Raw genomic sequence first — 53,326 nt, forward strand, 5'->3', positions numbered from 1 at the left:
AGAGGTGTATAAGAGACAGCTGCCCTCCCACCCAACCCAGCAGTCGCGCCAGCGCGGCCCGCTCCGCGGAGTCCGCGCTGGTGATGGCCTGCGCCAGCCTGCGGCCCAGCATGGACAGGTCCGGACCGGGACCGGAGCGCAGCGCGGCCTGCACCGCGCGCGCGCCGCCAAAGCGCTGCACCTGCGCCTCGTGGATGTCCACCAGCGCCACCGCCGCCACGCGCACCAGCGCGTCGTTGCCCCGGCGCAGCAGGCTCACCAGCGCGGGCACCGCCGCGTCCTGGCCGGTGCGGCCCAGCGCGCGCGCCGACTCCAGCGCGTAGAAGGGGTCCGCCAGGAGCCCCAGGAGCGCGGGCACCACCGACGGGTCCCCACACCGGCCCAGCACGTCGATGGCGGGGAAGATGCGGAAGAAGTTGCCGCTGCCCAGCGCCGCCAGCAGCGCGTCCACCGCCGCGCCGCCGCCAATGCGGCCCAGCGCCTCGATGGCCGCCACCGCGACGTTGTCGTCCGGATGCACGGTGAGCCGCGCCAGGAGCGGCACCGAGCGCCGACTGCGCCGCCGCCCCAGCACCTGCGCGGCATCACAGACGATGGGCGCGGACGGGCTGTCCGCCAGACCCTCCAGGGACTCCTCCACCGCGCCCGTGGACGCCACCAGCGCCTCCACCGCGGCCGCCAGGCGCGCCTCGTTGTCGCGGCGGTGGCGCAGCACGTCGCACAGCGGAGGCACCGCCGGGGTGCCCAGCCGCGCGAGCGCCGCCACGACGGCGCGGCGCACCGCCCAGCTCGACGTGTCCAGTCCGGCCACCAGCCTCTCCAGGCTGCCGGCGCCCCCTCGGGCCAGCTGCTCCACCTCCTCCACCCGCGCCCTGTCCTCCGCGGACAGGAAGAGGGGGGAGCCCGTCACGGAAGTCGATTCCGTCATGTCTGTCGCTCCCTGGAGCGCGAGCCCCCCGCCTCGGAAGCCTGCGGGGTGTTACCACTCCCCAGCACGCTGCCCAGGCGCTCCAGGCTCTCCACCTGCTCGGCTTGGAGTCGCGACAGGTGCGTCAGTCGTCCCGCCACCTCGCGCACTTCTCCCGCGGTGGCCGACGACGCGCGGACCTGCTGCGCGGTGGTGGTGGTGATTTCCCGCGCCCTCACCCGCATCTCTTCCACGCCCTTCACCAGGCCCTCCATCACCTGCGTGGCATCGCCGCTGGCGCGCGCCACCGCGGCGGTGCCCGTGGCCTGCCGCTGCGCGGAAGCAGCGAGCCCCGTCAGCACCTCCGACTGCTCGTCCAGCGCGCGCGCCGTGCCCTTCGCCACGCGCCGCACCTCGTCCGCGCCCTTCACCAGCGCGACGAGCGCCTGGGCCTGCTCGTCGGTGGCGCGCGTCACGGACGACGCCAGCTTCGCCACCTGGCGGCTGGCCGTCTCGCCCTGCTTGAGCGCGCGCGCCTGCTCCGCCATGCCGCGCGCGGACTGGGCCACTTCCTTGCGCGTATCCTCCATGGCGCGCGTCACCTCCGCCGCCGCCTTGGCCTGCTCGGCCAGCCCCGCCAGGGTGCGCTGGGTGGTGCTCGCCAGGTCCTGGGCCACCTGCGCCATCCCCGTCACCTCCTTGCTCTGCGTGCCCACGACGGCGCTGACGCCCTGCACCAGCTGGCGCATCTGCGCGGCGCCCTTGGACAGGTCCGCCGCCGCGGCCGCCTGCTCCTGCACCGCGCGGGACACCTTCTGGGCGACTTCCGCCAGCTGCCCGTTGGAGCGCACCACGTCGCGCAGCGCGCGGGCCTGGTCCGCGGTGGCCTGCGTCGTCTGCCGGGCCATGCGCCGCATCTCCGTGCCGCCCTGCGCCAGCGCCTGGGCCGCCTGGGCCTGCTCCGACGCGGACGCGGCGATGACGCGGCCCTGCTCGCTCATCTTCGTGGTGCCCTGCGCCAGCGACTGCACCGCCTGCACCTGCTCGGTCGTGGCGCGGCTCACCTCGCGCACGTTCTGCCCCACGTCATCCACGCCCTTCAGGATGGTGGACAGGGCCCGCTCCGCGTCCGACGCCAGCGCCGCGCCCTCGTCCGCGGCGCGCATGCCCTCCGCGCTCGCGCTCGCCGCCTCGCGCGCCGTCGTCTGGAGGCCGCGGACAATCTTCGCCACGTCCGAGCTGGCCGCCGCCGCGCGGTCCGCCAGGGCGCGAATCTCCTCCGCCACCACCGCGAAGCCGCGCCCGTGTTCCCCGGCGCGCGCCGCCTCGATGCTGGCGTTGAGGGACAGGAGATTCGTCCGGTCGGCGATGAGGTTGATGGTCTGGACGATGTCGCCAATCTCCTCGGCGCGCTTGCCCATCTCCTTCATGACGCCCGAGGACTCGACGATGGACTGACGGATGCGGCTGAAGCCGGCGATGGAGCGCACCACGGTGGCGCCGCCCTCGCGGGCGATGGTGCCCACCCGGTCCGAGGTGGCGCGCGCCTCCTCGCTCATCTGCGCCACCCGCCGCGTGGACACCTCCAGCTGCGCGGACGCGCTGGCGCTCGAGGACGCCAGGCCGTTGATGGACTCGGAGGCCTTGGCCACGGACTGGGCGGAGCGCGCCAGCTGCTCAATCGTCGCCGCGTTGGCATCCACCACGGCGGAGTTCCTCTCCGCGGTGGCGGCCACCTCCTCCACGCTGGCGGCCACCTCCTCCACGGTGGAGGCGGTGGAGGCCGCGTGCGTCTCCAGCACGCGCGCGCTCTCCGCCACGCCGCGCACGCTGCGCGCCAGCTCCTCCGCGGTGGACGCCGTCTCCTCCACGCCGGAGGACATGGTGGTGGCGTCCCGGGACAGGTCGCTCAGGGACTTGCCCAGCCCCACCACCGCGCCCGTCACCAGCGTCACCCGCTCGCCCACGCCCTGGGCGTCGGTGGCCAGCCGGGCGATGCCCTTGGCCATCTCCTCAATCGTCGCGCCCACCTCCTCCGTGGAGGCCGCGCCCGACTGGTTGCGCGTCACCAGGTCCGCGACGGTGGAGTTCATCTCCGTCATGGACGCCAGCAGCTCCTCGCTGGAGGCGGCCAGGTCCTCCGCGTTGGAGTTGACCGTCTTCACCGAGCGCGTCACCTGCTCCAGCGTGGCGGCGGTGGTGTCCGCCTCCGCGGCCAGGTGGGCTGCGTCCTTGCGCACCCCCGCCACCGACGCGCTGACCTCCTGCACGGAGCCCGCGGTGGCCTCCGCTTCCTGCTGCAGCGCGCGGGCGGAGTCGCTCACCGTGCGCTGGGAGCGCGCCAGCGTCTGCGTCGCGACGCTCGTCGCCTCGACATGGGCGGCCACCGACTCGATGGAGGCGCGCACCTGCTCGGAGGCCGCGGCCTGCTCGTTGCCACTGGCGGCCAGCCTCGATGCGAGCGCCTCCACGTCCTGCAGGAGGGCCACGCCCTCCCGGACTCCGCGCGACAAGCGCTCGGTGAGCCCGCGCGCGTCATCCTGCCCCTGGGGGCCGTTACCGTTTTCCGTCGCCATCTGGCGCCTCCTCCCCGATGACCCGGGGGAAATCGATGAGCATCACCAGCCTCGGCCCCACCTGGGCCACGGCCTTCACGAACCCTCGCGAGCCTTCCACCACCAGCGGCGGCGGCGGCTGGAACTTCGCGGGGTCCAGCTTCAGCACCTCGCGCGCGCTGTCCACCAGCAGCCCCACCGTCCGCGTCCCCAACTGCCCCACCACCACCCGCGTGTCGAGCGAGCGCTCCAGGGCCGGAAGCCCGAAGCGCCTGCGCGCGTCCACCACGGGGATGACGCGCCCGCGCACCTGCACCAGCCCCGCGACATGCGCCGGCGCGCCGGGCACGGGCGTGGCCCCGGAGAAGGACTCCATCTGGAGGACGTCCGAAGCCGGCAGCACGTACTCGGCGCCATCCACCTTGAACACCACATGCAGCACGCTCATGTCGCGCGCTCCTCTCGTCCACCGGACCCCGGGCGGCGCGCCGCTCCCAGCGCATTCAGGTCCAGCACCAGCGTGGGCTGGCCATCTCCCAGGTCCGTGGCTCCCGCCACCCCGGGCACCCGCACCAGCGGGTCCTCCAGCGGGCGCAGCACGATTTCCTGCTGACCGAGCAACCGGTCCACTCCGAACGCCACCAGCTCTCCGCGCTGTCGCACCACCAACCCCCGAGGAGGCGTGGCGTCCACGGCCTGGGCGGACGCGGAACCCAACAGCCGCGCCAGGGACACCAGCGTCACCGACTGGCCCCGCCGCTCCACCAATGCCACGCCGTGGGCGCCCGCGGGCCGCACCACCCGCGCGGCCTCCACCTCGATGAGCTCCTCCACGGAGCCCACCGCCACCGCGTAGCGCAGCCCCGCGCACTCGAAGATGATGGCGTCCAGCAGCGTAATCGTCAGGGGCACGCGCAGGTGGAAGGTGGTGCCCTCCCCCACGCGCGTCTCCAGACGCAGCTCGCCACCGAGCTGGTCCACGACGATGCGGCGGACGATGTCCATGCCCATGCCACGCCCGCTGGTGGAGGTGACCTCCTCGCGGGTGGAGAAGCCGGGCCGGCACAAGAGTTCCAGCAGGTCATCCGGGCCGCGGGGAACCGGGACGCCCGCGCGCCGGGCCACCGCCCCCGCGTCCACGCCCCGCCCGTCGTCGGCCACGGTGATGTCCACCCAGCCGCTGGAGTTCGCATGGCAGCCCAGGCGCACGCGGCCCTCCGGGGGCTTGCCCGCGGCGCGGCGCTCCTCGGGAGACTCCAGCGCGTGGTCCACCGCGTTGCGCACCAGGTGCACGAGCGCGGGCAGCATGCGGTCCGCCACCGCCTTGTCCAGCTCCGCGTCGCCCACCTCCAGCTCCAGCCGCACCGCCTTGCCCGTGGTGCGACGCAGGCCGCGCACCAGGAGCGGCAGCCGCTCCAGCACGTCCCCCACGCGCACCATGCGCAGGCGGAGGATGGCCGCGCGCATGTCTCGCAGCTGCCGTCCGTTCTCCTGGAGGATGGCGCGCAGCTCCCGCGTCGGAGCCCCGACGGCCGTCAGGTCCACCACCGCGCGCTGCAGCCGCGAGCGGTTGACGACGAGCGCCGCCAGTCGCTCCAGCGCCTCGTCCAGCCGCGACACCTCCACCCGCAAGGTACCGCTGGACCGGCGCCCCTCCTCGGGCTCCTCCTCCAGCTCCGGCTCCCGCTCCGGCACGGACGGCCCGTCCACGGCCGAGGGCGCGGTGGACAGCGCGCGCACCTGGGCGGGCTCTCCTCCCGCCGCTTCCTTGAGCACGGCGTCCGAGGCATCGGTGCTGAGCAGCAACACGAACGTGAGCGAGCCGCCGCCCGGCGCCGGCCCCGCCACTGGGACGACCTTGACGAGTTCCCCCAGCGCCGCCAGTCGCTCGCGCACGCTGTTGATGGTGATGCCCCGCGCGGCGCGCTCGGCACCGGGGATGAAGTCCACGCGGACCGGGCGACGATGGCCCGCGCCCGAGGTGAGCTGCTCGCGCTCGGTGGGTGTCAGCCGGGGGGCGAGCGCCAGGGTCTCATCGAGCAGCAATGCCGAGGGCCGGGCGGTACTGGCCACCACGGGGGAGGAGACCCCCAGCGCCTCCAGTCGCTCCAGCAGTCCCGGAGGAACGGGCGAGGCGTCCTTGCCCGCGGCGAGCTGGCGCATGCGCTGCTCCACCGCGCGCAGGCCCTCCATGAGCGGCTCCACGCTGGACTCGGGAAGCCGCCCGCCCGCCTGGTCCGCCTGACGCAGGGACGTCTCCATCCAGTGGGAGATGGAGACGATGGGCTCCACGTCCACCATGGCGGACAGGCCCTTGATGGTGTGCAACGCGCGGAACAGCTCCCGCACGGACTTCGGATGGGCGGCGCCACGCCGCGCACTGGCCTCCACCGCCATCAACTGACGGTGGGCCGAGTCGAGCAGCTCCTCCACCTCCGCCAGATAGGCCGGCAGGAAGTCCGCGAGGTCCACGGAGGCCGTCAAGCCGGCTTCTCTTCCAACAGCCCCCGCGCCTCCGCGAGGATGGCATCGGGAGTGAAGGGCTTGGTCATGAAGCGGTTGGCGCCCGCGGACAGGGCCCGGGCGCGCGACGCCTCGTCCCCACGCGTCGTCACGATGATGATGGGCAGCGTGCGCAGCCGATCCTGCCCCCGCACGAACTCCACCACCTCGATGCCGCCGATATCCGGCATGTTCAAATCCAACACCAGCAGGTCATACGGGCTCAGCGACAGGCGCTCGATGGCCTCCAGCCCGCTGGACGCGTGGGTGAAGTTCAGGCCCGGGTAGGGCCTGAGACAGGCCACCACCATGTCCCGCATCACCTTGCTGTCATCGACGACGAGCACCTCTGACATGAATTCCCCTGGCGACGAGCGCCGAACCTAGAGCGATTCCCCGGCCTGCGAAGAGAACGTCGAGCCCCCCTCCCCGCCACCTTCCACTGGAGGACAATCGTACGTTGGGACAGGGACCAGCAGTGGGAGGGCCTGGACGCTCCCCCGTGCTGACCGTGCGAGTGTCCCACACCTGCCCGCCCGCCCGGCCTCCGAATCCCAAGACCCGGTCATCCCGCCAACCGTGTCCGCCAGGCTCCCTGAAGCGCTTCCCGGGCTTTCCCGCGCACGCTTCTCCCTCGGGGAATCCCGGGCGGCAACCGCCAAATTGAGCCCTCTGTCGCTTGCGCGCCTTGAGCCGCGAGCGATATGAGGCCGGGCACTTTTCTGACTCTGCAAATCAATCTCAACAACTCAGGAGTCCCCATGAAGTCCCGTGCCTGTGTCCTGGCGCTCGTGACCCTCTGGCTCGCCGCGTGCGGGTCCGACGTGGAGTCCACGCCCGGCGTCCCCGTCTCTCCGTTCATGCAGGTGATGTCTCACGCGTCGGGCGACACCCTGAGTGAGCCCGTGGTGCGGCTGACCGGCACGGTGAATGTGCCGGGCAAGCTGGCCGGCCTGACGGCTCGGGTGAACGACGGCGAGGCACGCGCCGTGGAATACACGGAGAAGACGTCCACGGCGGGCGTCTTCGCGGTGGAGCTCACGCTGCCCGAGGGCGACAACGAGGTGCGGCTGGAGGCGGTGGACCAGAGCGGCGGCACCAGCGCGCGGGTATTGAGCCTGCGCTACGCCCAGGCGCCCCAGGTGCAGGTGTTGTCCCCCGAGGAGGGGCTGGCCATCACCGTGCGCCGCGTGCGCGTGGACGCGGTCGCCACGGACAACGTGGCCGTGACGGCGCTCTCGTACACGCTCAACGACGGCGAGGAGCAGACGCTGGCGCTGCCCACCACGGCCGAGGGCGCGGTCTCCTTCGAGGTGACGCCCCGCCCGGGTGCCAACCAGGTGGTGGTGCGCGCGCGCGACGCGAAGGGCAACACGGGTGAGAAGACGGTGACCTTCCGCTTCGGCGGGTTGTCCACCGCGGGCGGCCTGCACAGCGGCACGCTGCGCAACGGGCGCGTCTACGTCTGGGGCCGCAACAACCGCGGCCAGCTGGGCCTGGGCGTGGACGTGACGGCGAACCAGACGCAGCCCCAGGCGGTGCCGGGCATCGAGAACGCGGCCTCCGTGGCCTTCAACCAGAACTTCTCCATGGCGCTCGACTCGGCCGGCGCGGTGTGGACCTGGGGTGAGAACGCGGACGGCCAGCTGGGCCTGGGCCAGCCGGGCACGCCCGACGTCGCGCCTCGCTACGCGGCGACGAAGGTGCCCGGCCTGACGGGCGCGGTGGCGGTGGCCCCTGGCTTCCGTCACGCGCTGGTGCTGATGGAGGACGGCACGGTGCGCGCCTTCGGCAACAACGCGGACGGCCAGCTGGGCGACGGCACGACGACGGCGCGGGACTACCCGGTGACGGTGCTGGGCCTGACGGACGTGGTGAAGCTGGTGGCCGGCTCCATGCACTCGGTGGCGCTCAAGCGCGACGGCACCGTGTGGACCTGGGGTCGCAACACCTACGGCAACCTGGGCACGGGCACGGCCGGCACGCAGGGCCGTCCCACGGCGGAAGTCGTGCCGGGCCTGGCGGACGTGGTGGACCTGGCCAACGGGCGCGACCACATCCTCGCGGTGCACGCGGATGGCACCGTGTCCTCGTGGGGCCTGGGCGTCAGCGGGCAGCTGGGCAACGGGACGTCCGGAGCGAACACGCAGAGCGCCACGCCGGGCAAGGTGCCGGGCGCGACGGACGTGAGCGCCGTCTTCGCCAACGGCAACTACAGCTTCGCGCGGCGCGCGGACGGCTCGCTGCTCGCGTGGGGCCAGAATGGCAACGGCCAGCTCGGGGTGGGCGACGATGAGGACCGCGCCGTGCCCACCGAGTCGTCTCCCGAGGTGAAGCCCCTGTCCGCCATGGGCATGGGCGCCACCCACGTCATCGCCGTGCGCGGCGACGGCTCCGTCTACGCGTGGGGCTGGAACTTCAACGGCTCGCTCGGCCCCGACGCCGTCATCGACCGCTGGTCCTACACCGACCCCGTTCCGGTGACGCTGCCGTGAAACACGCCGCGGGCCTGGTCCTCCTGTTGACGCTCCTCGGCCTCGTCGCCTGCGACGGGTCCGGGGAGGCGCGCCCCGTCACTCCGACTCCCGAGGAGCCGAATCCCGAGGAGCCGAATCCAGAGGAACCGAATCCCGAGGAGCCCCTTCCGCGCTTCGACGTGGTGGAGGTGGGCGAGGACCGGCCCGGCGGCGAGACGAGCGTGGCGGTGGCGGGCGCCGCCGCCTTCACGAAGCCCGCGGCGAACCTGGTGCTGGCGCGCCGCTCCGAGTTCTTCGTGGGCGAGTCCGTCTTCGAGGCGAACTGGGTGGGCGCGCCCGGCTCGCAGCCCGAGCGCGACGGCCTGGGCCCGCTCTTCCACTCCGTCTCCTGCATCGCCTGCCACCTGGGCAACGGGCGCGGCCGTCCTCCCGAGGGGAACGAAGTCGCCGACACGCTGCTGGTGCGCCTGTCGGTGCCCGGCGTCGGCGCGCACGGAGGCCCGCTGCCCGAGCCCACCTATGGCGACCAGCTCCAACCCCGGAGCGTCGGCGCGGTGCCCGCCGAGGGGCAGGTGCGCGTGAAGTGGACGGACGTCCCCGGCACCTTCGCGGACGCGGAGCCCTACACGCTCCAGGCACCGGAGCTGGATTTGACGGAGCTGGCGTACGGGCCGCTGGCGCCCGACACGCGCACGTCCGCGCGGGTGGCGCAGCCCATGGTGGGCCTGGGCCTGCTCGCGGCGGTGAGCGACGAGACGCTGCTTGCGTGGGCGGACCCGGACGACGCGAATGGCGACGGCATCTCCGGGCGGCCCAACCGCGTGTGGAGCGAGCGCCAGGGCCGCGAGGTGGTGGGCCGCTTCGGATGGAAGGCGAACCAGCCGGACATCGAGCACCAGAACGCGGCGGCGCTGCTGGGCGACCTGGGCCTCACCACCACCCTCTTCACCGAGGAGAGCTGCACGGCGGCGCAGGCCGTATGTCGGGCGGCGCCCCACGGCGGCGTGCCCGAGGTGAGCGAGCGGCAGTTGGAAGCGCTCGACTTCTATTCGCACACCGTGGCGGTGCCGACGCGCACGGGCGTGGACTTAGCCGACGTGCTGCGCGGCAAGGCCGTCTTCCACCGCGTGGGCTGCGCGAAGTGCCACCGGCCGTCCGTCACCACCGGCACGCTCGCGGGCTACCCGGAGCTGTCCGGCCAGCTCATCTGGCCCTACTCGGACCTGCTGCTGCATGACCTGGGTGACGCGCTGGCCGACGGGCGCGAGGACTTCCTCGCCTCGGGCCGCGAGTGGCGCACCGCGCCCCTGTGGGGCCTGGGCCGCGCGCGGGAGGTGAGCGGACACTCGCGGCTGCTGCATGACGGACGCGCGCGCACGCCCCTGGAGGCCATCCTCTGGCACGGCGGCGAGGCCGCGTCCGCGCGCGAGGCCGTGCGCGCGCTGTCGAAGGGGGAGCGCGACGCGCTCGTGGCCTTCCTCGACTCGCTCTGAGTCAGGCGCGGGCGGTGGGGGGACCGTCCAGGGGCAGGCGGACGCGGAACGTGGAGCCCTCGCCGGGCGTGCTGTCCACGGACACCTCGCCGCCATGCGCCTCGACGATGCGGCGCAGCCGGTACAGCCCCAGCCCCAGCCCGCCGTAGTGGCGCACCGGCACCGCGCGCTCGAAGCGGCGGAACAGGCCCTCCACCCGCTCCGGGGCGATGCCGATGCCGTGGTCCTTCACCCACAGCGTCGCGGTGGAGTCCTCGTGCGCCAGCTCCACCTCCACCGGCTTGCCAGGGCCGAACTTCATCGCGTTGGACAACAGGTGCGCCACCACCTGCCTCAGCCGCGTGCCGTCCCAGCGGCCCCGCGTGGGTGACATGGGCCCGAGCACCAGCTCACAGCCCGCGCGCGCCGCGGCCGACTCCGAGCGCGCCACCACGTCACGCACCAGCGAGGACAGGTCCACGACGTCCAGGTGGAGGTGGGGCGGGCCGCCCTGGAACTGGGACACGTCCAGGAGCGACTCCACCAGGTCCGACATCCGCTGCACCTGCCGGTCCGCGGCCTCCAGCGCCCGCTCCAGCCTGGGCACGGCCTGGGCCACGCCCAGCACCCGCAGCGCCCCTTGCGCGCCCTGCACCCGCAGGCGCAGCGCGGCCAGCGGGGTGCGCAGCTCATGCGCCGCCACGCTGAGGAAGTCGTCGCGCGCGCGCACCGCCTCGCGCGCCTCGCGGTACAGCCGCAGCTGCTCCGTCACGTCGCCGATGATGCCCGACATCCGCACCGGCTGCCCCTGGCCGTCGAGCGACGCGCGCCCCCGACTCACGCAGGAGCGATAGCCCCCTGTCGCATGCCGCAGCCGGAAGGCCACGTCGTAGGGCACGCCCCGCTCCAGGTGCTCGGTCAGCGCGGCCAGCACGCCCGCCCGGTCCTCCGGGTGCAGCAGCTCCACGAAGGCTTCGTACGTGCCGGCGAACGACTCCGGCGTCAGCCCCAGCATCTCCAACAGGCGCGGGCTCCAGTAGAGCGAGCCACGGCGCAGGTCCCAGTCCCAGATGCCGTCATAGGAGCCGTTCACCACCCGCCGGAAGCGCTCCTCGCTCTCGCGCGCGCCCCGCTCCGCATGCTCCAGCAGCCCCACCCGCCGCTCCAATTGCCGCACCACCCGGTACAGGTGGTCCTCGGTGGACAGCTCCCCGGCGGGCACCAGGGGCGCGGGGCCTCCCGCCTCCAGCGCGCGCAGCAGCGTCCCCACCAGCTCGTCCCCATCCTGCGCGCGCCGCACGAAGCCGTTGGCCCCCACGTTCTGCGCCATGCGCAAATCCAGCTCGTCCGGCGCCAGCGCGTGCGTGAGGATGACCGGCACGCGCCCAAGCCTCGGGTCCTGCCGCAGGGCCAGGCACAGCTTGTAGCCATCCATGCGCGGCATCAGCGCGTCCGCGAGCACCACGTCCGGCCGCCGCCGCCGCGCCACGTCCAGCGCCTGCGGGCCGTCCGACGCGGACACCACCTGGAAGCGCAGGGGCACCAGGAACAGCTGGAGCAGCTTGCGCGACACCGGGTCGTCATCCGCCACCAGCACCAGCGGCCGGGGCGCCTGTGCCTCCAGCCCCGGCAAGGCCTGCCGCACGCCCTCCACCAGCCCCGACAGGCTCAGCGGGCGCCACAAGAAGCCCGTCAGCGGCAGCGAGTGACGGCGCACCACCTCCTCTTCCGCGGGGAAGGCCAGCACGTACAGCCCCACCGCCGTCGTCTCCAGCGCCCGGCGCAACGCCGCCAGTCCCTCCTGTCCGGCCGCCAACAGCCCCGCGGCGGCCACCACCAGCAACACCGGCTGGGCCTGGAGCAGCGAGGCGGCGGCCCCCACGTCCGCCAGGGCAACGACCTGCCACCCCTGGCTCTCCAGCGCGAGCACCTGGAGCTCCCGGGCGACGCTGGCTTCTTCGATGAGCAGCAGGCTGGGCTTCGTCACGGCGAGGGGGACCCGGAGACACGAGCTACAGGGCCGTCCAGAGCACCCTGCGGAGCGAAAGGCGCAAGTGTGGGCACTCATCGCAGTGAGTCAAGGTACCCGTGCCGGAGTGTTGGACAGGACAACACCCGCCTCTGCCCTCCAGGCAACCCGAGGCGCCCTCCCTTCCCCGGCACCGCGCGGGAACTCCGCGACAAAAACATCGCAGGTGCTTTTACAACTCAGATACGAAAACCAGCCTGGAGCCCGTCCACCCGTATGCCCGCCCCACACGCCGGGCGAGCCCCCACCGTGAGCCCGGGCAGGGCCACACGCGGCGCGAACCGGCTTCTTTCCGGCACCGCGTCACCGGTGACTCATGAGTTGCACCTGCACCCAGGACTCACTCGACTTCCTGTTTCTGATACCACCCCCTGGAGCCCTCCATGACGCGACGGGGCGACTGTCATGTCCACGACATCCGGAGCCCGCTCCCTCCGAGCGCGGTGGCCAGTTTGAACCTCACGGGGTCCACGAGCGTCCGAATCAGGAACTCAGGAAGCCGGAAGGCGCGAACTCTCGTTCCGCACAAGGATTGCACCAGTATCCTGGACTCCTGGTGTTTGTTCTCATATCAGAGAGTCTGGGGGGACCCGGCGGGCGAGCCACTCCAGTCCTCGACATCGGACGTTGCGGTACGGGCGAGGTGAAAGTGTCCCGCAGATCGGTTATGCGAAAAGATATCATGGGAGCCAAACGAATCGCCGTGCAGCCGAAGCTCGCTGATTTCCAGGAGAGGATCCGCGCGTCGGGTCTTCGCAGCACCGCGCCCCGCGTGGCGGTGCTTCGCGAACTGGAGACCGCCACCGCGCCAATGAGCCACGCCGACCTGGTGGATGCACTGGGTGACGAGGGCTATGACCGGGTGACCATCTACCGCAACCTGACGGACCTCACCGAGGCCGGCCTGGTGGTGCGCGCGGACCTGGGAGACCACGTGTGGCGCTTCGAGCTGCGACGCTCGGGCGACGAGCACAGCGGCAACCACCCGCACTTCACCTGCACCGACTGCGGCACGGTGGCGTGTCTGCCGGAGGAGTCCATCCGCATCGCGTCCTCCAAGGGCGTGCCTCGCGCGGTGGCCCAGAAGAGCGTGGACGTGCAGCTGCGCGGCGTCTGCGACCGCTGCGCCTGAAGTCCGGCGCTTCCCAAGCGCCCGCTGACCCCAGGTGACGACCGCCCGGGCCCCTTTCGACGGGGCCCAGGCGGCTTGTGCGTGGCCGGACGCGGGCGTTCATGCGCCCGGCGCACGCGGGGCGCGACTACTGGATGACGTAGGCCACGGTGCCGCTGCAGCTGTTGCTGGAGTAGCAGCCGGCGCGCATCGTGTACGTGCCCGCCGTCGGGGCCGTATACGAGACGAAGGACAGCAGGCTGCACGAGTCGTCGTTGTTCGCCACGGACGTGCCCGCCGAGTTGACCAGGCGCAGGTAGGTGTCACCCGTGCCGGAGGCGCCGGTCAGCGTGCAGGTGCCGAACTGCAGCGTCTGGCCCGCGGCCAGCGTCACCGTCTTGTCCGTGGTGTTCTGCGTCGCGTTGTTGGTGTTGGTGGCGGTGAACGCGAACGTCGTGGTGGGCGGGGGGTTGGTGGTGCCACACAGCCGCAGGCTGCCGGCCACCAGACAGTACGCGCTCACCGCGGGGCGCACGTAGGTGATGTCCTCGCCACGGCAGCCCGTCTCCGTGCAGGTGTTGACGATGTCGCAGCTGCCGTTGGCGACGTAGTCCGTCTCGCCGCGCACGAGGATGCCCGCCACCGTGTAGTCGGTGTTCTCGTACACGCCGGAGCCGGAGTTGCCGCCGAACGTGTCCGTGGAGGCGACGAAGAAGTCCAGCGTGCTGGCGCGCGCGTTGCGCACGGAGCCGCCGTCGTCAATCTTGAAGGGGATGCCGCTGCCCGAGCCGATGACCGTCACCTTCGAGCCCACCGCCAGCGGGGCGTTGCCAGCGCGGATGGGCGCGGGGACGAAGCGCGGCGTGGCGGCGCGGTCCAGCTTGATGATGGCGTAGTCCAGGTTGAGCGGGCTCGACTCCTGCTTGCGCACCACGATGGACTGGCAGGAGAAGATGTCCGCCGACGTCACGGCCTTCATCCCCGTGGCCGACGTCCGGTAGAAGTTGAAGACGACGCGCGTGCTGCTGCACGCGGACGCGCTGGTGATGCAGTGGCCCGCCGTCAGCACCAGGTCATCGTCGATGAGCGTGCCCGAGCAGAACGCCGGCGTCAGGTCGTTCAGGAAGCGCTGGTTGGAGCACAGGCCATACGCCGACCCCAGCGTGGGCGCGTTGAACGTCACGTTGCCCGCGCTGTTCACGGTGAAGTCGGACGGGCTCATCAGCGCCACGGTGGACTGCTCGGCGCGCGCGCGCAGCGTCGCGTTCGTGTGCGCGTAGACATCCGTGCGGTTGTCGGTGCCGTAGACCACCGGCTGCCCCGTGGTCCCCGTCGCGGGAGGAGCCTCCTCCGGCTTGGTCGGCTCGGGCGCGGGCCCACACGCCGCGACGGACAGCGTGCACAGCAGCGAGGCCATCAGCTTCCTGCCTGCTCCACTTCGACACATGGTTCGCATGCGGTCTGCTCCCTGGAATGGGCGCCCGCCGAGGGGACGGGCAGCCGGGCGCATCTTCAGCCCAACCCGCAAGACGAGCAAACCAACACAGTATCAACTTCCGTGTAATACGAATTAACGCAACTCCATTGCAATGTTGAACCCGGCGCGTGGTCCCAGGGCGAGCGGGCGTCGGGTGGTGAGCACTCCCTGACCCGGTTCGCCGGCGAAGCGCTTCCGCCTGGACGGCGGCAACCCCATCGTTACCGTGGTGTGGGAGCGAGTCCGCTCCGGACCAGGGTCGGAGGACCGGTGCAACCGCTTCAGACACTGCTCGTCGTGGACGACGATTTGGATATCCGCGACGCGCTCCAGGACGCGTTCGAGCTGGAGGGCTACTCCGTGTTGCTCGCGGCGGACGGCCTGGAGGCGCTGGCGCAACTGCGCCAGGAGGGCTCGCGTCCGCACCTCATCTTGTTGGACTTGATGATGCCCCGGATGGACGGCTTCGCCTTCCGCGAGGCGCTGCGCCATGACACGGCGCTGTCGGACATCCCCGTCGTCGTGGCGAGCGCGGACCTCCACCTGGAGGCCGCCGCGAAACAGCTCGACGTGGCGGGCTGCCTGCGCAAGCCGCTGGACCTGCACGAGCTGCTGTCCACGGTGAAGCGCCTGAGCCAGGCCGTCTGAGCGACGCCTTGCTTCGCCTGCTCGCTCCACGGGCGAAACGACGTGGGGGTTTCCCGGACAGGTTGGCGAAGGGAGGCAGCCTCCCCACCCTTGCTCCCAGAAGTCATTCAACCGACCAAGGGAGAGGGAACCCCATGAAGAAGCTCATCACCACGTTCGCGCTGTGCCTGGGCTCCGCCGCGTTCGCGCAGAGCGAGCCCGCCGAGCAACCGTCGCAGAACCAGATTCCGAGCTCCGGCGCGCGCGTCCAGACGGGCGTGGACGCCTCCGACGTGGGGCGCGGCATCAACGGCGCCACGAAGGAGGCCTCGAAGGTGCCCGGCGTGGACAACACCTTCAAGAAGGCGCACTCGCTGAACATCAAGGGCACGGTGAAGGAGTCGGACGACGACAGCGTGAAGCTGTCGCGCAAGGACCTGCCGGACGCCGAGCTGGATGTGAAGCCCCAGACGGTGGTGAAGCTGGACGGCAAGACGGTGCGGGCCGACCAGCTCCCCGAGGGCGCGGACGTCCACGCCCGCTTCCAGCTCTCCGGTGACAACGCCGTCGCCGTGGAGCTGCGCGCCACCAGCCCCAAGGGCGCCAAGGGCACGGGCGGCTCCGGCACCACCGACGCCGCGAAGCAGGACGCGAAGAAGGCCGGCGACCAGGTGGAGCAGACGGGCGATGAGCTGAAGCAGGACGTGGACGACGCCGTCCACTGAAGCCCTGCTTGAGTCACCCGGCCGACAGGCCTCCCAAGCCCGCTTCCCTCACGGGGGGCGGGCCTGGTCATTTCTGGCGACACGTCACGCCCGCGCCTTGCCCACGGTGGGCAGCGCGCTTCCCTCTTTCCCATGTGGGCACGCGCGCAACACCCCGGTACGCCGCTTGCTCCACACCGGGGACGGGAGGAATCGGTGATTCGACGACTGTTGGGCGCGTGTGTCGGTGTGGCGATGGTGTTGGCGGCGGGAGCCTGCGACAGCTCGAAGGGGACGGGGTCGAAGGACGGCGGTGATGACATCCAGTCGCCCTCGGATGACGGGGGTGACGTCGGGACGGAGGACGCGGGCGACGGCGACGCGGGCGACGGCGACGCGGGCACGGACGCCGGCGGCGACGACGCGGGCCCCGGTGACGCAGGCCCTGGCCCTGGCGACGGAGGCACGGACCCGGTTCCAGACGGCGGCACGCAGCCCACGACGCCCGAGGGCCCCTGGCCCACGGACGCGCTGACGAACTTCTCCGCGAAGTACGACATCCCCAAGGTCCGCTCGGTGGGCGTGGATGGCGCGCACAACGTCTGGCTGCTCAACGGCAACCAGATTGGCGTGCTGCGCGCGGGCACGGACCGGCCGCTGTGGACCAGCCAGCCCATTGGACAGGCGAGCCTCGGCCTGGGGTGGGAGGCGGACAAGCTCGCCATCGACTCCACCGTCATCTGCGGCGGCAAGGCCGGTGAGGCCTACGTCGGCTACCGGACGCACGACGAAATCGTGGGCGGCCAGAGAATCATCGGACGGGGTGAGGAGGGCTTCTCGGAGGAGCGCTACGTCGAGTTCCAGAAGGGCGATGTGGACGTCGTGCAGCTCAACAGCGAGGGCTCGGACATCGTGCTGCGCGAGCACCTCTATCGCTCCGCGGGCACCAGCCGCCCCAGCCGCAACGAGCCCCTCGGCATCCGCAACAGCAACGACTTCCACTACGACGAGGACCGCTCCATCTACTCGTGCGTCCGGGTGATGAGCGGCACGTACGAAGGCGAGGTCTATCTCGGCACCAACCACGGCGTGACGCGCGTCCGCGGCTACGACTACAGCAGCCACCGGCACCCCGCGTGGTGGCAGACCATCCCGAATGAGGACCCCAGCAAACCTCCCAAGCAGTCCCAGCGCGCCGGCTACACCTACGGGCTTGGACTCTCGTCGGAGGGCCACCTGCTCATCGCCAACGACTGGAAGATTGGCATCCTCCCGCCCAACGCGGACCTCAAGTGGTGGGACCGGGAGAACCGTGACGGCGTGCCCGCCGACGCGGAGATTTCCGAGTACCTGCTCAACACCTTCGTGGACCCCGTCAATCCGGGCAACGACCAGTACCGCGACCAGGCGGCGCCCCAGAACAAGTGGCGCGCCATCCAGAAGACGAAGGACGGCCTGTACTACGTGGCGGGCCTGGGCAGCGGCCTGTGGCAGTTCCAGGCCAACCCCCAGCGACACGACCCGAAGAAGTACGCCGACACGGACTACGTCCGCATCGAGGGCGCGAACACCAACGACTACACGGCGCTGGCGGCCACCGCCGACGGCTCGCTCTTCGTCGGCACGGCGCACAACGGCCTGTGGCGCCTGACGCCCGGCAAGCAGCTGGAGAAGGTGGCGGGCGTGAGCGGAGGCGAGGTGCGGCAGCTCATCTATGACCCTCGCGTGACGCCGGCCGCGCTGTACGCCCTCGTGGACGGGCGGCTGTACGTGCTGCGCGGGTACTGACACGCAAGAGCCTCGCGGGCTCGAGCCGACACACGGCGGGCGCCTCCTTCCTGAGCATCGGAGGGGGCGCCCGTCCTCGTTACTTCGCCCTGCCGCCCACCACCATGGCCTGGATGCCGACGGACGGCACGCGCGGCTGTGTGGGCAGGCGGAGGATGAAGGTGGAGCCCTGGCCCTGGGCGGAGCGCACGGTGATGCTGCCGCCCATGGCCTCCACAATCTGCCGGGTGATGTAGAGGCCCAGGCCCAGGCCGCCGTAGTGGCGCTCGGAGACGGCGCGCTCGAACTTGCCGAACAGACGGGCCATGCCGTCCTCGGAGATGCCGATGCCGTGGTCCTTCACGGCCAGCACCGCCACGGTGCCCTCTCCCACCAGCGAGATTTCCACCGGCCGCCCCGCGCCGTACTTGGCCGCGTTGGACAGGAGGTTCACCAGCACCTGCTCCACGCGCAGCGGGTCCCACTGGCCCGGCAGCGTCCCGGACACGTGCACCGCCAGCTCGCAGCCCGCGCGCGCGAACTCCTCGGAGAACGCGTCCACCATCTGCCGGACGACCTGGACCAGGTCCAGCTCGCGCGGCTCCAGGCTCAGCTTGCCCGCCGCCAGCCGCGACACGTCCAAGAGCGTGTTCACCAGGCTGCCCAGCCGCGACAGCTGTCGCTCCAGCACCTGACCGCGCGGCGCCAGCTCCTGCCCCAGCGCGGGCTGCGCGCCCGTCACCTGTCGCAAGAGCAACTGCAGGTGCAGCCGCATGCTGGTGAGCGGCGTGCGCAGTTCGTGCGCGGCCACGCTGAGGAACTCGTCGCGGGCGCGCACGGCCTCCTGCGTCTCGCGCAGGGCCTGCTCGCGCACCGCGCGCTCCCGGGCCGCGCCCGCGTCGCGCTGGGCCTCCACGCGGCGGCGCTCCGTCAGGTCCTCCACGTAGATGCACGCGGCGATGACCTCGCCGTCGCGGCGCACCGGGTGGTAGCTGGCGCGGAAGACGCGCGTGCGCTCCACGCCCATGCCGGGCTCGCGGTGGATGATTTCCACGCCGTCCAGGGGCTCGCCCGTCTCCAGCACGCGGCGCACCCGGCGGGCGGTGTCCCCCAGGGACGAGTGGGGGTTCATCACCTCGTCCATGAGGCGACCGAGGTGGGCCTCGCGCGGCAGGCCGTTGAGGGAGGCGAGCGCCTCGCTCACCTCCACGAAGCGCAGCTCCCGGTCCACCACCGCCATGCCCAGGGGCATGGTGCTCATCAGCTCGGAGAGGGCGACGGGGCGTAAGCCTTCGGAAGAAGCCTCCCGCCGTTCAGGGGCGGATTCACCGGCTGGCATCATCACTTCCGGGCCCATGTCGGGGGCCGTCCCAAGCCGGGGGCTCATCGTCTCAGCGTGTGTACCAACCTCGTAGGACGCCGTCACCGCATGCCCCCCGACAGTGTGTCCAATGGTGGAAGAAAGGCCCGAGGCCCTCCCGGAATCTTCCCAGAATCATGAGGGTTTTCCCCTCACCCCGCTCGCTGGCCGCAAGGAGGGCAGGCGTGCGCGGGACACCTGCTTCAACCCACCTCCCCCGGCTTCATAGAATCGGGCGCTCGCCGCCCACGGCCCGGAAAAGGAACCGCACCGCATGCGCTTGAGACGTCTGGCCCGTCGCCGCCCCTCGTCGTCCTCGTCCAGTGGATCTCACCTGGAGCCCCTGCAGGGGGGCCGCAACGAGGTGGTGGCCTGGAGCGGAGCGGATCCGCTGCGCCCGGAGCGACGCCTTCGGTGGAGGGACCACTTCACCCTCACGGAGAACCTGCTCCACCTGCCGCACCTGCCGGCGTGTCATGACGGCCTGCGCGTGGCGCAGCTCTCCGACGTCCACGTGGGACAGGCCACGTCCGAGGTGCGCATCCGCCGCGCGGTGGAGGCCGTCAACGCGGAGTCACCCGACCTGGTCTTCCTCACCGGCGACTACGTCACCCACAGCCCCAAGCCGCTGCCGCGCGTGCGCGATGTGCTCTCCGGGCTGAAGGGCCGCGTCTTCGTGGTGCTGGGCAACCATGACCACTGGGTGGACGCGCCCTACCTGCGCCAGTGCTTCGAGCACCTGGGCTACACGGTGCTCCAGAACGAGCACCGCGTCGTCCACCTGCGCGGCGCTCCGGTGACGGTGCTGGGCGTGGATGACGGGCGCACCGGACGCGACGACGTGGAGGCGACGTTCCGCGGCGCGCCGGAGTCCGGCACGCGGCTGGTGCTGGCGCACACTCCGCCCACGGTGGACAAGCTGCCCGCCCAGGGCAACCTGGTGCAGTTCTCCGGGCACACGCACGGCGGCCAGTTCATCGTCCAGGGCCTCACCGAACGCCTGTTCCGCCGCGCGGGCCAGCCCTACATCCGCGGGCACTACCAGGTGAACGGCAACCAGCTCTATGTGAACCGGGGGTTGGGCTTCGGCTTCGGCGGCCCGTACCTGCGCCGGGGCAGCGAGCCGGAAGTGGCCTTCTTCACCCTGCGCGCCGCCGCGACGGCCATCGCCGCGGCGGGCTGAGCACCTTCGTGCCTCAGGGCCTCAGCGGCGTGCCAATCCGCCCGCCGCCGAGGAGCCCTTCCTTGCGGCCCCCGCGACGCAGGCTGAAGGGGCCGGAGCCGAAGTACACGATGAAGAGCGCGCCTCCGGCCATGGAGAGGTTCTTCATGAAGTGGATGAGCTGGTCCTGCGCCTGCACCGGGTCCGCGATGAGCCAGAAGCGGTGGACCATGAAGGCCGCGCACACCAGGAAGATGGCGATGGCCGCGGCCCCCAGGCGAGCGAACACGCCCAGCAGCACCGACAGCCCTCCGAGCACCAGCGCGACGCCCGACAGCAGCACGGCCCAACGCGGCTCGGGGATGCCGGAGCTCTGCGCGTGCGCCGTGAGCGCATCGAGCTGGATGAAGTGATTCAAGCCGCTGGTGATGAAGATGGCGGAAAAGAGCAGCCGACCAAGCGGCGCGAGCACTCCCATGTAAGGCCTCCTGTTTCCCACCAACGCCGGGGCGTGGAAGTCATTCTCAACCTGCCCATGACTTCCCGCGAGGCAGCCATCGCCCGCTCCCCCGTTCGCTCCACGGGTGGCGCCGCGTGCCACCGGTCGCCCCGATGGACTGCGACAACACGCCACACGCGGCGGTGGCGGCCCCGGGCGTATCGTCCCCTCCGTCGTGAAAGCCTCCCTCGCCCTCCTCCTTCTCTGCGGCGCCGTGCTCGCGCCCGTCTTCCCCGCCTGGGCCTGCGCCACGTGTGCGTGTGGCGACCCGACGCTCACATCGATGGGCACCGAGCAGCCGTTCTCCGGACGGCTCCGGCTGTCCACCACCCTGCGGGCCTGGGGCCATACGGTGGGACAGGAGCGCGTGGACGCGCTGCGCCTGCGCGAGGCGCGCATGGACGTGGCGGTGGCGTACGCGCCGCTGCCCTGGCTGTTCCTGTCGGCCACCCTGCCCCTGCAGGCGCGCGAGGTACGCTCGGTGAGCCTGGCGCGCGAGCGCGGCTGGGGCGTGGGCGACGTGGAGGTGAGCGCGAAGGCGTTCCTGTACCAGGACCGCGAGTTCTCCGCGGATCATCTCTTCAGCGTGCTCGCCGGGGTGAAGCTGCCCACCGCGCCCCGGCTGCGCGCGGCGGACGGCACGCTGCTGGATTTGGACACGCAGCTGGGAAGCGGCTCGGTGGACCCGCTCGCGGGCGTGGCCTACCAGCACTTCCGGGGCGACTGGTCCTTCCTCGTCAGCGCCACGGGCTTCCTGCCCCTGCGCGGCATGCTGGGCTTCCGCGCGGGGCCTTCCTTGCGCACGACGCTGGCCGCGCAGTACCAGCCCGCGCCCCGGTGGGCAGTGCGGCTGGGGCTCGACAGTCGGGTGGAAGCGGCGGCGGACATCGACGGCGAGAAGGAGGAGAACGGAGGTGGCGTCATCAGCTACGCGTCGCCCGATGTCCTCTTCAGCCCCAGCACGGATATCGTCGTGGCCGCGGGCGTGCGGGTTCCCTTCTTCAACCGGCTCCACGGACGCGTGGCGCCCACTCCCATCGCGATGATGTCCGTCGCGTATGACCTCTGAGCCATGCCTGTCGCCGTGAAGCGATTCGCCCTGCCCGCCCTGTTGCTGTGTCTCGCCGGCTGTGGGGGCGGAGAGCGAATCGAGGGGATGGAGCTGACCCTGGGGCTCACCACCGCTCGGGCGCGAGGCGCCCCGGAGGCGGCGGGGGCTCGCACGCTCGTCACGGATGAGGGCGCGCGGGCCACGCTCTCTGGGGCGCTCGTCACGCTGGGCAGCGTGGAGTTGATTCCTTGCGAGGCGACGGGCTGGCGGCGGCTGTGGAACGAGCTGTCACCGGTGGGGACGGCCTGGGCGCACTCGGTGTCGAACGCGCTGCGGCTGGGCACTCCGCACGTGGTGGCGCTGGGGGCCACGGATGGAGAGGTGGTGCCGCTCGGAGTGATGCGTCCGCCGCCGGGGCGCTACTGCCGGGCGCGGCTCACCTTCGAGCCGGCGGACGCGGACGCGGAGGGGCTGTCGTCCGCGTCGCAGGGCGCGGTGCCGGTGGACATGCTGGGGTTGAGCCTGCACTTCCGGGGCACACTGGCGGATGGGGAGCGTGACTTCGAGGTGGAGACGCGGGGCCGCTCGTCGGTGGACGTGGTGCTGGACGGGCTGGAGTTGACGGAAGACGCGCCGAAGGCGGCGCGGGTCTTCACACTGGCGTGGGATTCGTGGCTGGATGGCGTGGGTCCGGGCGAGTCGCCTCGCAACGTGGACCTGCTGGGCAATGTGGCCCGCTCCGCCTCGCTCCAGTCCGCTGTCGTGCCATGACGCCTCCCGTCCCCACCGAGCCCGCTTCTCGCGCCCGCATCAACCTGGAGTGGCTGCTGCGGCTGCGCTGGGGGCTCTTGCTGGGGCAGGCGCTGGTCATCGCGCTGGCGGCGTATGGGCTGGAGCTGGCGCTGCCAGTGCCGGTGCTGGCGGCCCTCTTGGGGCTGGAGGCCGTCACGAACCTCGCGGTGCGAGCGTGGCTGGGCCGGGCCCGGGTGACGGAGGGCACCATCGGCAAGTTGATGCTGTGGGACACGCTGGTGCTCACGGGGCTGCTGGCGCTGAGCGGTGGCACGCACAATCCCTTCACCACGCTGTACCTGGTGAACGTGGCGCTGGGGACGGTGCTCTTGCCCGCGCGGTGGATGTGGAGCCTGTTGGGCTTCACGCTGATGGCGTTCGGTTCGCTGTTCCTGCTGCAGGACGTGGTGTTGGTGCCGGGGCTGTCGCGGCCGGACCACGCGGCGCTGATGCGGCTGCACATCAATGGAATGTGGGTGGCGTTCGCGGTGGCCGCGGGCTTCATCGTGTACTTCGTGCAGCGGGTGACGCGGGCGCTGGAGGAGCGCGAGCAGGAGCTGGCGCAGGCGCGAGCGCAGCATGCGAGGCGGGAGAAGGTGGCCTCGCTGGCGACGCTGGCGGCGGGCGCGGCGCATGAGTTGTCCACGCCGCTGTCGACCATCGCGGTGGTGTCGAAGGAAGTGGAGCGGGCGCTGACGGTGGCGGGCACGTCCGAGGCGGTGCGCGAGGATTTGCGGCTCATCCGGCAGCAGGTGGACCGCTGCCGCGACGTGCTGGTGCAGATGTCGGCGGACGCGGGGCAGACGACGGGAGAGGCCTTCCATCCGATGCCGCTGGGACGGTTGGTGGAGGACTCGCTGTCGGAGCTGTCGGGCGTGGAGCGGGTGCGGGTGGAGCTGCCCGAGGAATTGAGCGCGTGGCGGGTGCAGGGGCCTCCGCGAGCGCTGGCGCGGGTGGTGCGGGGGCTGGTGAAGAACGCGCTCCAGGCGTCGCCGCCTTCGAGGTCGGTGGAGCTGCGGGTGCTGGCGGGGCGAGGAGGCGCGCGGCTGGAGGTGCGCGATGGCGGCGCGGGGATGCCGGCGGAAATCCTGGCGCGAGCGGGCGAGCCGTTCTTCACGACGAAGGCGCCGGGTGAGGGCATGGGGTTGGGACTCTTTCTCGCGCGCACGCTGGCGGAGCAGCTCGGTGGTTCGCTGGAGCTGCGGTCCACGCCGGGACAGGGGACGGTCGCGAGCCTGGCGTTGCCTGTCGGCGCACCGCCCGCCACGGAGGTGGCGTCGTGAGCACGGTGGGCGGTGATGGGCATCATCCGAGCCTGTTGCTCGTGGATGACGACGCGACGCTGCGGGAGCGGCTGGCGCGGGCGTTTCGTGAGCGCGGGTGGGAAGTCACCACGGCGGGTGACTACGACCAGGCGCTGGCGGCGGCGCGGCGGGAGTCACCGGAGTACGCGGTGGTGGACCTGCGCATGCCGGGGCGCAGTGGCTTGGAAGTGGTGAAGGACCTGCTGGCGGTGGATGCGTCCACGAAGGCCATCGTCCTCACGGGTTATGGGAGCATCTCGACGACGGTGGATGCGATTCGATTGGGGGCGGTGAACTACCTGCCCAAGCCGGCGGACGTGGACGACATCCTCGCGGCCTTCGCGCGAGCTTCGGGTGAGCCATCGCTGGCGGCGCCGGAGACATTTGAAGCGCCCTCGCTGGCGCGCGCGGAGTGGGAGCACATCCATCGCGTGCTCGCGGACTGCGCGGGAAATATCTCCGAGGCCTCGCGCAAGCTCGGCATCCACCGCCGCTCGCTCCAGCGAAAGCTCCAGAAGTACCCGCCGGCGCGGTAGTGACGCCTTTGCACACCGGCGCGGGCGGCTCCTCTTTCATGCCCGCTCGTCGGCAGAAGGCCGTTCGCTCGGCCTCCTGCATCGCACCTGGCCCCTCGTCGCCTTCCTCGCCTCTCAACGGACACCGTGATGAGGGGAGGCCCGAGTGGCCCGGGGATGCCTCACTCCACCTCGGCATCTAGCTTGGGTTGGCTGACCACCTCGTGGCCTTCCCTCGGGGAGAAGCAGCTCAGGCCCTTCGCCCAAGGCCTTGGAAAGGATTTGGCATGTCGACCAGGCTTGTCTGGGGAATGCTCGGCGGAGTGGTGTTGGGGATTGCGTTCGGCAACTCGGGAATCGGCATTGCCTTCTGCATCGCAGCAGGCGCCCTGGCCGCCGGAATCTGGCAGTACCTGGAGACACGCGGCAAGCGGGCCTGACCCGTGGATGACGCTGGTCGTGCCTCTACGAGAACTTGCCGACGACCTCTGGCGCCCAGAAAAGCACCGTCATTTGTTTTCCGGGTGAGGTTGCATAGGAGCCGGCGGAATCACCTCCGGGACGGCGAGTGATGATGGCATCGAAGGAGCAGTCGATGCCTCAGGGTGAGGAGAAGGAAGCGAGGCAGGTGGAGCAACCTCTTTGTCCGGAGTGGGCTCGGGAGGAGGCACAGACTTCTCAGGTGGCAACGAATCAGCGGGGGCATCGCCAGTCGGAGTCGGGGCCTTCTCGACCACAACGCCCTGTGACGTCACCGCATAGACTTCCCACCAATCGAGGACACGTCCGCTCGGACCGCCGCAACGGTGAAAGCGTTGGTCCACGACCACGAAGTACAAGCCCGGCGTCGTGCCCGCGAAGACGGAAACATCCAGGCCCTGCTCCGGGCTCGAGCATCCCGCGAACAGGTTGGGGAACGGCTGGGTTCTCACCACCTCACGGATGGCACCCGCTGCGGCGAGCGCGGCCCCTGCCTCCATGGGCTCGACAATGATTCTGGACGAGCCTTCGTCCGGCCATAGCACCTCGCCCGTCCAGGGCGCGGGCCGTGTGGCACATCCCTGCAGTACCGCGACACACCCCGCCAGCATCAAGGCCTTGGTCATTTCCCACACCTGGTCACGGAGTAACTGCAAGCTCCCAGCACTGCATTGAGGCGCCATGCTCCGGAAAGGCGGGCGCGCGCTGCGCGGAGCGCAGATGCCCAGCGTGACCCATCGAGCCTTGATGTCGCTCCACTGCTGGACCTCACCCGTTGGAAAATAGCGCAGGAAGAAGCGCGACCCATCCTGACGCTCCGCCACCAGCGCCGACGCCATCTCGATGGCGGTATTCCTGAAGACCGCTGGAACGGGGTTGCCGGGTATCAGGCGCACGTCCGCCATGGCCACAAAGGGCCTGAGCGCATCTGTCGGTCAGACGCTGAGGTCCTGCGACGAGGGCGCGGCGGCACAGGCATGGTTGTGGACATAGCCGACGACTCACACCTGCGCGGACGGGAAGTCATCGTCCTTCACCGCGAAGAATGGCTTGCAGGCTTCGTGACTTCCCCGGACAGGCTCCGTCACCCGCCAGGACAAGGAGTCGCGACTGCCGGCCACGTACATCGTCGAACAGTACTCAGTGGACAAGCCCACGATGGGGCGCCGCCTTCCTGGGTCACACGCTTTCGCGCCAGGAAGTTTCAACATGGCCTCCGCTACATCCCGCAAGAGGCTGATTGGAATGGATGCGTCTCCTGTGGGCATTTCCACGGCGGGAACTTCCGACCAGGGTCCTCGCGCAAGCTCCGCGTCAGGAGCGGTGAGGACCGCTGAAGTGGAAGCAGCGCACCCACCGAGGACCCAGAAGAGCAGGCCAAGCGGCATGAAGGCATCAAAGGAGGCCATCGGCGCGCACTATGGCGGCGCTCCCACGGACGCACCGAGAATGCGCCAACACCTGTGCGATGGCGCTCATCCGCGCCGTCGCGCGCGAATGGGCCCTACGTACTCACTGCGCCCTCCCCGCCCGGACGACATGCCGGACGGGGAGCTGTCACCCGACCTCAGCGACCGTCGAAGTAGCAGAAGCCGTAGCCCCGGTCTCCACCGCCACCCGACAGCGGGTAGTAGATGTAGCCCAGCTCCTCGCCCGCTCCGCACTCGGAGCGCGCTCGCGCGTAGCGGTGGCACGTCGCCACCGCCAGGCCCGCCGCGCCATCCGCGTCGAAGCAGGTGCCACGCGCACCCTCCACACCACAGAACTCCGTGAAGGAAGAGGACGTGCACGCCTCGCCAATCAGCGCCGTATCGAACGCGAAGCCAATCGGCTCCAGCACCGACTGCTCGATGCACAGGCCATACACGCCACACACCGTGCCCGTGGGGCACCCCGGGGTCGGCGCCATGAAGTCACACGTCTTCAGGCACTGCGCGTTTTCGCTGAGCAGGTCCGTACACGCGAAGCCCTGCTCGCAGTCCGTCGTCGTCAACGCGTACTCGCTCTCCGCGGACGTCGCCGTGCAGGCCTCGCCCTGCGTCTTCGTCCCCAGCGCGCGCTGCAGCGTACCGTCCGTCGCGGCGTAGTCGTCCGCGACACACGCCGTGTCCGGCAGGTTCGACGTCAGCGAACCCTCGCGCGGATCACACCCGCCCGGACGCACCGTGTTCCACGTCGCGAAGCGAATCCACCGGCACTCGCCACCCGACACCACGGACGAACCCGTGTACGGGCCCGAGGTGGGCGTCGCGAGCACCGACTCGCGCAGCACCACGTTCGACAGCGCCCCCACCGTCTGCTGCGGCGACACCTGCAGCGCGAGCAGCAGCGCGCCCGAATCGGCGACGAACAGCTTCTGCGCCGTCGTGCCCATGTCCTGGTAGCCGAAGACGCACTGCTCACACGTGAAGGTGTTCGCCCCGCCCTGCGACAAGTCGTACAGCCCTGGCTGCGTGTTCATGTCCAGGCGGATGCGCACCTCGTCCCGCTGCGCGCCTCCGATGTTCGAAAGGTCTCCACGGAACGTCGGCTGCCGCTCGTACTGCACCGGCGTCAGCTCGATGCCGTTGAACAGCTCACCCACGGTGACTTCCGTACAGCCCGCAGGCGGCGTGAGGAAGCGCGCCTCCTGCTCGGCGGCACGAATCTCCGCCTGCTCCGGCGCGGGCTCGTGCGCCTCCTGCCCACAGCCGATGAGCCCCGAGACAAGCACCGCACCCCACCATCCATTGATGGACTTCATTCCGTCGTTCTCCCGTTGCAGACGACCGCGCCAGGGCGGTCGACCAGGCGTGTCCCTGGTTCACGCTGAGTAGATGCAGCCGATTGACAGGTGAAATCCGATGTCACTCAAGCCGCACACCCGATGAACGAAAATCCCGGGGGAAAGTCGCGAGCGCACCCCTGTCATTTTCGCGTGTCAGGGGTGCGTGGAATGGTGGGCGGGAGCCGCTCACGCCGGAAGCGTGCCCTCGCCCGTGGAGAGGGTGTTCATGAAGTCCTTCACCTTCGTCACGTAGGTCGCGTCGCCCGTGCCGGCGGGAATCGCGTTCGCGTTGTTGCGGTCCACGCCGTTCGGCCCGGAGTTGTAGGCGCGCAACGCCAGGTCCCAACCTCCGAACTGCTCCTTCATGTCCTTCATGTAGCAGGCGCCCGCGAGGATGTTGGTCTCCGGGTCGGAGAGGTTCTTCCCCTGCAGCTCGGGGTGCTTCGCCTGCAGCTCCTTGAAGGTGTTGGGGTTCACCTGCATCAGGCCGGTGTCCGTCAGGCCATTGCCGCCGTTGGTGGAGATGGCATCCAGGTTGCCACGCGACTCCTGCCAGATTTGCGCGGCCAGCATCTCCGCGGGCACGCCCGTCTTGGCCGCCGCGGACTCGATGGTGCTCCGCAGCTTCTCCAGGCCCGGAGGCAGGTTGCCACCCAGCTTCTTCCCGCCCTCGACGCTCGGCGCGGCACCAGGGCTCGCCGCCGCGCTGGGGCTCGCCGCCGCGCTGGGGCTCGCCGCCGCGCTGGGGCTCGCCGCCGCGCTGGGGCTCGCCGCCGCGCTGGGAGCCACCGGGCTGGGATTCAGGTCCAGGGGAGGCCGTCCCGAGGACGCCTGCGGAGAGAAGCCACTGTCACCGAAGCACGAACCCTGGGACGTGCCCTTGGAACCTTGGGGCGCCTGCACGCCGCCCTTCTCGGCGATCTGCGACATCACCTGCACGAGCGTGTTCATCACCGACAGGGTGCTCTCCAGCAGCTTGCCCAGATGCGCCTTCCCCCCACTGCCCAGGTCGAAGCCGTCCTGCTGGAGCGCGGCCAGGCCGGGAGCCAGCTTCACGCCCGAGCCCACCGACGGACTGAAGGAGGAGGACTCCACGCCGCCGCTGCGAAGAGGCGAGGCGCTGGGACGGGAGACAGGCGTGGCGGCGTTGTGCAGGGGAGCGATGCTCATGACGAGACCCTCGGGGGATGGGAGGCGGATTGATGCGACCCAGGACCCCATAGCAGCGCGTGTGCCAGCTCCCGCGATGAGGCGAGAGACAGACAACCCATGGATTTTCCAAAGAGGCGCGGGCCCTCGGATGACGCCAGCGCAGCGCAGCCTGATGACGGCTGTCATCAGCCGATGGTCCGCGTCATCAGGGGCGAGCTCAGCCCATCACTCCGCCGCGACTCGAGTTCCGGTCGAGGGCGGCACGAGGATGTCCATCCACTCGCCATAGGCCTCCGCGGGCGCGCCGCTCCCCTGGAACTCGCGCACGGAGCTCAAGAACTTCCGCCAGTGGTCCCCCACGACGGCGTCCAGCCAGTTCTCCTGGCTGTAGGCCAGCAGGCTCCCCGCGGCCTGGATGGCCGGGGCGTCCGGCCTGACGGCGAGGATGACAGCGAGCGAGTGGCTCTCCGCGCCAGGCACGCGGCTCGGTGCGGACGCATCCAGCCGCCAGCACGCCGCCGTGTCTCCGAGCGCCTCCGCCTTCACACACGTGCGGACCGCGTCGTGGAGAGAGGGCCGCGGGCCCGGCTTCCCATAGAACTCCACCGCGACCTCCGCCGCCCGCCGCGCCTTGGGCATCGGCAGCACGAGCCGCGCCTGGCGCAACGATTCGAGCTGGAGCGAGCCCCGCTGCTCCGCGCACGCCTTCACCTGTGCGCTGGCCTCCGGCAACACCTCGAGCACGCGAAAGGCATCGGGACACGTCTCGTACAGGCTGAACTCCACGACGCACTCGAAGCGAGCGAAGCCCTGCTCCCGCTTCGGGAACAGCGACAGGCCAAACTCCACCCGCCACGGTGAGTACCCCTCCGGGCACACGACGTCCGTCCCTCCATACGGCGTCACCATCAGCTCGTCGTGGAATGCCACCAGGTCCGCGCAGGCCCGCTGGCGCAGGGCGAGGAACGTCTCCTTCAGCCATGCCTTCTCGGCGGGGGTGTCGAGCCGGCCGCTCAGCAGGAACGCGTCATGCACGGTCTCATCCCACTGCCCCAGACAGTCCAGCGGCGGGCGCTTCTCCAGGAACCTGTCGAGGGGCCTGCTCTGGAACTCACGGGGGTCGGACATGCGGCTCCTCGCTCGGGCAGCGGGCTGGAGCCATCATGCAATGCATCACCCACCGCGCGCAGCAGGAGGCCTCAGGGGTACGTCACGCTGAAGGTCGCCGGCCCCTTCAGGAACGTCAGGCCTTCATCGGAGCGACAGCCATTGTCGATGTCCGTGCTCAGGAACGTTGTGGTCCGCACCGCCGTGGCGCCCTGGAACTTCCCGGACAGCACCTTCCCCGTCTGCGTGACGAGCGTCGTCGCGTCCTGCACGGAGACGTGCGACTGGCTCATCAGCACCGTGGACGTCTCCGTCGTGTTCCACGTCACCACCTGCCGTCCTGCTCCGGCTCTCGCCAGGTCCGCGCAGGAGATGCCTCGCACCAGGCTCGGTGCCTCCGAGCCCAGCGTCGCCGACGTCACCGCCGAGCCGAGCACCGTCACGCAGTTGCTCACCGTCGCCTGGAACGACACCGCGCTGTCCCGAGGCGACACCTTCACCCCCGTGCCGTACTTCGCCTCGCCGTGTCCGATGGGACAGGTGATGAGCACCTTCTCCGGAGGCCGCTCAATCGTCATGCCTCCGGACTCCTGTCCCTCCAGCGTCCCACGGCCCTGGCGTCCTCCTCCGTCCCCACAGGCCAGCGGCCCACAGAGCCCGACGAGCACGAGCCCCCTCACACCCCATGACGTCGCACGCATGAGCACCCTCCTGATTCGTCCAACGACTCACGTCATCGTGCGGATGAGCTCGAGCGTGGACGGCCCGCTCAGCCAGATGAGCCCGCCCGGCGACGCACAACCCTTCTCGATGTCCGAGTTGAGATACGTCACCGTCCAGATGGCCGTGGCCTCCGCGAAGGCGCCCGACTCCACGGTGCCCGTCAGCGTGAAGACCGTCAGCGGCCCCTGAGCCAGCTCCCGCGACTGACTGAACACCAGCGTGGACGTCTCACCCGTGTTCCACGTCACCACCTGGCGCACCGTGCGCGGCGTCAGCAGGTCCGCGCACGAGTAGCCCGCGAGCAGGCTCGAGTCGAGCGGCAGGCGCGCGGACACCACCGAGGACGCGGGGATGGTCACACAGTTGCTCAACGTCGTGGCCCCCGCCACCGTCACGTCCTTCGTCACCTCGCTGAGCCCCGGCAGGTACGACGCCTGGGTGATGCCGACAGGACAGGTGACGACGACGGGCCCCGGGCTGTCGGAGCGCGGCGGGGCCACAGCCGCCCCGGGCTCCCGGGGCTCATGCCCCTCCTCGCCACTCTCCGCCGACACATCAAAGGTCGAGGTGAGGGCGAGTGCGGAAAGAAGGACCACCACCGCCGCCGACAGACTTCTGCGCATTGCCGCTCCCGATAACGCTTCCGTTGCCGAGATAGGGAGCCACCGCGCACACGCCCATCCGCGAAATACGACAAGGGACGCTGGGAGACGCTCACACCTCCCCGCGAGCACGGGGCGGTGTGCCGCACCTCGCACGGGAAATGTCGGACACCAACGTCCACGCCCGGCCTGTCGGAACGGACACAGCAGCGCGCGAGTGCGGCGTCGTGAGGCCATGAGCGCGCCACCACGACACCGACTCACGCGCCCAGCGGATTCAGAGCAGCTTCGTCAGGGTGAGCGTCGTGAGGCCGGAGAGCGAGGTGAGCCCTTCGGGGGACGCGCAGCCATCCTCCAAGTCCAAGGTGACATAGGTGATGGTCCGGACCGCAATCGAGTCGACGAACTTTCCAGAGAGCACGGTGCCCGTCAGCGTGAAGACGGACAGCGTGTCCTGCACGCCCACGCGGAGCTGGGTGAAGACCATCGTCGAGGACTCCCCCGTGTTCCACGTCACCGTCTGGGTGACCGTCCTGGGCAGCAGCAGGTCCCCGCACGAAAAGCCCTGCACCACGCCCGACGTCAGGCTGCTGGTGCCCGATGTCACCGGGTCACCCAGCACCGTCACGCAGTTGCTGAAGGTCGCCTGACCCGACACCGTGACATTCTGGGGCGTGTTCTTCAGCCCCGGCGAGTAGGAGGCCTGACTCGTTCCCACCGGACAGGTGACGAGGACGAGGCCCAAATCCAGCGCCGCCTCCGAAGTCTCCGCCGAGGAACCCTCATCTGGTGCCGCGAGCACGCGCTCTTCCACGCCCCCACACCCGAGCATCAGCAGGACACACGCCATCAACAGACACGCCGTTCGTCGCATGAACGCCTCCGTGAATGAGGCGTCCAGCGTATCCAGCGAGTCCATGCGAGCCGGCCCCCTGCCCCACGGGAACATGCGACCTTCCGCTACGCGACAGGCCGAGCGTTGGCCACGCGATGCTCCTCACCCCGCAGCCAACCCCGCAATCACTCCCACGGGTTCGCGAACCGCGCGTCGCGCGTGAACTCCACATCCGTGAGGCTCTTGAGGAACGCCACCAGGTCCGCGCGCTCCGACTCCGTCGTTCGGGTTCGCCACAGGCCACCGTGGTTCCGTCCGGTGGTGAGGCCATGAGCGCGCCACCACGACACCGACTCACGCGCCCAGCGGCTTCAGAGCAGCTTCGTCAGGGTGAGCGTCGTGGGGCCGGAGAGCGAGGTGAGCCCTTCGGGGGACGTGCAGCCATTTTCCAGGTCGAGGGTGACATAGGTGATGGTCCGGACCGCGGTCGCGCCGACGAATTTCCCGGAGGCGACGGTGCCCGTCCGCGTCAAGACGGTCAGCGTGCCTTGCACGTCCAAGAGGAGCTGGGTGAGAACCAGCGTCGAGGACTCCCCCGTGTTCCACGTCACCGTCTGGGTGACCGACGAGGGCTGCAGGAGGGCCACGCACGAAAGGTCCCGCACCACGACCGGCGCCAGGTTGGTCGTGCCGGACGTCACCGGGGCGCCGAGCACCGTCACGCAATTGCTGAAGGTCGCTGGACCCGACACCGTGACATCCTGGGGCGTGGGCTTCAGCCCCGGCGAGTAGAAGGCCTGACTCGTTCCCACCGGACAGGTGACGAGGACGAGGCCCAAATCCAGCGCCGCCTCCGAAGTCTCCGCCGAGGAGCCCTCGTCTGGTGCCGCGAGCACTCGCTCTTCCACGCCACCACACCCGAGCATCAGCAGGACACACGCCTTCAACAGACACGCCGCTCGTCGCATGAACGCCTCCGTGAATGAGGCGTCCAGCGTACCCAGCGAGTCCATGCGAGCCGGCCCCCTGCCCCTCGGGAACAGGCGACCTTCCGCTACGTGACAGGCCGAGCGTTGGCCACGCGATGCTCCTCACCCCGCAATCACTCCCACGGGTTCGCGAACCGCGCGTCGCGCGTGAACTCCACATCCGTGAGGCTCTTGAGGAAGCGTCGCTCCACCCGCTACTCCTCGGCATCCGACGTAACGAGCGTCCGCAGCTCCGTCCCCTTCGTGACGAGTTCCCGAGCAATCCGGGCGAGTTCGCGCGTCAACGCGCCCCGACACCCGGCGATATCTCGGCAACCTCGCGTCGCGTCGTCCAGCAGTTCGAAGACCCGCGCATGGTAGGCCTCCGGGTGGGACCCTCGATGTCCCTTGATTCGAATCAGGTTCGCTGGGTCCTCCGGGCGCATCCCCCCCTTGCCGAAGAGTTCCTGGCAGCGCTGTGCCCACGGGCCGCCATCCGATTCAGCGGCCGTGCCCTTGCCCGCGCAGATGGGGTGCACCGCCCCTTCCGCGTCCCCCTGGATGCCACCCACCGTCCCCATGGGAGCCGCCCCAGGTCCCATCGCGACCGCGGCGACCGCCGTTGGCGCGAGCATCACTTTCAGCTCTCCTCCGGACGTGAGTGCAATCGACCGGACGTCTCCGGACAGGGCTCCCACAAGCTGAAAGCCCGCTTCCGTCTGGGCGCGTATCGCGGCTTGAGCAAAACCCGGCATCTTCGGTCCCCGCGTCGTCATGGCATTCCTCCCGCCGAGCACTGACAGAGAGACCACCACCAGGACTCGGGCTCCGTTGTCGCCCAGCACATTGCCGAAGCGATGTCCGACGCGCTCCAGCTCCTCGAAGCTCGCCGCGTCCCGGGACTCTTCCACCAGCCGCGAGAAGCCCTGCCCGAGCTTCCAGACGGGTTCCGTCCCGAGATACGCAATCAACGAGGCTGCCCAGGCGAGCGAGATGGGCTTCGTCATGGGCTCGGGAGCCACCAACGTCTTCAGTGCCGTCCCGGACATCGTCGTCACCAGGCCCCGCAGGGCCGCGACATTCACCGTGTCGCGGAGGTCCTCCTCGATGTCATCCCAGGCGCCATCGAACGCGAAGTAGAGCGCGAGCATCCTGCGCTCCATCGGCCCCAGCGTGAGCCCACCGGTCATCATGCCCAGGCAGCCCATCGGGTCCTCCTGCCGATGACAGATGCGCTCATGGGCCGACGAGACGGCCCGCCCGAGCGCTCCGTCGCCGCCGCTCCCGTGGGACACGCTCGAGGAGCGACGATCCTCCTGGTCGACCTCCTTGAACACGGCGTCCAGGCGCAGGTCGGGCACGAGCCGCGCGACGGCACCCTTGAACTCCTCCTCGTCCATCTCGACAGGCTCTGTCTCGATGGGCGTATATGCGATTGATTTGCCCCCTCCCGTATCCAGACGGACGACACGGGTCGACGCGCAGCCGCTCGCCAGCAGCAGCGCAAGAACTCCCAATGCTCTCATGGATGGCCCCTGAAGACAGCCGCCAGCGCATCGACGAGCGATGCGCCTCATCTCCGCGGATGACACCCGAAGGCACCGGGGATGGACATCCCCCTCAGGAGGTATTGCATCGAGGCACGGGCGTCATGGCGCGCCGCCGCGCCTTCACGCCTCGCCGGGGTCCTCCCCCACGACAACCCCCACCATCTCTTCGTCACCAAGAACTTCGTTCTTGAGCGGGAAGCGGAGCATGGCCTCCATCTGCTGGAAGAGCGCTTCGCCCATCAGTTGTTCCTTGCGCCAGCGGGCGGCGGCCAGACGCAGGCTTGGCTTGTACTGACCGGCAAGGATCCACTGACGCATGGCCTCCAGGGTCGCAAGCCGTGCTTCATCACTCCCCTTGCGCAGGGCGTCGACCGAGGAGAGGACCCACTCCTCATTGATATTCAGCGCCGGCTTCTGCCTCTGTGCTCGAACATTCTCCGCCAGACTGGAGAAGAGCCGCCGCCCCTCTTCCGCCAGCAGGCTCGCGCGCTGCCGACACCTGACAACCCACTCTCCTTCCTGCACATCCGTTTTCTGGGAATGATTGAAGAGCAGGTCCAGTCCAGCGACATCGGCGATGCGCTCCATGCCCCCTTCATCCTGTTCGCGCCAGAAGGCCCAGTACCAACCCAACCGTGTGGCAACGACTCCCGGGAGGCGGGATTGCGTCGCCGCCCGGCGTCCAGGACGCAGGGCGCGGATTCGCGCATAGCGGGCGGGCTCCGTCTGCTGGATGGTCAGGATTCGTTCGGCATGGCGGCCGAGCGCATCCATCTCGTCCTGTGCTTCAGCCTTCTCCAGGGCCATTCCGGCATAGATGTCCAGGACACCGTCCACATCGGGCCGCTCCTCCAGTGGAAGGATGTGGCTGTCTTCACCAAAGACCTTCAAGAACTCCTGGATGCGCCGCCGGAGCACCTGCTCGAGCCCCAGGTTGGATTCGAGGGCCCGCTCCGGCAGGAAGCTGGAGATGTGAATCTCCTCGTTCAGGCTTCCCAGGCGGTCGATACGTCCCGCGCGTTGGATGAGCCGCACGGGATTCCAATGAAGGTCGTAGTTGATGAGAGTGTCGGCATCCTGGAGGTTGATGCCCTCACTGAGCACGTCCGTGGAGATGAGCAGGTCGATCTGCTCCCCCTTCGGCACCGCGGAGCCATCCCGCACGGGATTGGCCCGGGGCGCGAAACGCTGAGCAATCCGCCGGACGTTTCCGCTGCTCCCCGTCACCATCTCGACGACACCATGCCCCTGCTCGAGGTGCGCGTGGAGGAACTCCGCCGTGTCGGTGAACTGAGTGAAGATGAGCGTGCGGTGCTCGCCGGGAGGACGTGCCGCCAGATAGGCCCGAAGGCGCGCGAGCTTCGCATCCGCCGCCGAGGTCTGCTGATGCATGGCCCCCAGGAGTTCGTCCACCCGGTCCAGGTCCGCCGTCAGGGCGTTGCGCAGCCGGTCCACATGGAACATCCCCGAGGGCATCTGGTCGCCTCCCGGGGTCGACTCGCCTTCGTCCTCCACTTCCGCGACGACCAGCACGAAGCCCTCCTGGAGATTCGAGAGGGAACGCCGGAGCCGGGTCCGGAGTCGCTCCAGCGAGGCACGGAACGCGGCTTCACTGGACTCCAACCGCTTGAGCAACAGCACCTTGAACAAGCCTCGAAGGCTCTGTCCCGCCTGCCGGAAGCCGACCATGCGGGAATCGTCGCGGTGCATCTCCAGCACGTAGGCGGCCAGCCCGTAGAGCGGGTATTCCATGCTACCCAGCACCTGGATGATTCGCTCGTACAGACCGGTGCCGTACGTGTCCTCGATGCGGTAGCGCAGACACTGCTCTGGTCCCGAGACTCGCTTCGGGAAACGGATGGGAACCCAGTCATATCCCCCAGCAGGCCGTTTCACCGGGAGCTTCGCGTCGCGGTAGTGGTTCTGGATGAAGCGGCGGGTGCGGCGCACCACGACGTGCTGGAGGACGTTGGTGAGGGACTCCTTTCCGGCCTCCACCGCCTTGAAGTAGTCCTCCAGGGATTCTCCTGGGAAGGGCAGCCGAGTGAAGTTCTCCGGAAAGAGCTTCAACTGCTGCATCACGTCCCGGGGGCTGTTGTTCTGGGGCGTCGCGGAGAGCAGCAACACCTGCCGTCGCGAAGGCACGTTGTTGGGATGCAGCCACTCCCAGATTCGCTCATAGCGGCGCGTCGCGGGGTTGCGGAAGTTGTGGGACTCGTCCACCACGAGCACCTGGCGCTGGCTGTACTTGGGAAGATCCTCCAGCTTTCCATGGGACAGCGTGCGGAGGTTCACTCCGAAATCGTCGGCGAGGGCCTGCCAGGTCGGACACACGGTGGGCGGTGCAATCACCAGCGCGTGGCGGTCCATCGTGTCCTGGAGATACCGCAACAGGGCCATGGCGATGTATGTCTTTCCCAGACCCACGACGTCCGCCAGGAAGACGCCTCCGAAGCGCCTCAGGATGCCCTTGGCCTGCTGATAGGCCGCCCGCTGGAACGTCGTCATCACGTCCAGCAGGGGATTGCTGTCGGTCAGGTCGGCGCCCTGGAGCATCTCCAGGAAGAACTCCGAGAGGACCTTGAGATACAGGTCCTCCGCCCCAATCATCCCTCCAGCCCAGGAGTTCTCCAGCAGCGCCTGGACCTCCTTCGAGATGTCTTCCGACTCCGCCGCGCGCAACCGGAACCATTCCCGGGCCCGCTCATGCATCGCGCCCGTGAGCGTCAGCTCCAGCTCCGCGCCCGGAGGCCGAAGCAAGGTGCCCCGCGTGATGGGTCCCATGGGGACGAGGCTGCTCGTCGGACGGCTGATGAGCCGGCTGAAGAGGGGACCTGGTTGATGGTGGAGAACGCGAGCCTCGGCGGCGGAGAGCTTGCGAACCCACTCCCCGATTCTCGACTCCCATTCCGTCGTCTGGGGAAGTCCATCCAACTGTCCACCGAACGCCTCCAGGAGCGCCTGACGATGCGCATGCGTCGCCTTGGCGGGGAGGGCCGCATGCGGCTCCTTCGCGAGGGCCGCGTGTCCATGCGGAGGCTGTGCCAGCAGACCCGGCGCCGACAACAGGAGCTCCATGCGCGCCTCGGCCTGGAAGATCTCCAGGACGTCCGTGCGCAACTCCCCCGCCGAGACCAACGTCGCTCCGTCCATCGACCCCGTGCTCATGAGACCCGCCCTCGCTTCAGCCAGACATCCATTGATGTGGAGAGGAGCGACACCTCGGGGAGAAGCCCCGTGTTGTCGCCCAGCCAGGCCACCATGGTGACCTCCAGAAGGGAAACCTCGTCCACGTCACCCACTGGCGGGATGGGAGGCGGCACGAACAACGGGGTCGCCACCAGGATCTCCTCGGGATGCGGCGATACCACTGGAGCAGCCCCTGGCGGAGGCACTGGGACCACCAGGGTCGGCTGCGTCTGGGGAAGCTCCGTCCCCATGGGGACCGCCCCGGCCTCCAGCCCCAGGGCCCTCAGAAGGACCGGACTCCAGACACCCTCCACGGGGAGTCCTGCATGCGCCACGAGGAAGCGGACGGGTGTCGTGGCCGCCTCCATGCCTGGCCATCGAGCCCAGGCGACGGACGCGAGCGGGGGCACGAAGCGGCGGCCTCCAGCGGCCCCCTTCTGGTCCGGCGGCGCCCAGGACCATCCCGAGGGGGCGCCCTCGCGAGGACGAGACTTCCACCAGCCCGCTAACGCACGCGCCAACAAGCGATGCGCGGTCCGCAGCCATGCACCCTCTCCCGGGAAGGCACGCCGCACCCGCTCCTCGACCCACACGCTGGCCCGTGCCCCATCCTCGACGAGCGGGGTGGGCCGCCTGGCTTCGAGGAGGCGGCAGAGGTCCAGGGGCCGTGACTCCCGCAGGACCAACGCCCCCATGAGCTCCCTCAGCGCCACGGTCCCCACGCTTCCAGGAGGCATCCTCTGCGCATCAGGCGATTCCCGCCCCGCGTCCACCTGTTCGGCGTCCGACGTGGAGAACGCCCCCACGAGGCCCATCAAGCGAGGCAGATGAAGCCGGAGCAGGCGCTCTCGCGCGGCGCGCCCCTCCCAGAACTCCGCCGAGAGAGGCTCGCATGCGGGCGATGGCAACGGTGGAAGGAAGAGGGCCTGCTCCGACGAGAAGATGCCGATGGTGCTCACCCCTGGCGAGGTCGGAGCCATCCGTAGCCTCACCACCTCGATGCCATCACGAGGTGACTCGTCCCACCCCTCGTCGTCGCTGTCGGGGTCTTCCTCAACCCGCGTCTCGGTACGAACCTCGGCGGGTGAAGCTCGTGACAGGAGCTCATGGACGTGGGGAAGCCGCTCGACCCCCCGTTCGATGAAGGCGCCGTCGAAGCCGGCCGCTACCGGGCTGCCCTCCATGCGAAAGAGCCCTGGGACCACGGAGCGCAGCCCCGGCGCTCTCGTCAGGGGCCAGAGGCGCGTGATGAGGCCCGCGAGGCTCGTGGGTTCGTCCCGATGCATTCCCTGGTCCATCGGGCCAAACAGGGCCGCGACGGCCTCGTGGAAGGAAGCCCGCGCCGTTTCAATCACGAGCCGGGCGCCTGAAGCGCGCAGGGCCACGAGCCTGTTCGATGCGAAACGCACCCGGTGGTACGCCTCCGTCAACGGAGACTTCACGAGCCCCGGTGCCCCAGGCGGCAGCCCCGTGGGATGAAAGGTATTGGGCAGGACCGCCAGGCTGGAGAGAAAGAACCGACCCACGAGGTCCGCGCTCCCCGTGGCCACGTCGTGCTCCAGGGTCTCCAGACCTCGCAGCAGGGCTTCGCGCTCGGCGGCGGACAGCCGCCCTTCCAGACGCTTTCGTCCGGCGGCACCTGGAGCCCCGTTTCGCAAGGCCTGACGCATGAGGATTCCCAGCACCACGGCGCCCACCCGGACCTGCTGCGCCTTCAACTCGGGAAGAGTCAGTCCCAGCAGACAGGCCGCGCTCTCCATCCTCCAAGGATGGAGTACCGGCTCACAGAGTCCCAAGGCCGGCAGGGCCCGCCGCTCCTGCGTCGGAGGGCGCAACACGACGGGCGTGCCACAGCCCCAGGAGCCGGGTTCGCACGGCTCGAAGGCGCGCCTGCGCCCGTGCGTCCGGCCACACCAGCAGGACCACCTGACGGGCGCGTCGTCTTCCTTGGCATAGCCCGTGGTCCATTGCCGCACGCGGGACATGGTCAAGGACTCCAGCTTCGCGGCCCGCCCCTTTCCCGGTTGGCGCGTCGACTTCGTCTTCATCCAGTCAGGCGGCGCGATGTCGGCGGCCTCCAGGACTTCCGCGAGGCGGGGAAGAAAAGGAGGGACATCACCCGCCCAGGCCCGTTCGACCTCCGCCAGCTTCGCCGAGTCCTCGGGACGTGCCGCCGTCCACCACAGACGCTCCATGGCGGACAACGCTGGCGCTTCAGCGCTCGCGGGAATGCCCTCTCCATCGCGGGCGCGAAACCGGAGCTGGAGGTCGGGTCCGACGAGCACGTCGCGCGTCGCGGGGAGCACGAAACAGGTGCCCACGTGGGCGGTGGCCCGCTCCAGCAGTTCGCCCGTCACCCCATCGAACCACACGTCCGAGGGAGAAATGGCCGCGAGGGTCGGGTCCTCGATGACCAGCTGCGCGGGCGCACCATCTTCCTGATACGGAGCATCCTCCCGCCTCAAGCCTTCCTGGAAGGGAAGCACCCGCCCATCTGGCAGGACCAGATGGCTCCAGGGAAAGGAAGGAGCCTCGGTGCCCACGACGAGCGTGATTCGCCATGCGAGCCCTTCGCCCGACTTGTCCCGCTCCAACTCCTCATGGATGTCGAGGACTTGTCCGTGGACACCGGGCGGAACGAACCAGCGCTCCACGGCCTTGGGAAGCTTCAGCGAGGGGAGCGGGAGGATGGTTTCCTCCTCCGCCTCATCCTTCGTGGGCTTCTTCGGCGTGAACGTGAAGACATTGGCGGCGAGGCTCCACATGTTCATTTCGTGGAGGCTCGTCGTCCTCGGTCGGGTACCCGCGAGCTGGGCCCAGAGCGACCGCTCCGCCTCCAGCCATGCATCTCCGGCCTTCACGCAGGCCCCCCGCGACAGCAGCACGCGGTGCGCGACGACACCTTCGCTTTGCATCAACCCGGGAATCCTGACGCTGAATTCGCGAGCGCGGACCACCTTGCTCTCGGGTGGCGGCGGCGCCTCCATCGTCCACCGGGCGCACAACCGAGGCCCGTGGACGGAGACCACGCGAAGTCCCTCGGAGAGTGGGCGTGCTTGAAGCGCGACCTGCGCGGCCGACCGCAGCCGGCCCGCTGGCAGAGAGGCGAAGTGGGAAAGTCCCCGCGCAATCCAGCCCCGCGTCCCCAGGCCTCCAGTGCCCCCAGCTCGCGGATTCACCTGAGGCAGCGACTCCATCGAGACTCCCAGCCGAACCACCCCCGTCGCGTTCCGGAGAGGCACCGAGAGGTCTCCCCCCGGAGTGAGACGAGCCACTTCGACCGGGACCCACGCCCCCGGACGCAGGTCCGCTGACACGTCGGGACAGGCCCACGCGGGTGCGGTGCCGGCGTCCGTCGCGACGGCGTGCCGCAGGATGGGGAGCAGTTCCTCCGGTGTCGTCATCCCCGGCGCGGGCTCCAGGACCGCCTTGAGGAAGACCTTGCTGACCAGGAGCAGTCGGTCGTCACGCCCGACGACACCGCGCAGGAGGGCCGGCAGGCTCCGAGGAAGCTCATGGGCGTCATCTTCATAGGATGCCAGCCGCATGCTGATGCCCATCAGCTTCCGGTACGTCGCGCTTTCGAGGAACGCGCAGAGACTTCCGCCCGCCAGCGACCCGATGGCCACGGGGTCCCGGGAGGCCCTGAGTACGGAAGGCGCAAGCCCCTCTTCCTTCAGCAACTCCAGGGGTGACTCCAGTTCAGGTTCGGGCCCCGCCCCTTCCGGGGCCGCGCCCTGCTCCGGGATTGGCGACTCCTCCTCGACCTCTTCCTCGAACCCCTCGTCGAAGGACGGCTCCTGGACTCTCGCATCTCCTGCGCTCAGCAGTCCCTTGCCAAACACCCTGGGGACCCACCGATACCAGAGGCCATCCAGGAGCATCCGTCCCTGGTCATCCACCTCCGGCACTCCGACGGGAAGGGAAAGAGGCAGCGCCCTCCCGTCGTCAAAGACAAGCTCCAGCTTCAGGGTGAGCCGCCGAAACCAGCTCTTCCCACTCCGGCTCGCGACCTCCGGCGAAGTGGGGGCCTCGAGGTCATAGCCTCGGTAGCACAGCCTCGCCTGCTTGTGGGCCAGGGTGAAGGGAAGGGCCATGCGCAGCACCCGCTCCAATCCCCACCAGAGCCGGGGTTGCTGACCGGGCGCACCACGGTCTTCTTGCAGGAACGCGCGCCGCTCATGGTCCAGGAGCCGGTCCCAGGTAACACCCGGAGGCGTCGACAGCGAGGGCGCGAGGGCCACCGGGTTCCATTGGCGTGACACCTCCACGGGGTCCGGCCCCAACGCGGACTCCACGCGCCGCACCAGCTCCACCACCTCTTCCCCGCCTGTCAGCCGGAGCAAGCTCATGCGGCGCAGCCATATCAACAGGGTGTCACGCAGCTCGCCGCCCCTTGCATAGCCCACCATCTGACGCGTTCTGGGAACGAGGGTCCCTCCATCCTTCTCCTCCCGATAGGCGAACTGGCAGGCATTCCATCCGGGCGCGATGGCCACCACGAGTCCATAGGGATGTCTGCGAAAGATGGGCTGGAAGTTGGAGCCATGGGGGTAGGGAAAGACGAGCTCCGCCAGGGACACCATGAAGTCGCCATGGCGAGCGATGGTGCGGAGTCGACGGATGACCGCCGTGGAGTCCAGCCGCTGCGTCTCATCCACCACGTGGGCTTCGTATCGGAGATGCCCCACGAACAAGCGGCTCAACAGGGTGAGCGCCGCATCTGCCTCGTCACACCGGGCGAGTTCATCCAGCAGGGACAGGCACTCCCTCCCTCGTGGAATGGTGTCAATCCATGCCGAGCCGTTCTCCCAGGGGCTCCACCCCACCTCCTCGGGTTGTGCCGGCGCATCCCGAGCAAGCGCAACAGCGGCGGGCAACGGCGCCACGGGAGTGACCACCGCGGCGGGAGGAAACGTTTGCAGCCGCCCCACCAGGGCCGCCACCAGCGCGATGTCCGGAGCACCAAGCCCCGCCCAACCTCGTTGGTCGAACTGTTGCCGTAAGGAGCGTGCTTCCTCGCGGAGAGACGACTGCTCCAGTGTCGAGAGCAGTTGCCGCACGACGGATGACGCGGACATGTCTTGTTCGTTCGACAATGAGCCCCCTTGAAGCCCCCGAGAACCGCTCCCTTCGCCTGGATTCGAGGTAGGCCCTTCAGGGTGCTCGCGTCTGGGCTTCGAACCGTCCCGCCAGCAAATCCGCCAGGCTCGCTCCACAGTGACGTCGCGTCTCCGTGAGGAACCGCTGGATGGAGCGCTTGGAGACGGACCGGGGCCCACGCTCCAACGCGGCGGCGAGCGCCTCCACGGTCAGGTGCACCGGCCCCAGGCTCTGCTCCAGACTCGGCGCCTTGCCCAGCGCGCAGCCCAGATAGGACTCGGTGACCGCGGCCTCCAGGTCCGAGCCCGAGAAGAAGCGCTGGTCCACCAGGTTCCGCGCGAACAGTGGAGACAAGATGGCCTTCAGCTCCACGGCGCTGGGGACACGGTCCGCGGCCGCGGTCTCCGCTCGCGCCAGCCGACTCAGGTAGTGAGTGACAATCTCCACCGCCTCGTCCAGGTCCGGAGGAGGCACGGGGACGAAGCGTCCGAAACGGCCGCTCCGGATGACTGCTTCATCCAGAGCACCCAGGAAGTTCGTCGTGCCTACGATGATGCGTCGCAACCTGCCCGCCCGGTCCAACTGCACCAGCAGTTCGTTGACGTCCGCCTTCTCGTCACTGTGCATATCGCCCGAGCGACGGGAGCGCGCGACCGCGTCCAGCTCATCGAGCACGAGCATCCGCTTCTCCTGCTCCACCACCCAGTCGAACTGCTCGCGAATCATGCGCTGCCCCCAACCGACGTAGGGGCCACGCAGATCTGAAGGCGAGAGCAGCCGCACCTCCTGCTCCAGCTCACCCGCTATCGCACGAGCGAGCAGCGACTTGCCGCAGCCAGGGGGCCCGAAGAAGAGAATCCCCGAGGCCCGGGAGACATTTCGCAGCAGCGCCCCGCGCTGCTCCGGCCATACGATATCGCGGCGGATCCGCTCCTTGACGGAGGCATAGCCAGCCACGTCGTCCAGTAGCGGCAACGCGTCGTCGCGGCGCTCCGACTTCTCGACCGGAGATTCGAGCCGGGCCGCCTCCTCCGGGTCCTTCACCTCCGAGGCGTTCTCCACCAGCGCGCGCGCCTCGAGCGAGGCGAAGGCGGCTCCCGCGACGGGCACCAGCACCGAGCCTCCCTCGCCCAGATGGTGGGCGATATCCGCCAGGAAGGGGCCAGCCCACAGCAGCGCCTCGCCAGGGACCACCAGGGAGAAGGGCTCGTCCGGCTTGCGACGGGAGAAGATCTTCCGGTGGTAGAAGGACTCCATCGGGCCGCTGCCCACCAGCGTCTCTACCTCGAACGTCCCCTGCCCCTCCACATGCAGGTCCGTGCGAATCACCTCCTGTTCGTCACCTTCATCGTCCAGGACCTCGATCCGGTGCTGCTCGAACTGGAGCGAGGCCTCGGGATTCCTCACCAGGAGCCACTGCGCCAGCCGGGCCTTGAGGGAGAGTGACGTGCTGCTTTCGTTGCTGCCCTTGAACCGGGAGAGCGGTGTCCGCGTGAGGAGGTCTCCCCACGAGTTCATCGCCTGGGCCGCCCCCTGAGCGCTGGCCTCGCGACTCCACAACACCAGCTTCAATGGAGACAGCTCCGACACGACCGCCTCTGTCGCCAGCGCGGGTTTGCCTCCCACCATCAACAACAACTGGGACACGGGCACCCCACCCCCAGCAATCGCCGTGGCATCGAACTCGAAGATGGGTCCCGGCCAGGCGGCCAGCAGGCGCGACAGGTCGACGGGTGCCTCTCTGTCTCGCTGGAGCGCGATGAGGTTGAGGGCATGGGGCGCGTCACGCAGCCGGGGCCCCTCCGAGTCCAGCAGCGAGGGCTTGAGATACCCATGCAGCAAGTGGGACGAACCTCGGACAACCGCGGGGGCCCCGTTCTCCCCACGCCCCGTCCAGACGAAGCGCTGCGCGGAGCGGTAGGCCCAGCCCATCACCCCTTCCCAGGTGGCCTGAAGCCAGTCCGCTGTCTCCCGACGCTCTGGAAGATAGAGCAGCGCGAGGAGCGGCTCGGCACCGGTGAGCGCTCGCAGGAACGCCACCTCGCGGTCCTGCGACAAACCCAATGCACTGGGCCAGAAGGGCTGCGGCAGCGCGAAGCCTTGGGAGGGCTCCGAATCCTGGGCGTCGTCCTCTTCCGGCGAGGGGTCGATGAGGGCCTTCTTCAATGACAGAACGAAGGGCGCGTGGCGGTCCCAGCTTCCCGTGGTGGGATTGACATCCAGCCCTGCCCGCTCAAGCTGCCGCACGACGCTCCCCAACGAGGTGCGCTGCATCTTGACGTCTGTTGAATAGCCAAACACCCCGACCAGCTCGGACAAAGAGGACTGGCCCACCAGGCTCAGGGTGTTGCTGAACTTCGTCTGCCGCCGTCGAGCATCCGCCAGCCACAGGGCCAGCGGCTCCACGTCCGCGCGGGAGACCCGTTCCAGGGTATTACCCTTGAGGGGCAGCCGCACCGTGAGCATGGTGCCGCTGCGCCGCGTCACGATGCCAATGGGATTCCCCGTTTGCTGCGTGATGACCACGGTATCGCCAACCATGACCTTCATGACGCCCCTCCCAGGGTCGAGAGCATGGCACGAGGTGGACACTCTCGTCGCACACCCGCGCGAATGACACCCGAAGGCACCGGGGCCGGCCATCCCCCTCAGGAGGTATTGCGTCAAGGCACGGGCGCCAGGGGCGCACCGCCGCGCCTTCGCTTCATGTGCTCCTCCGGCCTCGCCGTACAGTGCGGCGTCGGGCTGGTAGGCTTTGGCACCGCACGGACCAGGGGAGCACATACGCCAGTGAGGACGACCAGCACGTTCTGGCGAGACACGGCATCGTCCGCGGCATCAGCCGATGCGGCAACTGCTACGACAACGCCGCCCTGGAGAGCGGGTTCAGCACGCTCAAGCCAGGGGTGGACAATGCGCGTTAGCGCCTTGTTGGCCATGGCGCTGTTGGCCACGGGGTGCGCCTCGGTGACGCATGCTCCCGGGCGCGACAGAACGCTGAACCACGCGCCACATGCAGCCTCGTCCCCCGCGTGGGAAGGGGAGCCGAGCGACGACCGCACGCACGCCATCGCGGGACCCGAAGCAGGACAACGGCTGTGGCGGCATCGGGGACCACGCAGCGACGCAACCCGGGCTGGGCCTGGCACCCTGGCTGGAGCGACTGGAGGCGGAGCGCGGAGCGCCACACTGACTCGACAAGCAATCCTCGAGTCCATCGACGAGATGAAGGGCTCGCTGGGGAGGGTCGAGTCCGCGTTGTCCAGGATTTCGACACGTCGGCCCGGCTTCGATGGCCGGGGCATCAACGGCGAGGTGTTCATGCGCTTTCTCCGCCTTGGCTCCAAGCAGGTGACGTGGATTCACGGCACGCTCGGAAGCGCGACGGTGATGGCTGGGGCCGCGTCGGAACTGGAGAACCCGGAGATGGAGCTGGGCGTCCTGCGCATGACGGGGCCACGGCTCCAGGCCGCGATGTTCGGAACACTGCTGCTCGCCACCTGGGTTGATTTCCTCCAGCTCACCGACGCATTGCTCCGGGAGTGCTTCATCTGCAGCTTCGAGAAGCAGTTCGTGGACCTCAACCGCGTCCGGGGCCTGGTGGAGACCCCGTTGTCGGACCTCGCTTCCCAGGACCCGAACCGTGTCGAAGCCGCGGCACTCGCGATGCCCGAGCTGATGGGGGCATTGACCCGGGAGTTCAACGCGATTCATTCGGACGGACGGGCGGCCATGGAGGAGGGAGGCAAGGTTCTGGTGGCCGTGCGGGTGTTGGAGATGGTCACCCTGATTTCCTCGCTGAAGATGTCGCTGCCTCGACTGCCCCCGGCCGCGCCCGCGACGCTCGGCGTGGGCCTCGCGATGAGTTCAGGGGGCGTCATGGCGGGCTCACGCATCGTTGTCTCCGCCGAGTGGGTGGAGCTGATGCGAAGGCTCGTGCAGGCAGGCGTCATCTCCCTCCCCGCCGTCAGCGCGGCCGTCCGCATCCACGGGGGTCAGGTGATGATGGCTCAGGCCCATCAAGACCTGCCCGAGGGCGTTCGTGACGCGCTGGGAGACAGTCCCGAGGTGAGGGGCATGCGGGTGACGGGCAAGGCAGGAGCGGGCATGTCCGACGCCCCGAAGCACCACGTCCTACCGAAAGAGCACCGGGAGTGGTTCGAGCAGCGCGGCTTCAAGGGCGACATGGACATCGACCAGTTCTGCGTCCGGCTGGAGCAGGCCCACCACGAGGCCATTCACGGCGGAGGCAACTGGACGCTGGGTCGCGTGTGGCCCGGTGAGTGGAACCGGATGCTCATGAAGACGCTGCGCGACGCCGAGGCTAGAGCAGGCCGGATGTTGACGCGGAATCAGGTCCTGGACATCGTCGCGGAGCGTATGCAGTTCTACAAAGTCCCGATCGTGTTCACGAAGGGGAGGAGCCGATGACGGACGAACTTTCATGGCGGGGGAATTGGAAGGCCCGCTTGTATGAGCGCGTTCGTGAGCGCGGCTACGATTCACTCACGGCCTTTGCCGAGGCCCGTCCCACCGCATCGTGGGTGGCATTGGCCGAGGAGCTGGGTCCGGACGACGTTGCCGGAGTTCAGGTGTACGACGGATTGGTGGCCGAAGCGGTGCGAAGCAAGCAAGTGACCCGCCTGGTTCGTGGACATCTCGTGCGCGAGCTATGGGGGAGCCTCCCTGATGGTTGGCCGGCAATGCTGGATGACGACAACCGCTTCAGGGTCGCCAAGGCACTCGGGCTCTGGTCCGGCATCGTCCCAGAGACGCATGAAGACCGCGTGCGATTGGCAGGTGATGCACTGCTCGCCAATCCACCTCCCGCTGGGTGGCGTCCACTCGGACCTGACGACGAGCTTCTCCGGAGGCTTCTCCCCGACGACGAAGCCTGACCGCTGGGCCGCTGGGCCGGAGCTTCCTATGGCTCCTCCCACGGGTTGGCGAATCGCGCGTCGCGCGTGAACTCCACATCCGTGAGGCTCTTGAGGAACGCCACCAGGTCCGCGCGCTCCGACTCCGTCAGCTCGAACGGCCGCACCAGCGGGTCCTTGTTCGGGTTCGCGCGTCCATCTCCCACGAACGGCCCCTCCGTCACGTTGCGCCCACCGGCCACGTAGTGGTCGATGACCGCCTCCAGCGTGGCGATGCTGCCGTCGTGCATGTACGGCGCCGTCAGCTCCACGTTGCGCAGTTGCGGCACGCGGAAGCGGCCCTGGTCCTCCGCCCGCTGGGTGAACTCGAACAGGCCCGGGTTGTCCAACGGGTACGCGCCCTTCCCGTCCACGTCGTACAACCCGTTGTTGAAGAACTGCATGTTCGGCAGCACCGAGTCCTTCGAGCGGAACGAGTTCGACAGGTGCCTTCCGCTGTGACAGTGGTAGCACTCCGCGCGCTCGCCAAAGAACAGCTCCATGCCCCGCCGGGCCTCCGGCGTCAGCGCCTCCCGCTCCCCTTGCAGATAGCGGTCATACGGCGAGCCGCCCGACAAGAGCGTGCGCTGGAACGACGCCAGCGCCTTGACGATGGTCTCCCGGTCCACCGGCTCCACCGCGTCGGGGAACGCCGCGCGGAACAGCTCCGGATACTTCACGTCGTCCCGCAGCCGCTGGAAGACCTCCTCCAGCCGGGGCGTCACACCCAGCTCCGTGGGGAACTCGTTGAACAGCGGCACCAGCGCCTGGGTCTCCAGCGTCTCCAGCAGCGGGTTCGCCCAGGTGTACGTGGCCAGATAGGCCACGTTCGCCAGCCCCGGCGAGTTGCGCGCGACGTGGTCCCCCGTGGAGCCCCGGGGCGTCGGCTTCCCATCCGAGAACGCCCGCGCCTGCTCGTGGCAGCTCACGCACGCCATGGTGCCGTTGCCCGACAGCCGCTTGTCGTGGAACAGGTGGCGCCCCAGCTCCACCTTCGCGTCCGACATGGGGTTGTCCGCCGGAACGAAGGGCTCCGGGAAGCCCGCGGGCAGCTTCCACGCATAGGGCGTGGGAGGCGGCGCACCCTCATCGCCCCCGCAGCCGACCAGCAACAACGCGCCCAGCGCGGCGCTCACCTTCCATGCGCGGAACATCTGGCACTCCTCGTTCACTCGCCGCGGGACAGGGCTTCAGCGGACCCGGAAGAACGTCGTCGGCAGCGCCTTGGGGCGGCCATCCGCGGTCAGGCCGAACTGCGAGAGGAACCCCGGGCACTCCGGGTCCGTCGCCCCCGACATGCACCCCGGCATCATGTCCGTCGTTCCATCCGGGACACGATTCACGTCCAGCTCCGAGTACAGCCCCGCCAGGTCCAGGACGACCTGATTGGCCTCCGGGTCGAAGCCCGCCAGGGTGATGGTCGCCTGGTTGTCCGCCGCACAGGTGAAGCCGTCCGGCACCGAGCCCCGACACCCCGAGGCCCCCATGTGGAAGTAGAAGCTCTCGTTCGCGCGGGAGCGGACGTCCAGGGCCACGAACTTGTAGCCGCCCTGCCAGCTCCACCACATGGGCGCCACGTTGAGCGGCGCGCGCTCGGCCTCCGCATCCAGGTGGTTCTTCTCCGGCGGCAGGCCCACCTTGAACTCCAGGCCCGTGTAGTCGTCATGCTCCGGCGCGGTGCCCACCACTTCGCGGCGCACCTCGGGGCTGCCCGTGGCGCACGTCCCGGTGCCATCCTCGAAGTCCAGGAGGGCAATCGCATCGCGCTGCCACGTCCCGTCCTGCGCGAGCTTCAGCGCGTGGCGCTCGCCATTGGCGCGCACCAGCGTGACGTCCCGCAGGTACATCTTGAAGTCGAGCAGCTCGATGACGCCCCGCGACGTGCCGATATCCGGGTAGCTGCCGCCGCACGTCAGCGCCTCCTGTCGCACCTGGGGGCTGAAACGCACGGTGTAGGTCTTGTCGCTCTTCTCGTCATCACCGCAGCCCTGCAGGAGCAGGAGGGCGGGCACGAGGGCCCAGGACGCGAGCTTCCGGACGGCGTTCATCGAATCGACCTCCACGGGGCGGATGCGAGGAGCGCACCGCGACGGACTGCAGGGGTACCAGCCCCGGGGAGCAAACGCCGTGTGGCATGTTGTCGCGGCGGGAATGCACACGCGCCCCAGGGTCCTTCGGGGCGGGAACGCCAACGACTCCCGAACATATCGCCGCCCGTCAACCGGTCGGCCCTGGTGACACCTCGCGGCGCGGGGAGCCGCGGGTCCAGGTCAGCCTGCTCGCACTACGGGCAGGCGCCGCAATCCGACGCGCAGTTGTTCGCGGCGGTCCCCGTGCCGCACTGCTCGGAAATCTGGCACACGCCGTCGCCGCACCGGTAGATGTCCTGGGGACGGATGCGCGTACTGATGGGGCGGTACGGCTTCCCGTTGTACGTGCAGCTCTTGTAGAACCCGCCGCGCAACGGGTCCGCCTGGCAGTGGTCCAGGCAGTTGCCCACGTGCGCAATCGCGGGCGCACACGCGGCGTCACCACTCCAGGACGACAGGCCGCAGGTGCGCACCGTGCTCTCGTCATAGGACAGGTAGCTGGTGTCGTTCGCCGCGAAGAGGCCCTCATTGGCGAAGAGGTTGCCGAAGAAGCACGCCTCCGGCTTGCTGAACAACTGCAGCTCCTCCGGGGTGGAGGGAATCGCCACGTTCGATGCGCCCTTGCCCAGCACGGAGATGTTCACGTGCACGCCGAACTTGTTCGCATGCGCCGCCAGGCACGCGGACACCACCTGCTGCTCCGTCACCGACGCGGGCTGCGGCTGCGAGCCCGCCACGCTCCCCGTCCACGACGGCGCCAGCCCCAACGAGCCCGGCCACGAGTACGTCGTTCCGCCATGGGTGTACGACAGTGTTTGCGTGGGCGACAATGCACAGCGGGCGACATACTTCATCAGCATTTCCGCCTGGGCTGGATTGGCGCTGAACCATGTATTGAACACGCCATTGGTGCTCAGCCCGTTCGTGCTCAACCCGTTCGTCGACAAGCCATTGGTGCTCAACCCGTTCGTCGACAAGCCATTGGTGCTCAGCCCGTTCGTCGACAAGCCATTCGTCGAGACCAGCCCCTCTTCGTGGGTGCCTGTCGACTCGTTCGGCTCGCCATCACCCATCCCCGCGGGGCCACATCCGATAGTGACGCTCAAGAGCGCGGGCAACCCCCACGCCGTCAGTTCTCGAAGGAAGGAAGGACGGGACTCGAAACGGCTGAAGCACTGGCGCATGGGACTGTCTCCGCGTTGGGGGTGACCGCGCGGTTTCTCGCGGCCAAGACAACGGGTAGTGCTTCTCGCCAGGAGCGACAGGTGTACCCACGTGCAATTCTTCCGCTGGGGTCGTGCGTCAGACAGGGACATCGTGAAACGGCTGACGATTCAGCCGTGTATCGACTCACGGTTGACGATGATTCACTGGCCGTGACACACCGCGAGACGTTCTTGAAACATCACCGCGCCGCGCGGCGGGCGTCGCGCGGCAGCGTCACGGTGAACGTCGTGCCGTCCAGCTCCGAGGAACGCACGTCCACGCTGCCACCATGCGCGTGGACAATCTCCCGGACGATGAACAGGCCGAGTCCCAGCCCACCCCGTCGTCGGCCCTTCTCGCGCGCGGCGCCGGCCTGACGGAACGGGTCGAACAGCGTGGCCAGCTGCGGCGCGGGAATGGGCGCGCCGGGGTTGTGGACCTCCACCACCTGGCGCGTCTCATAATCCAGACACCGCAGCAGCACGGGTGCGTCCTGGGCGCCGTGCTCCAGCGCATTACCCACCAGGTTGCTGAGCACCTGCGCCAGCCGGTCCGCATCCCACAGCCCGTCACAGCGGCCGTCCACGTCGAAGGCGATGTAGCGGTCCGGATGGACCGCGGACAGCTCCTCCACCACCTGCTGACACACGGTGGAGAGATTCGCCGGCGCCACTTGCAGGGGGATGCCGCCGGACAGCCTCGCCCGCGTGAGGTCGAGGATGTCCGAAATCATGGTGCCCATCCGCTCCGCGGACGCCTCGATGCGCTGGGCCATCTGCTGCTGGGTGGAGCTGATGGGGGCGCGGCGCCGCAGGGCCCGGGCGGACAGGGTTATGGCGTTGAGGGGGTTGCGCAAATCGTGGCCCAGAATCCCGATGAAGCGCTCGCGGAACTCCGCCTCCTCCGCCAGTCGCTCCAACGCGTGCTTGCGCTCGGTGATGTCCATCATCGAGCCAATCATCCGCACCGGCCGGCCCGCCGCGTCACGCGACAGCACGCCCCGGTCCAACACATGGGCCCAGCTTCCGTCATGGCGCAGGAAGCGGTACTCCGCCTGCCACGCGGCCCGGGTGGACGCCACGAAGTCGCGCAGCCCGTCCGCCACCGCGTCGCGCTCGTCCGGGTGCAGCCGCTGCGTCCACCAGCCCAGCTCATGGTCCGCCGCGTCGCGTCCGTAGCCGAACAGCTCCTCCTGTCCGGCATCCCAGCGCACGCGCCCCGTCGCCAGGTCGCAGTCCCACAGCACGTCATGCGTGGCGCGAGCGGCCAGCCGGTAGCGCTCCTCCGCCTCCCGCAGCGCGGCCTCCGCCTGCTCGCGCTCGGTGCAGTCCGCCACCACGCCCACCATGCGGTGCGGCCGCTCCGCCTCGTGGAAGCTCTGTCCCACCGCCTCGTACCAGTGCGTGGTGCCGTCCGCGTGCCGACAGCGGAACTTCAGCGTGTAGGCCCCGTCCACCGCCAGCGCCTGTTCGATTCCCCGCGCGACGCGGTGCCGGTCCTCCACCACCACACAGGACAGGAAGCTCGGCAGCGAGGTGCCCAGCGTTGCTGGCGCCTGGCCAAAAAACGCGTCCGCGTCCTGGGACCACGTCACCACGCGCCGCGCCTCCGTCCACTCCCACGCCACCATGCGCGCCTTGGACAGGGCCAGCCGCAAGAGTTCCTCGCGGGCCTGCACGTCCCGGGTGTTCTCCAGCGCCCCCTCCGCGCGCCGCCGGGCCTCCCGCTCCCGCTCCAGCGCGTCGCGCAGCCCCGCCGCGTCCTCCGGTGACGGCTCCAACAGCCACAGCGCCAGGCCGTCCGCCTCCTTGACGCCCACCACCTGGAAGCACGCGTCCAGCCCGTCGCGAGACAGGCGCAACGTCGAGGACAGGGGCACGCCCGTGGCCCAGACCCGCACGCACGCCTCCAGCTCCACGCCGCGCAGGCCCTGCTGCACCCAGCGCGAGACACAGGAGGGCACGCCCCAGTCATGCACGAAGTGCTCGGCCGCCGCGTTGAGCGACGACCACTGGAAGTCGAGCACCTCGCCCGCCGGTCCCCGCAGCGCTTCCAAGCGCATGCACGGTGCGGGACTTCCGGCATGGAGCGACCGTGCCAGGGCATTCCCTGGCAACGACGACAGGCTCACCATCGACTTCCCCCCGGCGCCCAGCACCCCTCCAGTCCACGTGCGGAGACTGGGGCGCGGAACGCGCGTTGGTAGAGAGTGCCATGTCCGAGGTGTCGCGAACTTGTCCTCGGGTACAGCGATTGCCGCAGTGCTCACCCGTAAGCACTGTGCGGCGCGAGCCACGTCCTCTCGCGCCCCCGACGCCCCGACCGGC

General features: G+C 69.5%; 41 protein-coding genes. 14 read left to right on the forward strand and 27 right to left on the reverse strand.

Annotated features, from left to right (window positions below; genetic code table 11):
* From FJV41_RS15000 to FJV41_RS15020, 5 genes are all read right to left on the reverse strand, one after another.
* Nucleotides 1–928 (reverse strand): HEAT repeat domain-containing protein (locus FJV41_RS15000; protein ID WP_141643163.1); only part of this gene is annotated, 928 nt, incomplete at its 3' end.
* Entirely contained in the window at nucleotides 925–3,483 is a 2,559-nt protein-coding gene (locus FJV41_RS15005; RefSeq protein WP_141643164.1) for a methyl-accepting chemotaxis protein, read from the reverse strand. The genes FJV41_RS15005 and FJV41_RS15000, both read right to left, overlap by 4 nt.
* Nucleotides 3,464–3,910 carry a chemotaxis protein CheW gene (locus FJV41_RS15010; protein ID WP_141643165.1) on the reverse strand — a complete coding sequence of 149 codons (447 nt, stop codon included), beginning with the start codon at nucleotides 3,908–3,910 and terminating at the stop codon, nucleotides 3,464–3,466. Before FJV41_RS15010 ends, FJV41_RS15005 begins: the two co-directional genes overlap by 20 nt.
* Entirely contained in the window at nucleotides 3,907–5,946 is a 2,040-nt protein-coding gene (locus FJV41_RS15015; RefSeq protein WP_141643166.1) for a chemotaxis protein CheA, read from the reverse strand. The genes FJV41_RS15010 and FJV41_RS15015 overlap by 4 nt, the downstream gene beginning before the upstream one ends.
* The gene (locus FJV41_RS15020) at nucleotides 5,943–6,320 is read right to left on the reverse strand and encodes a response regulator (protein ID WP_141643167.1); all 378 of its coding nucleotides are present in this window, start codon (nucleotides 6,318–6,320) and stop codon (nucleotides 5,943–5,945) included. The genes FJV41_RS15015 and FJV41_RS15020 overlap by 4 nt, the downstream gene beginning before the upstream one ends.
* Nucleotides 6,321–6,725: 405 nt before the next feature.
* On the opposite strand from FJV41_RS15020, the gene FJV41_RS15025 reads away from it, so the two are divergent.
* Both FJV41_RS15025 and FJV41_RS15030 read left to right on the forward strand, forming a co-directional pair.
* Nucleotides 6,726–8,459 carry an RCC1 domain-containing protein gene (locus FJV41_RS15025; RefSeq protein ID WP_141643168.1) on the forward strand — a complete coding sequence of 578 codons (1,734 nt, stop codon included), beginning with the start codon at nucleotides 6,726–6,728 and terminating at the stop codon, nucleotides 8,457–8,459.
* Nucleotides 8,456–9,934 carry a di-heme oxidoreductase family protein gene (locus FJV41_RS15030; protein WP_141643169.1) on the forward strand — a complete coding sequence of 493 codons (1,479 nt, stop codon included), beginning with the start codon at nucleotides 8,456–8,458 and terminating at the stop codon, nucleotides 9,932–9,934. Before FJV41_RS15025 ends, FJV41_RS15030 begins: the two co-directional genes overlap by 4 nt.
* 1 nt (nucleotide 9,935) lies before the next feature.
* Here the strand turns inward: FJV41_RS15030 and FJV41_RS15035 are convergent, their stop codons facing one another.
* Nucleotides 9,936–11,900: a sensor histidine kinase gene (locus FJV41_RS15035; RefSeq protein WP_141643170.1), complete on the reverse strand. Its 1,965-nt coding sequence runs from the start codon at nucleotides 11,898–11,900 to the stop codon at nucleotides 9,936–9,938.
* 724 nt (nucleotides 11,901–12,624) lie between these two features.
* Here FJV41_RS15035 and FJV41_RS15040 point away from each other — a divergent pair.
* The gene (locus tag FJV41_RS15040; protein WP_141643171.1) at nucleotides 12,625–13,074 is read left to right on the forward strand and encodes a Fur family transcriptional regulator; all 450 of its coding nucleotides are present in this window, start codon (nucleotides 12,625–12,627) and stop codon (nucleotides 13,072–13,074) included.
* A 127-nt stretch (nucleotides 13,075–13,201) separates the two neighbouring features.
* On the opposite strand, the gene FJV41_RS15045 is transcribed toward FJV41_RS15040, so the two are convergent.
* Entirely contained in the window at nucleotides 13,202–14,509 is a 1,308-nt protein-coding gene (locus FJV41_RS15045; RefSeq protein ID WP_141643172.1) for a trypsin-like peptidase domain-containing protein, read from the reverse strand.
* Nucleotides 14,510–14,800: 291 nt separating this feature from the next.
* Between FJV41_RS15045 and FJV41_RS15050 the strand changes: the two genes are divergently transcribed.
* From FJV41_RS15050 to FJV41_RS15060, 3 genes are all read left to right on the forward strand, one after another.
* Entirely contained in the window at nucleotides 14,801–15,178 is a 378-nt protein-coding gene (locus FJV41_RS15050) for a response regulator (RefSeq protein WP_141643173.1), read from the forward strand.
* 134 nt (nucleotides 15,179–15,312) lie between these two features.
* The gene (locus tag FJV41_RS15055) at nucleotides 15,313–15,882 is read left to right on the forward strand and encodes a hypothetical protein (protein ID WP_181790646.1); all 570 of its coding nucleotides are present in this window, start codon (nucleotides 15,313–15,315) and stop codon (nucleotides 15,880–15,882) included.
* A 195-nt stretch (nucleotides 15,883–16,077) separates the two neighbouring features.
* The gene (locus FJV41_RS15060; RefSeq protein WP_141643174.1) at nucleotides 16,078–17,649 is read left to right on the forward strand and encodes a hypothetical protein; all 1,572 of its coding nucleotides are present in this window, start codon (nucleotides 16,078–16,080) and stop codon (nucleotides 17,647–17,649) included.
* 79 nt (nucleotides 17,650–17,728) lie between these two features.
* Here FJV41_RS15060 and FJV41_RS15065 read toward each other — a convergent pair whose 3' ends face one another.
* On the reverse strand, nucleotides 17,729–18,889 hold the full coding sequence (locus tag FJV41_RS15065; protein ID WP_246137216.1) for a sensor histidine kinase: 1,161 nt from the start codon (nucleotides 18,887–18,889) through the stop codon (nucleotides 17,729–17,731).
* A gap of 373 nt (nucleotides 18,890–19,262) precedes the next feature.
* Here FJV41_RS15065 and FJV41_RS15070 point away from each other — a divergent pair, with 373 nt between their 5' ends.
* Nucleotides 19,263–20,171, forward strand: a complete 909-nt coding sequence (locus FJV41_RS15070) for a metallophosphoesterase (protein ID WP_141643175.1) — start codon at nucleotides 19,263–19,265, stop codon at nucleotides 20,169–20,171.
* 13 nt (nucleotides 20,172–20,184) lie between these two features.
* Here FJV41_RS15070 and FJV41_RS15075 read toward each other — a convergent pair whose 3' ends face one another.
* Nucleotides 20,185–20,628 carry a DoxX family protein gene (locus FJV41_RS15075; protein ID WP_141643176.1) on the reverse strand — a complete coding sequence of 148 codons (444 nt, stop codon included), beginning with the start codon at nucleotides 20,626–20,628 and terminating at the stop codon, nucleotides 20,185–20,187.
* A 196-nt stretch (nucleotides 20,629–20,824) separates the two neighbouring features.
* Here FJV41_RS15075 and FJV41_RS15080 point away from each other — a divergent pair, with 196 nt between their 5' ends.
* The 5 genes from FJV41_RS15080 (at nucleotide 20,825) to FJV41_RS52205 (ending at nucleotide 24,751) form a co-directional block, all read left to right on the forward strand.
* The gene (locus FJV41_RS15080) at nucleotides 20,825–21,718 is read left to right on the forward strand and encodes a transporter (protein WP_141643177.1); all 894 of its coding nucleotides are present in this window, start codon (nucleotides 20,825–20,827) and stop codon (nucleotides 21,716–21,718) included.
* A gap of 3 nt (nucleotides 21,719–21,721) precedes the next feature.
* Nucleotides 21,722–22,471, forward strand: coding sequence for a hypothetical protein (locus FJV41_RS15085; protein ID WP_141643178.1), 750 nt, complete (start codon nucleotides 21,722–21,724; stop codon nucleotides 22,469–22,471).
* The gene (locus FJV41_RS15090; protein WP_141643179.1) at nucleotides 22,468–23,775 is read left to right on the forward strand and encodes an ATP-binding protein; all 1,308 of its coding nucleotides are present in this window, start codon (nucleotides 22,468–22,470) and stop codon (nucleotides 23,773–23,775) included. Before FJV41_RS15085 ends, FJV41_RS15090 begins: the two co-directional genes overlap by 4 nt.
* On the forward strand, nucleotides 23,772–24,332 hold the full coding sequence (locus FJV41_RS15095; protein ID WP_141643180.1) for a response regulator transcription factor: 561 nt from the start codon (nucleotides 23,772–23,774) through the stop codon (nucleotides 24,330–24,332). The genes FJV41_RS15090 and FJV41_RS15095 overlap by 4 nt, the downstream gene beginning before the upstream one ends.
* A 266-nt stretch (nucleotides 24,333–24,598) precedes the next feature.
* Nucleotides 24,599–24,751, forward strand: coding sequence for a hypothetical protein (locus FJV41_RS52205; RefSeq protein WP_181790648.1), 153 nt, complete (start codon nucleotides 24,599–24,601; stop codon nucleotides 24,749–24,751).
* Between the two features lie 69 nt (nucleotides 24,752–24,820).
* On the opposite strand, the gene FJV41_RS52210 is transcribed toward FJV41_RS52205, so the two are convergent.
* The 14 genes from FJV41_RS52210 to FJV41_RS15160 form a co-directional block, all read right to left on the reverse strand.
* On the reverse strand, nucleotides 24,821–25,696 hold the full coding sequence (locus FJV41_RS52210; RefSeq protein ID WP_181790650.1) for a hypothetical protein: 876 nt from the start codon (nucleotides 25,694–25,696) through the stop codon (nucleotides 24,821–24,823).
* Between the two features lie 96 nt (nucleotides 25,697–25,792).
* A complete protein-coding gene (locus FJV41_RS52215) occupies nucleotides 25,793–25,948 on the reverse strand; it encodes a hypothetical protein (RefSeq protein ID WP_181790652.1) in 156 nt (51 codons plus the stop codon).
* 410 nt (nucleotides 25,949–26,358) lie between these two features.
* Nucleotides 26,359–27,534: a hypothetical protein gene (locus FJV41_RS15110; RefSeq protein ID WP_141643181.1), complete on the reverse strand. Its 1,176-nt coding sequence runs from the start codon at nucleotides 27,532–27,534 to the stop codon at nucleotides 26,359–26,361.
* 210 nt (nucleotides 27,535–27,744) lie between these two features.
* A complete protein-coding gene (locus FJV41_RS15115; RefSeq protein WP_141643182.1) occupies nucleotides 27,745–28,728 on the reverse strand; it encodes a lytic transglycosylase domain-containing protein in 984 nt (327 codons plus the stop codon).
* Between the two features lie 207 nt (nucleotides 28,729–28,935).
* Nucleotides 28,936–29,838, reverse strand: a complete 903-nt coding sequence (locus FJV41_RS15120) for a hypothetical protein (protein ID WP_141643183.1) — start codon at nucleotides 29,836–29,838, stop codon at nucleotides 28,936–28,938.
* A gap of 71 nt (nucleotides 29,839–29,909) precedes the next feature.
* Nucleotides 29,910–30,518: a hypothetical protein gene (locus tag FJV41_RS15125; RefSeq protein WP_141643184.1), complete on the reverse strand. Its 609-nt coding sequence runs from the start codon at nucleotides 30,516–30,518 to the stop codon at nucleotides 29,910–29,912.
* Nucleotides 30,519–30,545: 27 nt separating this feature from the next.
* Nucleotides 30,546–31,163, reverse strand: a complete 618-nt coding sequence (locus FJV41_RS15130; protein WP_141643185.1) for a hypothetical protein — start codon at nucleotides 31,161–31,163, stop codon at nucleotides 30,546–30,548.
* A gap of 256 nt (nucleotides 31,164–31,419) precedes the next feature.
* Nucleotides 31,420–32,061 (reverse strand): hypothetical protein, encoded by a 642-nt coding sequence (locus FJV41_RS15135; RefSeq protein WP_141643186.1) that lies wholly within the window; start codon nucleotides 32,059–32,061, stop codon nucleotides 31,420–31,422.
* A gap of 101 nt (nucleotides 32,062–32,162) precedes the next feature.
* A complete protein-coding gene (locus tag FJV41_RS52220) occupies nucleotides 32,163–32,327 on the reverse strand; it encodes a hypothetical protein (protein ID WP_174486594.1) in 165 nt (54 codons plus the stop codon).
* Between the two features lie 21 nt (nucleotides 32,328–32,348).
* Nucleotides 32,349–32,990, reverse strand: a complete 642-nt coding sequence (locus tag FJV41_RS15140; RefSeq protein ID WP_141643187.1) for a hypothetical protein — start codon at nucleotides 32,988–32,990, stop codon at nucleotides 32,349–32,351.
* A gap of 170 nt (nucleotides 32,991–33,160) precedes the next feature.
* The gene (locus FJV41_RS15145; protein ID WP_141643188.1) at nucleotides 33,161–34,471 is read right to left on the reverse strand and encodes an AHH domain-containing protein; all 1,311 of its coding nucleotides are present in this window, start codon (nucleotides 34,469–34,471) and stop codon (nucleotides 33,161–33,163) included.
* 144 nt (nucleotides 34,472–34,615) lie between these two features.
* Nucleotides 34,616–37,663 carry a DEAD/DEAH box helicase gene (locus FJV41_RS15150; protein WP_141643189.1) on the reverse strand — a complete coding sequence of 1,016 codons (3,048 nt, stop codon included), beginning with the start codon at nucleotides 37,661–37,663 and terminating at the stop codon, nucleotides 34,616–34,618.
* On the reverse strand, nucleotides 37,660–42,765 hold the full coding sequence (locus tag FJV41_RS15155; protein WP_141643190.1) for a hypothetical protein: 5,106 nt from the start codon (nucleotides 42,763–42,765) through the stop codon (nucleotides 37,660–37,662). Before FJV41_RS15155 ends, FJV41_RS15150 begins: the two co-directional genes overlap by 4 nt.
* 76 nt (nucleotides 42,766–42,841) lie before the next feature.
* Nucleotides 42,842–45,337: an AAA family ATPase gene (locus tag FJV41_RS15160; protein WP_141643191.1), complete on the reverse strand. Its 2,496-nt coding sequence runs from the start codon at nucleotides 45,335–45,337 to the stop codon at nucleotides 42,842–42,844.
* A 675-nt stretch (nucleotides 45,338–46,012) separates the two neighbouring features.
* Between FJV41_RS15160 and FJV41_RS15170 the strand changes: the two genes are divergently transcribed.
* Nucleotides 46,013–47,218, forward strand: a complete 1,206-nt coding sequence (locus FJV41_RS15170) for a DUF2380 domain-containing protein (protein ID WP_306440880.1) — start codon at nucleotides 46,013–46,015, stop codon at nucleotides 47,216–47,218.
* Nucleotides 47,215–47,685 (forward strand): NUDIX hydrolase, encoded by a 471-nt coding sequence (locus FJV41_RS15175; protein WP_141643193.1) that lies wholly within the window; start codon nucleotides 47,215–47,217, stop codon nucleotides 47,683–47,685. Before FJV41_RS15170 ends, FJV41_RS15175 begins: the two co-directional genes overlap by 4 nt.
* Nucleotides 47,686–47,711: 26 nt before the next feature.
* Here FJV41_RS15175 and FJV41_RS15180 read toward each other — a convergent pair whose 3' ends face one another.
* The 4 genes from FJV41_RS15180 to FJV41_RS52225 all read right to left on the reverse strand — a co-directional run bounded on the left by FJV41_RS15180 (nucleotide 47,712) and on the right by FJV41_RS52225 (nucleotide 53,061).
* Entirely contained in the window at nucleotides 47,712–48,857 is a 1,146-nt protein-coding gene (locus tag FJV41_RS15180; protein WP_141643194.1) for a methanobactin export MATE transporter MbnM, read from the reverse strand.
* Nucleotides 48,858–48,893: 36 nt separating this feature from the next.
* Complete coding sequence (locus tag FJV41_RS15185) at nucleotides 48,894–49,751, reverse strand: MbnP family copper-binding protein (RefSeq protein WP_141643195.1); 858 nt, start codon at nucleotides 49,749–49,751, stop codon at nucleotides 48,894–48,896.
* 236 nt (nucleotides 49,752–49,987) lie between these two features.
* Nucleotides 49,988–50,977 (reverse strand): hypothetical protein, encoded by a 990-nt coding sequence (locus FJV41_RS15190; RefSeq protein ID WP_141643196.1) that lies wholly within the window; start codon nucleotides 50,975–50,977, stop codon nucleotides 49,988–49,990.
* A gap of 221 nt (nucleotides 50,978–51,198) precedes the next feature.
* Nucleotides 51,199–53,061: a sensor histidine kinase gene (locus tag FJV41_RS52225; protein WP_181790656.1), complete on the reverse strand. Its 1,863-nt coding sequence runs from the start codon at nucleotides 53,059–53,061 to the stop codon at nucleotides 51,199–51,201.
* Nucleotides 53,062–53,326 lie beyond the last annotated feature (265 nt).

This window comes from Myxococcus llanfairpwllgwyngyllgogerychwyrndrobwllllantysiliogogogochensis (assembly GCF_006636215.1).
Lineage (GTDB): Bacteria > Myxococcota > Myxococcia > Myxococcales > Myxococcaceae > Myxococcus > Myxococcus llanfairpwllgwyngyllgogerychwyrndrobwllllantysiliogogogochensis.

Bases quoted from the DNA above. Each gene is read 5' to 3' on its own strand.
- FJV41_RS15005 (WP_141643164.1), bottom strand. From the start codon at position 3,483: ATGGCGACGGAAAACGGTAACGGCCCCCAGGGGCAGGATGACGCGCGC.
- FJV41_RS15010 (WP_141643165.1), bottom strand. From the start codon at position 3,910: ATGAGCGTGCTGCATGTGGTGTTCAAGGTGGATGGCGCCGAGTACGTG.
- FJV41_RS15020 (WP_141643167.1), bottom strand. From the start codon at position 6,320: ATGTCAGAGGTGCTCGTCGTCGATGACAGCAAGGTGATGCGGGACATG.
- FJV41_RS15025 (WP_141643168.1), top strand. From the start codon at position 6,726: ATGAAGTCCCGTGCCTGTGTCCTGGCGCTCGTGACCCTCTGGCTCGCC.
- FJV41_RS15040 (WP_141643171.1), top strand. From the start codon at position 12,625: ATGGGAGCCAAACGAATCGCCGTGCAGCCGAAGCTCGCTGATTTCCAG.
- FJV41_RS15045 (WP_141643172.1), bottom strand. From the start codon at position 14,509: ATGCGAACCATGTGTCGAAGTGGAGCAGGCAGGAAGCTGATGGCCTCG.
- FJV41_RS15055 (WP_181790646.1), top strand. From the start codon at position 15,313: ATGAAGAAGCTCATCACCACGTTCGCGCTGTGCCTGGGCTCCGCCGCG.
- FJV41_RS15065 (WP_246137216.1), bottom strand. From the start codon at position 18,889: ATGAGCACCATGCCCCTGGGCATGGCGGTGGTGGACCGGGAGCTGCGC.
- FJV41_RS15070 (WP_141643175.1), top strand. From the start codon at position 19,263: ATGCGCTTGAGACGTCTGGCCCGTCGCCGCCCCTCGTCGTCCTCGTCC.
- FJV41_RS15075 (WP_141643176.1), bottom strand. From the start codon at position 20,628: ATGGGAGTGCTCGCGCCGCTTGGTCGGCTGCTCTTTTCCGCCATCTTC.
- FJV41_RS15085 (WP_141643178.1), top strand. From the start codon at position 21,722: ATGCCTGTCGCCGTGAAGCGATTCGCCCTGCCCGCCCTGTTGCTGTGT.
- FJV41_RS15090 (WP_141643179.1), top strand. From the start codon at position 22,468: ATGACGCCTCCCGTCCCCACCGAGCCCGCTTCTCGCGCCCGCATCAAC.
- FJV41_RS52205 (WP_181790648.1), top strand. From the start codon at position 24,599: ATGTCGACCAGGCTTGTCTGGGGAATGCTCGGCGGAGTGGTGTTGGGG.
- FJV41_RS52210 (WP_181790650.1), bottom strand. From the start codon at position 25,696: ATGGCGGACGTGCGCCTGATACCCGGCAACCCCGTTCCAGCGGTCTTC.
- FJV41_RS15110 (WP_141643181.1), bottom strand. From the start codon at position 27,534: ATGAAGTCCATCAATGGATGGTGGGGTGCGGTGCTTGTCTCGGGGCTC.
- FJV41_RS15115 (WP_141643182.1), bottom strand. From the start codon at position 28,728: ATGAGCATCGCTCCCCTGCACAACGCCGCCACGCCTGTCTCCCGTCCC.
- FJV41_RS15120 (WP_141643183.1), bottom strand. From the start codon at position 29,838: ATGTCCGACCCCCGTGAGTTCCAGAGCAGGCCCCTCGACAGGTTCCTG.
- FJV41_RS15125 (WP_141643184.1), bottom strand. From the start codon at position 30,518: ATGCGTGCGACGTCATGGGGTGTGAGGGGGCTCGTGCTCGTCGGGCTC.
- FJV41_RS15130 (WP_141643185.1), bottom strand. From the start codon at position 31,163: ATGCGCAGAAGTCTGTCGGCGGCGGTGGTGGTCCTTCTTTCCGCACTC.
- FJV41_RS15135 (WP_141643186.1), bottom strand. From the start codon at position 32,061: ATGGACTCGCTGGATACGCTGGACGCCTCATTCACGGAGGCGTTCATG.
- FJV41_RS15140 (WP_141643187.1), bottom strand. From the start codon at position 32,990: ATGGACTCGCTGGGTACGCTGGACGCCTCATTCACGGAGGCGTTCATG.
- FJV41_RS15145 (WP_141643188.1), bottom strand. From the start codon at position 34,471: ATGAGAGCATTGGGAGTTCTTGCGCTGCTGCTGGCGAGCGGCTGCGCG.
- FJV41_RS15150 (WP_141643189.1), bottom strand. From the start codon at position 37,663: ATGAGCACGGGGTCGATGGACGGAGCGACGTTGGTCTCGGCGGGGGAG.
- FJV41_RS15155 (WP_141643190.1), bottom strand. From the start codon at position 42,765: ATGTCCGCGTCATCCGTCGTGCGGCAACTGCTCTCGACACTGGAGCAG.
- FJV41_RS15160 (WP_141643191.1), bottom strand. From the start codon at position 45,337: ATGAAGGTCATGGTTGGCGATACCGTGGTCATCACGCAGCAAACGGGG.
- FJV41_RS15170 (WP_306440880.1), top strand. From the start codon at position 46,013: ATGAAGGGCTCGCTGGGGAGGGTCGAGTCCGCGTTGTCCAGGATTTCG.
- FJV41_RS15175 (WP_141643193.1), top strand. From the start codon at position 47,215: ATGACGGACGAACTTTCATGGCGGGGGAATTGGAAGGCCCGCTTGTAT.
- FJV41_RS15180 (WP_141643194.1), bottom strand. From the start codon at position 48,857: ATGTTCCGCGCATGGAAGGTGAGCGCCGCGCTGGGCGCGTTGTTGCTG.
- FJV41_RS15185 (WP_141643195.1), bottom strand. From the start codon at position 49,751: ATGAACGCCGTCCGGAAGCTCGCGTCCTGGGCCCTCGTGCCCGCCCTC.
- FJV41_RS15190 (WP_141643196.1), bottom strand. From the start codon at position 50,977: ATGCGCCAGTGCTTCAGCCGTTTCGAGTCCCGTCCTTCCTTCCTTCGA.
- FJV41_RS52225 (WP_181790656.1), bottom strand. From the start codon at position 53,061: ATGCGCTTGGAAGCGCTGCGGGGACCGGCGGGCGAGGTGCTCGACTTC.